This is a genomic window from Alteromonas profundi (genome assembly GCF_010500865.1).
Lineage (GTDB): Bacteria > Pseudomonadota > Gammaproteobacteria > Enterobacterales > Alteromonadaceae > Alteromonas > Alteromonas profundi.
This window is the reverse complement of record NZ_JAAAWN010000009.1, coordinates 1-57,671: the sequence shown is the minus strand read 5'-3', so window position 1 is coordinate 57,671 and position 57,671 is coordinate 1. Positions and strand designations below refer to the sequence as shown.

At 43.5% G+C, this 57,671-nt stretch carries 48 protein-coding genes and 5 tRNA genes (1 of these 53 running past the window's edge); 12 read left to right on the top strand and 41 right to left on the bottom strand.

Annotated elements, in window-relative coordinates; all coding sequences use genetic code 11:
• The 12 genes from GTH32_RS08575 to GTH32_RS08520 form a co-directional block, all read right to left on the bottom strand.
• Nucleotides 1–37, bottom strand: partial view of a DUF2987 domain-containing protein gene (locus GTH32_RS08575; RefSeq protein WP_163084818.1) — the beginning only. The gene continues 599 nt to the left of window position 1, outside the view; 37 of the gene's 636 nt are visible here — the first part of the coding sequence; it begins with the start codon at nt 35–37; the stop codon falls past the left edge of the window.
• Nucleotides 34–825: a glucosaminidase domain-containing protein gene (locus GTH32_RS08570; protein WP_163084910.1), complete on the bottom strand. Its 792-nt coding sequence runs from the start codon at nt 823–825 to the stop codon at nt 34–36. Before GTH32_RS08570 ends, GTH32_RS08575 begins: the two co-directional genes overlap by 4 nt.
• Complete coding sequence (locus GTH32_RS08565) at nt 818–1,576, bottom strand: YciC family protein (RefSeq protein WP_343033410.1); 759 nt, start codon at nt 1,574–1,576, stop codon at nt 818–820. Before GTH32_RS08565 ends, GTH32_RS08570 begins: the two co-directional genes overlap by 8 nt.
• 145 nt (nt 1,577–1,721) lie before the next feature.
• Nucleotides 1,722–2,351: a LysE family translocator gene (locus tag GTH32_RS08560; protein WP_163084817.1), complete on the bottom strand. Its 630-nt coding sequence runs from the start codon at nt 2,349–2,351 to the stop codon at nt 1,722–1,724.
• Nucleotides 2,351–3,079, bottom strand: a complete 729-nt coding sequence (cobB, locus tag GTH32_RS08555) for a Sir2 family NAD+-dependent deacetylase (RefSeq protein ID WP_163084816.1) — start codon at nt 3,077–3,079, stop codon at nt 2,351–2,353. Before cobB ends, GTH32_RS08560 begins: the two co-directional genes overlap by 1 nt.
• Nucleotides 3,080–3,106: 27 nt before the next feature.
• Nucleotides 3,107–3,934, bottom strand: coding sequence for a sulfurtransferase (locus GTH32_RS08550; RefSeq protein ID WP_163084815.1), 828 nt, complete (start codon nt 3,932–3,934; stop codon nt 3,107–3,109).
• Between the two features lie 52 nt (nt 3,935–3,986).
• Nucleotides 3,987–4,481, bottom strand: coding sequence for a thiol peroxidase (gene tpx / locus GTH32_RS08545; protein ID WP_163084814.1), 495 nt, complete (start codon nt 4,479–4,481; stop codon nt 3,987–3,989).
• 66 nt (nt 4,482–4,547) lie between these two features.
• On the bottom strand, nt 4,548–5,231 hold the full coding sequence (locus GTH32_RS08540) for a tRNA-uridine aminocarboxypropyltransferase (protein WP_163084908.1): 684 nt from the start codon (nt 5,229–5,231) through the stop codon (nt 4,548–4,550).
• Between the two features lie 179 nt (nt 5,232–5,410).
• Nucleotides 5,411–7,294: a methyl-accepting chemotaxis protein gene (locus tag GTH32_RS08535; protein ID WP_163084813.1), complete on the bottom strand. Its 1,884-nt coding sequence runs from the start codon at nt 7,292–7,294 to the stop codon at nt 5,411–5,413.
• Between the two features lie 396 nt (nt 7,295–7,690).
• Nucleotides 7,691–8,799 (bottom strand): IS3 family transposase gene (locus GTH32_RS08530; protein WP_246223191.1). Its coding sequence is split into 2 segments (ribosomal slippage): nt 7,691–8,547 and nt 8,547–8,799, totalling 1,110 coding nucleotides; the frame shifts between segments, so codons are not numbered across the junction.
• Between the two features lie 1,020 nt (nt 8,800–9,819).
• Nucleotides 9,820–11,511 carry an FtsZ/tubulin family protein gene (locus GTH32_RS08525; RefSeq protein ID WP_163084812.1) on the bottom strand — a complete coding sequence of 564 codons (1,692 nt, stop codon included), beginning with the start codon at nt 11,509–11,511 and terminating at the stop codon, nt 9,820–9,822.
• Between the two features lie 56 nt (nt 11,512–11,567).
• Entirely contained in the window at nt 11,568–12,821 is a 1,254-nt protein-coding gene (locus GTH32_RS08520) for a DUF6161 domain-containing protein (protein WP_163084811.1), read from the bottom strand.
• A gap of 613 nt (nt 12,822–13,434) precedes the next feature.
• Here GTH32_RS08520 and GTH32_RS08515 point away from each other — a divergent pair.
• Nucleotides 13,435–14,628: an ISL3 family transposase gene (locus tag GTH32_RS08515; RefSeq protein WP_163084810.1), complete on the top strand. Its 1,194-nt coding sequence runs from the start codon at nt 13,435–13,437 to the stop codon at nt 14,626–14,628.
• 52 nt (nt 14,629–14,680) lie between these two features.
• On the opposite strand, the gene GTH32_RS08510 is transcribed toward GTH32_RS08515, so the two are convergent.
• The 11 genes from GTH32_RS08510 to GTH32_RS08460 form a co-directional block, all read right to left on the bottom strand.
• Nucleotides 14,681–14,767: transfer RNA gene (locus GTH32_RS08510), tRNA-Leu, on the bottom strand.
• Nucleotides 14,768–14,826: 59 nt separating this feature from the next.
• A tRNA-Cys gene (locus tag GTH32_RS08505) sits at nt 14,827–14,900 on the bottom strand.
• 25 nt (nt 14,901–14,925) lie between these two features.
• Nucleotides 14,926–15,001, bottom strand: a tRNA-Gly gene (locus GTH32_RS08500).
• A gap of 163 nt (nt 15,002–15,164) precedes the next feature.
• A complete protein-coding gene (gene pgsA, locus GTH32_RS08495) occupies nt 15,165–15,743 on the bottom strand; it encodes a CDP-diacylglycerol--glycerol-3-phosphate 3-phosphatidyltransferase (RefSeq protein ID WP_163084809.1) in 579 nt (192 codons plus the stop codon).
• A 106-nt stretch (nt 15,744–15,849) separates the two neighbouring features.
• Nucleotides 15,850–17,667 carry an excinuclease ABC subunit UvrC gene (gene uvrC / locus GTH32_RS08490; RefSeq protein WP_163084808.1) on the bottom strand — a complete coding sequence of 606 codons (1,818 nt, stop codon included), beginning with the start codon at nt 17,665–17,667 and terminating at the stop codon, nt 15,850–15,852.
• A 6-nt stretch (nt 17,668–17,673) separates the two neighbouring features.
• Entirely contained in the window at nt 17,674–18,318 is a 645-nt protein-coding gene (gene uvrY, locus GTH32_RS08485) for a UvrY/SirA/GacA family response regulator transcription factor (protein WP_163084807.1), read from the bottom strand.
• 207 nt (nt 18,319–18,525) lie between these two features.
• Nucleotides 18,526–19,977 (bottom strand): aminotransferase class I/II-fold pyridoxal phosphate-dependent enzyme, encoded by a 1,452-nt coding sequence (locus GTH32_RS08480; protein WP_163084806.1) that lies wholly within the window; start codon nt 19,975–19,977, stop codon nt 18,526–18,528.
• Between the two features lie 6 nt (nt 19,978–19,983).
• Complete coding sequence (ovoA, locus tag GTH32_RS08475; RefSeq protein WP_163084906.1) at nt 19,984–22,083, bottom strand: 5-histidylcysteine sulfoxide synthase; 2,100 nt, start codon at nt 22,081–22,083, stop codon at nt 19,984–19,986.
• Between the two features lie 373 nt (nt 22,084–22,456).
• Nucleotides 22,457–22,548 (bottom strand) — tRNA-Ser (locus tag GTH32_RS08470).
• Between the two features lie 141 nt (nt 22,549–22,689).
• Complete coding sequence (locus tag GTH32_RS08465; protein ID WP_163084805.1) at nt 22,690–23,526, bottom strand: DODA-type extradiol aromatic ring-opening family dioxygenase; 837 nt, start codon at nt 23,524–23,526, stop codon at nt 22,690–22,692.
• A 92-nt stretch (nt 23,527–23,618) separates the two neighbouring features.
• Entirely contained in the window at nt 23,619–24,068 is a 450-nt protein-coding gene (locus GTH32_RS08460) for a DoxX family protein (protein ID WP_163084804.1), read from the bottom strand.
• 200 nt (nt 24,069–24,268) lie between these two features.
• On the opposite strand from GTH32_RS08460, the gene GTH32_RS08455 reads away from it, so the two are divergent.
• Nucleotides 24,269–25,174: a LysR family transcriptional regulator gene (locus tag GTH32_RS08455; RefSeq protein WP_163084803.1), complete on the top strand. Its 906-nt coding sequence runs from the start codon at nt 24,269–24,271 to the stop codon at nt 25,172–25,174.
• 204 nt (nt 25,175–25,378) lie between these two features.
• Here the strand turns inward: GTH32_RS08455 and GTH32_RS08450 are convergent, their stop codons facing one another.
• Complete coding sequence (locus GTH32_RS08450; RefSeq protein WP_343033407.1) at nt 25,379–26,869, bottom strand: DUF3360 family protein; 1,491 nt, start codon at nt 26,867–26,869, stop codon at nt 25,379–25,381.
• A 418-nt stretch (nt 26,870–27,287) separates the two neighbouring features.
• A tRNA-Ser gene (locus tag GTH32_RS08445) sits at nt 27,288–27,379 on the bottom strand.
• Nucleotides 27,380–27,617: 238 nt separating this feature from the next.
• Here GTH32_RS08445 and GTH32_RS08440 point away from each other — a divergent pair.
• From GTH32_RS08440 to GTH32_RS08410, 7 genes are all read left to right on the top strand, one after another.
• Nucleotides 27,618–28,283 (top strand): Bax inhibitor-1/YccA family protein, encoded by a 666-nt coding sequence (locus GTH32_RS08440; protein WP_163084802.1) that lies wholly within the window; start codon nt 27,618–27,620, stop codon nt 28,281–28,283.
• Between the two features lie 54 nt (nt 28,284–28,337).
• Nucleotides 28,338–28,727 (top strand): sulfurtransferase complex subunit TusD, encoded by a 390-nt coding sequence (tusD, locus tag GTH32_RS08435; protein ID WP_163084801.1) that lies wholly within the window; start codon nt 28,338–28,340, stop codon nt 28,725–28,727.
• Nucleotides 28,727–29,104 (top strand): DsrE family protein, encoded by a 378-nt coding sequence (locus tag GTH32_RS08430; RefSeq protein ID WP_163084800.1) that lies wholly within the window; start codon nt 28,727–28,729, stop codon nt 29,102–29,104. Before tusD ends, GTH32_RS08430 begins: the two co-directional genes overlap by 1 nt.
• Nucleotides 29,104–29,379 (top strand): hypothetical protein, encoded by a 276-nt coding sequence (locus tag GTH32_RS08425; protein ID WP_163084799.1) that lies wholly within the window; start codon nt 29,104–29,106, stop codon nt 29,377–29,379. Before GTH32_RS08430 ends, GTH32_RS08425 begins: the two co-directional genes overlap by 1 nt.
• Entirely contained in the window at nt 29,372–29,719 is a 348-nt protein-coding gene (locus GTH32_RS08420; protein WP_163084798.1) for a TusE/DsrC/DsvC family sulfur relay protein, read from the top strand. Before GTH32_RS08425 ends, GTH32_RS08420 begins: the two co-directional genes overlap by 8 nt.
• 158 nt (nt 29,720–29,877) lie before the next feature.
• Nucleotides 29,878–30,696, top strand: coding sequence for an HAD family hydrolase (locus GTH32_RS08415; protein WP_163084797.1), 819 nt, complete (start codon nt 29,878–29,880; stop codon nt 30,694–30,696).
• Between the two features lie 535 nt (nt 30,697–31,231).
• Nucleotides 31,232–31,840 (top strand): hypothetical protein, encoded by a 609-nt coding sequence (locus GTH32_RS08410; protein WP_425482365.1) that lies wholly within the window; start codon nt 31,232–31,234, stop codon nt 31,838–31,840.
• Nucleotides 31,841–32,318: 478 nt separating this feature from the next.
• On the opposite strand, the gene serS is transcribed toward GTH32_RS08410, so the two are convergent.
• From serS to lrp, 6 genes are all read right to left on the bottom strand, one after another.
• Nucleotides 32,319–33,614 (bottom strand): serine--tRNA ligase, encoded by a 1,296-nt coding sequence (gene serS / locus GTH32_RS08405; RefSeq protein WP_163084795.1) that lies wholly within the window; start codon nt 33,612–33,614, stop codon nt 32,319–32,321.
• 10 nt (nt 33,615–33,624) lie between these two features.
• Complete coding sequence (gene crcB / locus GTH32_RS08400) at nt 33,625–34,008, bottom strand: fluoride efflux transporter CrcB (RefSeq protein ID WP_163084794.1); 384 nt, start codon at nt 34,006–34,008, stop codon at nt 33,625–33,627.
• A 5-nt stretch (nt 34,009–34,013) separates the two neighbouring features.
• Entirely contained in the window at nt 34,014–35,318 is a 1,305-nt protein-coding gene (locus tag GTH32_RS08395; RefSeq protein WP_163084793.1) for a replication-associated recombination protein A, read from the bottom strand.
• Nucleotides 35,319–35,320: 2 nt separating this feature from the next.
• Nucleotides 35,321–36,052 (bottom strand): outer membrane lipoprotein periplasmic chaperone LolA, encoded by a 732-nt coding sequence (lolA, locus tag GTH32_RS08390; RefSeq protein ID WP_163084792.1) that lies wholly within the window; start codon nt 36,050–36,052, stop codon nt 35,321–35,323.
• 3 nt (nt 36,053–36,055) lie between these two features.
• Nucleotides 36,056–38,776: a DNA translocase FtsK gene (locus GTH32_RS19720; protein WP_163084791.1), complete on the bottom strand. Its 2,721-nt coding sequence runs from the start codon at nt 38,774–38,776 to the stop codon at nt 36,056–36,058.
• Between the two features lie 106 nt (nt 38,777–38,882).
• Nucleotides 38,883–39,368 carry a leucine-responsive transcriptional regulator Lrp gene (gene lrp / locus GTH32_RS08380; protein ID WP_163084790.1) on the bottom strand — a complete coding sequence of 162 codons (486 nt, stop codon included), beginning with the start codon at nt 39,366–39,368 and terminating at the stop codon, nt 38,883–38,885.
• A gap of 145 nt (nt 39,369–39,513) precedes the next feature.
• On the opposite strand from lrp, the gene ald reads away from it, so the two are divergent.
• Entirely contained in the window at nt 39,514–40,647 is a 1,134-nt protein-coding gene (gene ald / locus GTH32_RS08375) for an alanine dehydrogenase (protein WP_163084789.1), read from the top strand.
• A gap of 128 nt (nt 40,648–40,775) precedes the next feature.
• Here ald and pyrF read toward each other — a convergent pair whose 3' ends face one another.
• The 10 genes from pyrF to gyrA all read right to left on the bottom strand — a co-directional run bounded on the left by pyrF (nt 40,776) and on the right by gyrA (nt 53,641).
• Nucleotides 40,776–41,471 (bottom strand): orotidine-5'-phosphate decarboxylase, encoded by a 696-nt coding sequence (gene pyrF / locus GTH32_RS08370; protein WP_163084788.1) that lies wholly within the window; start codon nt 41,469–41,471, stop codon nt 40,776–40,778.
• 7 nt (nt 41,472–41,478) lie between these two features.
• A complete protein-coding gene (lapB, locus tag GTH32_RS08365) occupies nt 41,479–42,648 on the bottom strand; it encodes a lipopolysaccharide assembly protein LapB (RefSeq protein ID WP_163084787.1) in 1,170 nt (389 codons plus the stop codon).
• A 2-nt stretch (nt 42,649–42,650) separates the two neighbouring features.
• Nucleotides 42,651–42,908, bottom strand: a complete 258-nt coding sequence (locus GTH32_RS08360; protein WP_163084786.1) for a LapA family protein — start codon at nt 42,906–42,908, stop codon at nt 42,651–42,653.
• Nucleotides 42,909–42,998: 90 nt separating this feature from the next.
• Nucleotides 42,999–45,341 (bottom strand): PilZ domain-containing protein, encoded by a 2,343-nt coding sequence (locus GTH32_RS08355; protein WP_163084785.1) that lies wholly within the window; start codon nt 45,339–45,341, stop codon nt 42,999–43,001.
• A gap of 174 nt (nt 45,342–45,515) precedes the next feature.
• A complete protein-coding gene (gene ihfB, locus GTH32_RS08350; protein ID WP_044057213.1) occupies nt 45,516–45,803 on the bottom strand; it encodes an integration host factor subunit beta in 288 nt (95 codons plus the stop codon).
• A 74-nt stretch (nt 45,804–45,877) separates the two neighbouring features.
• Nucleotides 45,878–47,548 carry a 30S ribosomal protein S1 gene (gene rpsA, locus GTH32_RS08345; RefSeq protein WP_163084784.1) on the bottom strand — a complete coding sequence of 557 codons (1,671 nt, stop codon included), beginning with the start codon at nt 47,546–47,548 and terminating at the stop codon, nt 45,878–45,880.
• Between the two features lie 119 nt (nt 47,549–47,667).
• Nucleotides 47,668–48,339: a (d)CMP kinase gene (gene cmk, locus GTH32_RS08340; RefSeq protein WP_163084783.1), complete on the bottom strand. Its 672-nt coding sequence runs from the start codon at nt 48,337–48,339 to the stop codon at nt 47,668–47,670.
• A gap of 135 nt (nt 48,340–48,474) precedes the next feature.
• Complete coding sequence (aroA, locus tag GTH32_RS08335; RefSeq protein WP_163084782.1) at nt 48,475–49,758, bottom strand: 3-phosphoshikimate 1-carboxyvinyltransferase; 1,284 nt, start codon at nt 49,756–49,758, stop codon at nt 48,475–48,477.
• A gap of 3 nt (nt 49,759–49,761) precedes the next feature.
• A complete protein-coding gene (gene serC / locus GTH32_RS08330) occupies nt 49,762–50,847 on the bottom strand; it encodes a 3-phosphoserine/phosphohydroxythreonine transaminase (protein ID WP_163084781.1) in 1,086 nt (361 codons plus the stop codon).
• 94 nt (nt 50,848–50,941) lie between these two features.
• On the bottom strand, nt 50,942–53,641 hold the full coding sequence (gyrA, locus tag GTH32_RS08325) for a DNA topoisomerase (ATP-hydrolyzing) subunit A (RefSeq protein ID WP_163084780.1): 2,700 nt from the start codon (nt 53,639–53,641) through the stop codon (nt 50,942–50,944).
• Nucleotides 53,642–54,007: 366 nt separating this feature from the next.
• On the opposite strand from gyrA, the gene ubiG reads away from it, so the two are divergent.
• Both ubiG and nrdA read left to right on the top strand, forming a co-directional pair.
• A complete protein-coding gene (ubiG, locus tag GTH32_RS08320) occupies nt 54,008–54,709 on the top strand; it encodes a bifunctional 2-polyprenyl-6-hydroxyphenol methylase/3-demethylubiquinol 3-O-methyltransferase UbiG (protein WP_163084779.1) in 702 nt (233 codons plus the stop codon).
• Nucleotides 54,710–55,228: 519 nt separating this feature from the next.
• Nucleotides 55,229–57,550 carry a class 1a ribonucleoside-diphosphate reductase subunit alpha gene (nrdA, locus tag GTH32_RS08315; RefSeq protein WP_163084778.1) on the top strand — a complete coding sequence of 774 codons (2,322 nt, stop codon included), beginning with the start codon at nt 55,229–55,231 and terminating at the stop codon, nt 57,548–57,550.
• Nucleotides 57,551–57,671 lie beyond the last annotated feature (121 nt).

The following is a 57,671-nucleotide window of genomic DNA, read 5'->3' as shown; positions in this document are numbered from 1 at the left end:
GTATTGCCGCTATAGCTAAAGAAAGTAATAATTTCATTCGGTTAAAAACTCCTCGTTAAACCGGATCATTTGTTGTAGCTCATCTACATATGCCGCCCCGCGTTCTGAATAATTCATTAAGCCTTCAGCTAAGGCAACACCTGAGATAGGTATTTGATTGGCGCGTAGTCGGCTTCGTATTTCACGTAAATCTTCGTAGGCATCATGCCTATTTAAATTGCGCATATAGGTGTAAGTTGCGCGGGATAAACTCTCAAACTTCGCCACTTCATGGCTAGCGCCATCGTTTCGTCGGTTAGGAACAAAGCCACATCCCTTACTAAAACACCATAAACCAAAGAAGTTATAGCCCTGCCTTGCGAAACGGCTTGTTCCCCAAGCCGACTCATTGGCCGCCTGTACCAATACCAACTCTACGGGCAATATATCCACCTTTTCGAGTAAATCTAATAGGCGCAGGTTAAGCGGCTGGGCCGATTTAACTCTGTACTCTTCTTCTAGCCAATCAAGCCGAGCAATATCTTCATCAGATAAAGCTTCATCTGTAATAGCCTTGCGATAAAGCGATTGAATGTAATGTCTTAGGGTTAGAATGTAGGTATTTTGTTTTTCAACTTCGGGGCGAAGATAGTTAAAAAATGCCGCTTTTTTTTCTTTTACATCGGTGTAAGCAGTGAAATCTGGAACTGGCTTTTTCGCCTCTTCGGTTTCTGGAATATCGAGCAAGGAGGGCTCGCGCTTAGTAAATATAAGCGCATTTATCACAATGACCGATAACACCATTAAGGTGATTAAGACAATTTTTAAGGTTTCGCGTTTATGCATCGAAGCTTGATTCATTTTTATTGAGTGTCTTTGCTTCCGTGCGTACCTCGCCTCCCCCTATAAGCTCTTCGTATAACAGACCAACTAAACTGAAATACAAAGGCATTATCCAAATTAGAGAGAGCCCTAGCGTGAAAGGTACAGTGACAAAAAGCACCGCCATCACTAAAAATAGCCCAGTTAGCTGGTACCAATACGCATTAAATACCTTACATGACAAAATGATAGCACTCAGCGGTGTAAGAGACTTGTCTACCACCAGAAGCAGTGAAAACGAGGTTGCCATCCACAAATATACGCCAGGCACAATAAGTAACACTAATCCAAGCTGAACAATAATGCTGTTCACTAATTGCGTAAGCGCCAATACAAAAATAAGCGGGATGTACTTAAATACGCTAAATACGGTTGTTTTTATCCCACGAGCGTGAAGCGCGCCCATCATATACAAACCAGAGATTAATGGCGCAACAATAAATACCACAACAATTTCAATAATAGACTGGTGTTCAATAGTGAAGGTATTGTCTTCATTAACGGTAATGTACTGTTGGGTTATAGCACCCATTACCACGAAGACCAGCAGTATCATTAGACAAGCTTGGAATAAACTCGCAAAGTTGGCTTTGGTAAGTTGATTTGCTTTCATGAAAAGCGCTTTTGCATCAAACTGATAACCGCCTTTAAGGCTTCGCTCTAGACGAGACTCTTGCTGACTATCTTGATGTTCAGGCATGTTGTTATTTGCCACAAATTCCTCTTATACGTCGCGTTGACTAACCGGCGCATTGTACAACAATGATAAGGCTTAGCCCAACTTACAAACGCGTAAGCCGATTATATGATCAGCAACCACGTACAATAGTTCATGCTCCAACCCCAATTGTAGACGTTTTTTATCCAATAACGAGTTTTGTGGCCAAGCCCACAAGCAAGACCCCCATGGTTCTATCTAACCAATAACCTTTTTCGCCAATAAGTTGGGCAACTTTGCTGGTACTGAGTAAGTAAGATAAAAAGCAAAACCATAGTCCAGTTGCCACTGCAAGGTATACCCCATACCCCGCTTTAACCATCATAGGAGTATTTACATCAATGATGGCAGTAAATAGCGATAAGAAAAAAAGCGTTGCTTTGGGGTTTAAACCATTGGTGAGAAAGCCTGTCCAAAACGCTTTTTTTACTGTTATGGGAGGAAGTTTTTTATTCACCTGAGTACGTGGATCACCATTTTCAGACGGCCCGCTACGCAGCGCCCCAACGGCTAAGTACAGTAAATATGCAGCAGCGAGGTAACTTATAGTGGTAAATAGCCAAGGCGTAGACGCAATAATGACACTCAATCCCACCAATGAATAAGCGACATGAAGTAAAATAGCAAGCCCAATACCTATACTGGTATACATTGCAATTCTTCGCCCATACGCCACGCTATGCCTTACCACTATGGCAAAGTCTGGACCAGGGCTTGCAACAGCAACTAAATGAACCAACGCTATCGTGATAAATTCGTTTAAGTATTCCATTAGCGAGACTCTGCTATCAGTGAGTTATTAATAATTTTGTGGGTAATATCTGGAACGGTTTGAGATGCCATGCCGGTAAACGACGCATCGAAAAGCGCATTGCTTGCACCGGGTTCAAGGTTTGCCTCCACGCAATACGCGCCAGCTTGTTTTGCAATTTGAACAAATCCGGCTGCGGGATATACTTGGCCAGACGTTCCAATTGCTATAAAAATGTCAGCTTGGCTAAGGGCTGTATAGATTTCTTCCATATACATAGGGACTTCTCCAAACCAGACTATATCGGGCCGAAGTACTGGCTTCAAACAGCAAGGACAAGGGGTAGTGTCATCAAAACCGTCTTCCCAATAAAAACGCTTTTCACTCTCACTACACCGGGCGGACAAAAGTTCGCCGTGCATATGAACTACACTGGGGCTACCAGCCTGTTCATGCAAATTATCAACATTTTGAGTAACCAGTGTTAGCTTGTTACCTAACTTTGACGCCAACGAGGATAACGCATGGTGGGCGTGATTGGGCTTTACATTCTGCCCTTGTAACTGTGCGCGACGCGCATTGTAAAAGCGGTATACGAGCGATGGATTGCGCGCAAAAGCGTCGGGGGTAGCCACATCTTCTACCCGATGATTTTCCCACAAACCGTTGCTGTCACGAAAGGTTTTTAAACCCGATTCCGCTGAAATACCTGCGCCAGTAAGCACCACTACACGGGGTAAGTTGTTCATATTCTGTTATCCGAAACGTTACCTTCTCTACGCACTAACGATAGGAAAGTCTAAAGATGCGCCCCACTGCGACCAAGAACCGTCATACACAGAAACAGACGCTGCGCCACACATACGTGCGGCTAAGGCCACAATACAGGCAGTTACCCCAGAGCCACAGGTACATATAATGGGTGTTTGAAGATCTATGCCTGCGTTGTCAAATACTGCCTTTAGTTGGCTAACAGGCTTATAAAAACCCTTGTCGAGCAGCGCAGCATAAGGAACATTAAACGCGCCTGGCATATGTCCGCTTTTCACGCCCGCACGAGGTTCTTTTGCGCGGCCAGAGAAACGCTCGGCGCTACGTGCATCAACGAGCTGGGTATCACTATCAATAGCCTGTAGTACCGCTGAGCTATTTACAAACCAATTCGCTTGGGGGCTACCTTCGTAAGGGAAATTAGATACAGGGTGCTTCTCACCTTTGGGTAACGCCGCGGCTTCCCATGCTGGCTGACCGCCGTTTAATATACGTACGCTCTTGTGACCAAGCGCCTTTAACATCCACCAAACACGCGGGGAGCAGAAAATACCTCGGGTGTCATAAACCACCACATCACTATTTTCTGTAATGCCAAGCTTACTAAGATATAACGCTAAATCAGCGGCTTCGGGCATGCTATGGGGAAAACCTGTAGTATGGTCGCTGCCCTCGCCATCTAAATCTACGTCTACTGTATTGGGTAACACGAGTGCAGTACGAGCGTCAGGGGTTTGTGTAACGGGGTCGTCCATTAAAGCGCGAATAAGCACCAAAGGTTTATGCTTTAATTCAGCGGCGAGTTCTTGTGCAGATATAAGTGTGGATGTCATCGTCTAAAAACCTAAAACGCCCACGGGGTTGCCGTGGGCTAAACACTAGCAATTATAATACTGCAATTGCAGCTTCATAGTCTGGCTCTTCAGTGGTCTCAGCAACCTGTTCTGTGTGAATTACCTTGCCGTCTGTATCAATAACAACAACGCTACGAGACATTAAACCTGCAAGTGGCGCAGATACAAATGTAACGCCGTAGTCATCACCAAAACTAGAGCGGAATGTAGAACCTGTAACCACATTTTCAATGCCTTCAGCACCACAGAAACGCGCTGCTGCAAATGGAAGGTCGGCTGAAACACAAATAACTTGGGTGTTGTCTAAGCTCGATGCTTTTTCATTAAACTTACGCACTGATGTAGCGCAGGTTCCAGTATCTACTGAAGGGAAAATATTTAAAATTACGCGCTTTCCTTTTAGCTCGGCTAAAGTAACTTCACCTAGGTCGGCTTTCACTAATGTGAAGTCTGGCGCCGCTTGGCCTACTGCGGGTAGCGCGCCTTTTGTTTCTACTGGGGAACCTTGAAACGTAACTAATGACATTCTTATCTCCTTAATTTAATGAAAATGCACTGTAAGTGCTAATACTTATAGGGTGCAAGCCCCTTATTAGCCCACTTGAGATTTAGCAAATTCAATTTTATGACTTAAATGAGGTTTCCCCATCAAGTAATGATGACGAAACACGCTAAAATAGTGCGCCAGTGCTTGCGCGGCACTCTTCTCTCCTGCTAAATCTAACACACTCACCCCCACCTCTGCAGTACAGTGTTGGAATCCATGAGACGATTCACGCAATAAATAATTCGACGCTATATCGGGTGATACCCCTAACACTGGAATATTGTCCAAATAGGGGCTTTTACCGAACATTTTTCTCGCTTCCCGCCACGTGCCATCAAGGAATATAAACAGGGGTTTTTTATTGTTCACTTTATTCAGCGTATGAATACAGCGAGGAGGCGCAGCATACTCGTGGGGAAACACTACTATTGGTTGATAACGCGGATTACGCAATAACGCGAGTAGCGACTTATCCGGCTCGGTGCGATGCCATAAAAAGGCGTAATTTTCTGCTACCACATCGGCGATGAGTCGCCCCGTATTTGTAGGCTTGTAATACTCCCCTTTATACATAATAAACACCACCGCGCAATCTGTCAGAGGAGAAGGCTTGAACTGACAAATACATTGGGGGCTGGGTAGAAGGCACTGCTCGCAGCGCACAACCTTGCTGCCCCGCGCGTGGAAAGGGCGTTGCGCGCGGGCTAGTTCGTCGGCGCGCAATTGCATAATAGAATTGGTTAACATTGCTGAATTTACTACTGTGGGTTACGCTGCATTATATCGTAACAATACCATTATTCGGGGTTTATTGCCTTTTTAGGGATATATACATTATGCTGAGTTAAACTGTTTTAGGCCAACACTTTGATAAATGTTGGCTTAAATCCCCAATAGATAATCTCCATCTAGAGCGTAAATGAACTCACTTTACTGCTTAAACTCTGTGCTTCTGCTTTGAGTTCCGTCGCTTGTTTTAAGCTTTCATCTGCGCCTACGGCAAGTTCATCCGTAACATCCTTAATGGCAGTAATATTCTGCGTGATCTCTTCAGTAACATAGGTTTGCTGTTCGGCGGCGGTGGATATTTCACTGGCCATATCGGTAATAGAGGCCACCGACTCATTTATTTGTATTAATGCCTCGCTAGCATTATCAGCATGCTGAACCGTTTTATCAGCTTGGGCTGAGCTACTGCTCATAATGCCAACGGCACGGGCGGTTATTCCTTGAAGCGTTTCGATAGTAGATTTAATTTCTTCTGTGGACGCGTGGGTGCGCTGAGAAAGTACCCGCACCTCATCGGCTACTACTGCGAAGCCACGGCCTTGCTCCCCAGCTCGAGCAGCTTCAATAGCAGCGTTTAACGCAAGTAAATTTGTTTGTTCTGCAATGCCTTGAATGGTTGCTATAACCACCGAGATTTCCTGTGCATGCTTATCTAATTCAGACACCACATTGCTAGCGCTTGACAGCTCTTTCGCCAAGTGAGTGATTGCTTGGCGCGTTGTCATCACCAGGGTACTGCCGTCTTTCGTAATCTTCGACGAGTCTGTAGCTACCTTTGCAGCTTGCTCTGCATTTTGCGCTATGGCTTGCGTTGCTGACGCCATTTCGGTAACAGAAGTGGCAACCATAGATATATCATGCTGTTGTTGTGCTAGTTTTGAGGCCGATAATTCAGCGCGATCTTCACTGCTATTTGACTGCGCCGTTAACCCTTGTGCTTGAGTTTGAATATGTAATATTAACTCATGCAACTTCGCCACAAACCGATTGAAATCATTCGCTAAGTGACCTACTTCATCGTTAGCGTCTATGTCGATGCGCTTCGATAAGTCGCCACTCCCATTAGCTATTTGGGATAAAGCCGCAGCAACATTTTGTAACGGCCTAAATAGTATGTTGCATAAAACATTAAAAAGAACAATACACACAATAACTAATAGAACTGTAACACCTAGTTGCTTGTACAACTGGTTGTAAATAGGCGCGACTAAAGAGCGGTAGTTGATAGCAACAACCGTGACCAACGCGGTGTTTTCAATAGGAAGTGCGAACATCTCTACCTCCTCCCCGTCTATGTCTACTAAATTATTAGACGTAGCCCCTATCACCTCTCGAATTTGCGTTCTATTTATACCTAGGGTTTCAACCGATTTGTTCAACAGCGAAGTATCTGGATGAGAAAAAATGTAACCGCTTTCATTTGCGATAAACATAAAACCTTCTCCAGGCAGAATAACTTGCTCCATGGTAGTTAAAATATCAGTAATTTCTACGTCAGCACCAAGAATAAACTGGCGGTTAAATAAGGATTGTGCTTTACCTAATGACACTACATTCGCGCCGGTTGCTGCGGCAACAGTAGGGTTATCGATGAACACATCTGACGGGTTTTTAGCGGCATTTTTATACCATCCCCACTGACGTGGATCGTCATTGCCAGCGGGTAGTACGACGCCATTAGCATTTTGTTGTGTACCATCATCAAATGCAGCAAACACGTTGTCAAAACCCGCAGAGTTTTTTAATTGCTGCAGATGCACAACTAAATTATCTTCTTCACCCCCTTGTGGTAGAGACATAAGTGCATTCTCTTTCGACGCCAACCAATCACTAACATATTGGTTATAAGAGGTCATAGAGCTATTAACACGTTCATCCACTAAGAGTTTAAGACGGTCGAGAGACGACTGTAACGACAACACACTGACAGTAACGCTGCTTACGATAATGGCAAAGCTGGCTGAAATCGCGAGTTTATTTTTCAACGACATATTTTTTAGCATAATGCTCCCTGCGGAAACGGCTCTTAAAAACAAAAAGACGATAAATAACCTCACCAATAGAGGTTGAGATTCATACACTGGGCAAACTAAGCAAAAGCCGGCGTATTATTAACCGTTCATCGGCACACCCGTGCATAGCGTGTTAATATAACGTTAACCTATTGTCATTTCACTTATTTTTTTGTATTTCGGGATAAATCAAGAGATCGGGAAGATGTGTCAGATCAATATAGTATAATGCCGACGAACAGTATTTTACTCAAAACGAGCTTTCGCGTTTATGGGGTAGAACCTGAAAATTACAGAATAAGAGTGATGACCCATTGCGGATGGGATGGTGTTATCAATAGGGTAAGATGAGTGCTGATTCCCCGTTTATGGGTGTCCACTTCCCCATTAATGAGACAGTGCTGAATTAGAGTTTTCTAGTTTTGCTCGGTAAGCTGCCGGAGGCAGGTTACCGAGACTTTCATGTGTTCTTTCTTCGTTATAATCCAGTCGCCAGAACCAGGCCATTTCTCTTACTTGATTGAGATTTTCAAACAAGTAAGCATCCAGAAACTCTCTGCGGAATGAACCGTTAAAGCGTTCAACAAAGCCATTTTGCTGTGGCTTACCTGGCTGGATATATACCAGTTCAATATTATTGGTTTCACACCAATCTGTTAGCATTGCCGAAATTAGCTCTGGGCCATTATCCATACGCAGCTGAGTTGGTAATCCTCGCTCAGCCTTAAGTTGTTCTAACACGCGTACGACACGGCCAGCGGGCAAAGACGTATCGACCTCTATAGCAAGGCATTCCCTCGTGCCTTCATCCACCACATTCAGAGTTCTGAACCGTTTGCCGCAATATAACGTGTCATGCATAAAGTCCAACGCCCATTGATGATTAACCTGATCCAGCACTTCCAGTGGCTGGGCTATTCGCTTGGGCAGTACCCGTTTAGTTCTGCGCCGCAGGTTCAATCCCATTTGGCAGTAAACACGATAGACGCGCTTGTGGTTGAAGCGAAAGCCTTTGAACCGCATTCGGCCAAAACACTTCCAGAAGCCTGCTCGTGGCGACTTCTCCAAAACCGCATTGATGGCATCAATGACAGCAGCATCCGCTTTGCGCCAGTCTCTCTCTGGACGATAAAAGGTCGCACGGCCAATACCAACAAACAGACAGGCCTTTACGATACTTAGTCCCGCATCAACTAGGATGCTGACGCACTCTCGTTTCTCTGCTGTCACCAACCCTTTTTTGCGACAAGCTCCTTAATGGCATTATTTTCTAAGCTGACATCTGCAAACATCTTTTTAAGCTTGGCATTTTCTTCTTCAAGCTCTTTCAATCGTTTGACGTCAGACGCTTCCATGCCGCCGTACTTGGACTTCCAATTGTAATAGGTTGCGCTGCTGATACCGTGTTGACGGCAGACTTCCTCAACCTTCATACCTGCATCAACTTCTTTTAACACCCCAATGATCTGAGATTCTGTGTAGCGTGATTTTTTCATAGTCGTCTCCTGCATTAATCATTGCAGAAAACTCCAATTAAGTCTGTCTCAGTTTAGGGGAAGTGGACATGGGGTAGAGCCATGACGCAAAAAGAAATGGTGCCGGGGCCGGAGATAAAAATTAGAATTAAGGCATTGTTTTAAATTAATTATTTTAAACGAAACCCAAAGTTATAGCACCATATGTAGCACCACTTTTTAGAAACTGAAGTCTCAAATTTTAGGTGTCTATTCTTCAGTTTCTTATGAAAAGTTATTATATAAATTTTTGTCTTATCTCCTCAATTTGCTGGTGTAGTAACTTCGCAGCTTTCTGGATATTCTAAACCAAACTTCTGACCAACTATTTCTAGCCGAGGAGTTGAGCCGTATATGTTCATGCCGTATCGATAATAAAAGCTCTAAATAGGGTTCCTTGATGTCATCATGTATCTTTTCGCACGTATCCTCATTGATTCTTTTCAGAGCTAAATATGCTCTCTTGACACTTTCCGGATTCATCAAAATCATATCTTGGCAAATCTTTTGTATTACTCGGCTAACAAGTGAGATGTTTTCAGTGACATGAAACAAAATTCTATTAGATTTACTTTCATACTCGATATGCTTTAAATGAAAAACTGGGGATTGGTAGTTGATATGCTCATCAAAGATTCTGGACTGTGTTGTCTTCTCATGCGATGAGTATGCTTCTCTTACCTTCCTGCAATAATCCTTTTTCTCATTTTCCTCCGTGATGTGTGCCGGTATGACAAAAGAAGCTCCATAAACTCTCGCACTGCTTGTTGAAACTCCAAATGGCTTTTCAATCGTGTTTCGGTAATGGAAAACAAGTAAATCACAAGCGTCATGATATACCTTATCTAATACCTCTAATTTCTCGTTTTTGTTATTAAATCTCGATTGTTTAATAGCGAATAGAAGACTTAGCAAAGATACTGCAAGACTTCCTGATGAAATTAAAATTGCAATGTGGGACTTTTCGGACGCTTATGTCAGCCTTCTCATTTTGCAGAAAATCTATTTAGGAACTGTATTAATCAATTGAATCAAGAATGAGTACATGCTGTTTCCTACTACACCGTAAACTCCGTTTTTGACTAGGGCAGAAAAACTCAAAAATCCATTGCGATCATTTTGGTATAACTCTTTAACTTTTCTCTCTATGAGATCAGATACTTCATCGGGTAGTTCTCGATGTTTAAATTCATTTATGGTTTCAATTAATCCATTGGGAAGTTGTTCCTGCTTTGAAATCAGGCTAGCCATACTTTTGTTCGTGCTACTTAAGCCATCAGACAAAGATTTTTGAAGTCTATAAAGTTGCTCTTCAACCCTATCTAGACGCAATTTGTAATCACTATTCTGCTCTTGGTACATCAATAACAATCGTTCGTTTTGACGAATTTCCAATGCGGCTGTCTCAAGCTTTAGTTCCAGCTTTTGTACATTCAACTCATCCTGCAGGAATTGCGATGGACTCTTAGCGCCAATTATTACGTCTCCGTATTCGTCCAATGTTTTTTCTAACTTTTCAATATGACCGTTTACAGTTTCAATAGTAAGTACAACCGAATTTGATAGCTGCTCGATTTTGAAATTTGCATTAACATCTGAATGCTTTTGCTTAATTATTTCTCCAAAGTAAGACAAAATAGATAAACCTGCACTGGCCTGGTGCGGAGCAAACTCGATTGTCCTCACTACTTCAGCATAAAACTCATAGCCATTCACATCAAAATCGATAGGCAGTTCTTTTAAGCCAGATAGTGTAATAAAGACTTCAAGTTCGTCACTCATTTCTAAGTCGATAATAGTTCCCATAACTACCGTAATTTGTTCATTGAGTATCGCTTTAATTGCATTTCCGACACTCTCCAATTCATCGATAGAGAAATCGGGACCGCACGTAATAACAGCAAGTATCCCCTTAGCTGTTGAAGTGTCAGCGCCGTTTTTTTCCGAATTAATTATTGCGTTTTGCGCGGCTTGTTGAGCTCTATTTTCACCGGAGCTAACGCCAGCGCCTACTGCGCACGGTCCCATGCTTTCCAATACAGCCCTTACATCTTCGTACTCTATTTTTAACAAACTAGGTTTGAACAGTGCGCCAGACGTACCTGCTATCAGTGAATAGAAATATTTATTTGAATCCTCAAAAAGATTTGATTGAAGCTTTCCATCTTTATTGTTTTTAAAAGAGTCGAGGAAAAGATCATTTTCTATAAGTAATAAAGAATCGGTAACTTTCGCTAATTCTGCATACGCTTTAAGGGCCACCCCTTTTTTTCCGCGGCCTTCAAAACCAAAAGGAAGTGAAAACATACCAACACAGAGCGTACCTATCTGTTTTGCCAACTTGGCGATATACGGAGAACAACCACTTCCTGTTGCACCACCTAGCCCAGCGACTACAAATATCAAATCAGCTTCATCTATTAATCTAGTCAACTCCGAATGCTTTTGTTCAATAGCTCGATTTGCATCACTTAGGTTGTTAACTCGATTGCAGTCGTCTCGCAGAATTATTTTGAAATTCTCTTGCGAATCCAAGCTCTCTAAAAAGTCGTTTTCTGCATGGATATATACAAGCTCTATGCTCTCATCTATTTTAAATTTCGTATTCGAAAGTAATCTGCAGCCTACAGTTCCAACGCCAAATGCTCGAACTTTGATATTCGGTTTGTCTTCAGTTTCCACCAGCTCAAACACTTGCAACCTCCACTTTGATAGTAGCTATAGCACGACGATAGCGTCCTGATAATTTATTATTGCTGCGACTTTGTGAACTTATTCGTCAAGTCATGCATATTAGGCATTGAAGGGCCGTTTTCGTTAGTTAGCAGCCCTGTTTCAGAGCGGCTGAACAGTGCTTGTAAAACAATATCGCGCGACTCCTTGTCAACTTTTGCATCCTCTGTGAGAGATAAGTACAAATACGTAAGTTGTTCTCTTTCTTCTGCATCTCGCATCAAATGAAAAGAGCTAAATGATAGCCTTGCAAGTACACGTGCTAAAAACGCAAAAATAGCTGCAATTGCACCAAAAAGCACTATTCCTTGTAGCGAGCCCAAGTTCAGGGGCTGCTCGCCTCTTAGTAGCCATAGTTTGAAGAAGTCTGTTAGGACATAAATGCCGGATGATATTAATAGTATGAGAATGAACGTAAAAACAATACCTTGGATCTGTAACTTTGAGGCAGACTTTTTCCAATATGACGCAGGTTTTTCTAGTCTTAGCTTCTCTTGATAGGTATGTTCAAGTTCATTAATTCTCAACTCCCATTTCTCAACTTTCTGACTATATTTTTCGCCGATTCGAACTGCTTCTTTCTTTGCCAAACTTTTATAGGCTTTGTGACGTCTTGCAGTCCTCTTTTCTAGTCTTTGACTCCAGCTATCATAGCTTTTTTCCGTAAGTTGAATCCAATCTTCAAAATCCCGCTTAGACTTCTCAGTTTCTGCTAAAAAGCTCTCATTGGCCTCTTCAAACTGCCTCCTTATCTTTGATATAGAAGCTCGCTCTGCTTTTCTTCTTTTGACCAAGTCAGAGTCCTGATAAGCAAATTCATAGCCCATTAGTTGACCATCAAACAATGACTTACCGATATTTGAAAGAGTACCGTTGGCCACATAGTCTATAAATGCGTTAGCGGTTTCAGCGTTTTTCGTAGATAAAATATCTAGAAACTGGTGTACATATTCGTGCCCTGACCACAACCAACTATTCTTTCGATTATTGAATATACTGCGTTGCAATCTGCTCAACTCTTGTTGGACTTCAGTATCTTCTAAATGAACTTTATTCTCGATTACTTCCACCTTTGCTAGATAGTTATCGAATATTGAAGAAGCATCAAAAATAGCGTGATTCAGCTTTTCATTTGAAAGCCCGTTTCTAACCTCTTTCCAAAACTTTGTTTCTTTATTGAGAAACCGTTTTAGCTCTTTTAGAGAGGAAAACGAAAAACTTTCTCCAGATTTATCACTTATTGAGATATGAATCGAATGATCCCTTGGCATGGAAACTCCTTGTAAAAGAATATTTGCACTACTTAATACAAATTTGCACTTTAAGATTTACACAAGTAGAAACTGCAAAGATTAGATAGCTCTGATAAATGTACAGTTTTTTCTAATATTTGCACTATTTGCACTTTTTGCAGTCGAAATATACCTATCTAACCCCGTGCCCCTTATTCTTTTGCTTTCACGCGAAGAGAAGCCCGATTCGACACACACTGTTTTAGTCTTGCCTTAATGAGTATGAACACCTATAACGAGGTAAAAATCAGTTACCCTTTGAGTAATATTTATAAATTAGGTCTGGTATACAATACCTTAGTGCAAACGTTCGATTTAATGGGCCGATATACCCACCATTAAAACGAACCAAAGATAATAACTCGAACTAAATATGAATTCACACATCATTTAACCCATAGATTTAATTGAAGTTATACCAATTACAATATAACCCCCCTTTGAAATTTTCTATAGCTGTTAAAGATACGCGGTTCCGTGTGCCGTACCCCCCCCCTTTCCAAAAGGACCCGTGAAGGCTCTTCATCATTAACGGAGGACAGCCGCATTCATTAAACTGATTTTGCGAAGAATCATTTAATGGAGAGTACAGATGTCCCACGCAGGTACTATTTTAGGCATAAGTGAGTTAGAAATAGAACGTGTTCATCGACATGATTTTATTGAAGTGTGGGCAAAGCCTACTAAAAAGCCTCTATGCAAGCATTGTGAGAGTCGACATTTACGCATAAAAGCTACACATAAGCGCACTGTAAAGCACAAGCGTCAAGGTAATCAGGTGCTAACGCTATATTTAAAGGTGCCTAAGTATCATTGTCGATGCTGTGGTCGTTATTTCAGGCACCCTTTTGTTGGGATTCGGCCTCGCTATAGGGCATCGGAGTGCTTCCGCTTGGAAGTCTTTGAAGCGCACCACGGCGGTGTTACGCAGCGTGGTATCTCACGCACACATCGCATTAGTCCAACTACGGTAGAGCGTTGGTACCAATCTCATATCAGCCAAAAATATAAAGAGATTATCAGTCGCCCCTGCCCCGAGATGTTGGGCATAGACGAACACTTCTTCACGCGCAAAAAGGGCTACGCCACTACGCTAGTGGATTTACGTAACCGCAACGTTTTTGATGTGAAGTTGGGCCGTTCTGAGCTGAGCTTACGCAGCTATCTACGCCATTTACCCGGCAAAGAAAACGTGCGACTCATCGCTATGGATTTGTCCGAAACATATCGCAGCATTGCTAAAAAGTACTTTCCTAACGCGACAATCGTCGCTGACCGCTTTCATGTCGTGCGATTGATAAACCATGATGTTTTGGAAGCATGGCAAATACAGCACCCCGAGGGGAGAAAGAATCGTGGCTTACTGAGTTTAATGCGACGGCATCAATGGCGACTAAACGAAGATAACAGAGCAAACTTAGACCGTTACTTGGCGAACTACCCCGTCCTACGCGCATTGTATATAACGAAACAAAAGCTCATCCGTTTCGTGCTGATGAAAACGATGAACCAAAATCGGATGGAGAAAAAATTACCTCAATTTTTAGAGTTACTAGCACAGCTGCATCAAAGCCCACTCAAAGCCTTAGCGAAGACCTTGACGTCCTGGCTACAACCGATAGTGGCAATGTGGCGCTTTACTCGCAACAACGGTATAACAGAAGGCTTCCACAACAAAATGGAAATGATATCGAGAAGAGCGTATGGTTTTAGAAACTTTGAAAATTACAGAATAAGAGTGATGACCCATTGCGGATGGGATGGTGTTATCAATAGGGTAAGATAAGTGCTGATCCCCGTTTATGGGGTAGAGCCTAGAATTTTATGAAATATAGAAATGGTGCCCGGGGCCGGACTTGAACCGGCACGCTGTTACCAGCGAGGGATTTTAAATCCCTTGTGTCTACCAATTTCACCACCCGGGCATCGGGTTGCTTTTCAGCAAAGGTGTCAGGCGTAGAACCTGATGCTGCAAGGCAGCTTATGGAGGCGGAACCCGGAGTCGAACCGAGATCCACGGATTTGCAATCCGCTGCATAGCCATTCTGCCATTCCGCCCTACTAGCTATTGCATTTTAGATTTTGGAGCGGGAAACGAGATTCGAACTCGCGACCCCGACCTTGGCAAGGTCGTGCTCTACCAACTGAGCTATTCCCGCACTCTTAAATCTTACATTTCGTTTCGGTGATGTCCTCTCGAAATGTGGGGTGCATTCTACCTGCAACCGCCAAACTGTCAATACGAAAAACAGTGAAATTTAAGGAAAATTCGCATTTTTAGGTTCGTTTGCTTTATTTTTATTCACTTTGTTTATAACGCGATCAATTTGCTTTATTTATTTGACCACTTAAGTGTGGCCACGCCGCTTTGGTGTACACAACCATTGACCATAAAGACAGCACAGCGGCAATGTAAAGCAGACCATGACCTAATGAAACCCAATAAATCGGAAAACCTAAAAAGCTCTCAAGTCCCGACAGCAAACCAATAATGGCTAACATTTGTGCAGTTGTTTTTGCCTTGCCTATAAAAGATACTTTTACTGCTTCGCGAACGCCATTATGCGCCATCCACTCTCGCAATGCAGAAACGTAAATTTCTCGTACTAATAATATTATTGAAGGTATGGTAATCCATAAACTCGCATAGCTATGCGTTATCATTAATAACGCCGCGCCTACAATTAGCTTATCCGCTACGGGGTCGAGAAAAGCGCCAAAGGGGGTAGATTGCTTTAGCTTTCTTGCCAAATAGCCATCAACCCAATCAGTGATTGCCGCTAGCCAGAAAACAAATGCCCCCGCCTCATGAGCCCAGCGCCAGTCAAGAAAATAAATGGTTACAAATACAGGTATAAGAATGACTCGGAAAAGCGTAATTAAATTTGGAACAGTCCACATAAAAAATCTCATTGTGTGCCATTTCTGGCAGGTTTAGCGCCGCATGATTGCGTTTTCTATCTATACAGTAACGTAATTAACTGAAGAGTTCGCGGCAATGTATATATTATTGATGCAAGTGATCGTAGATAACATCTGCCAATTCGCGGCTAATGCCAGGCACACCGGCTATTTCATCTTTACTGGCTTTTTTAAGACCCTGCAAGCCGCCCATATATTTAAGTAAGTTTTGTCTGCGTTTTGCGCCTACTCCCGGTATAGTTTCTAAACTTGATGTCGTTTTTACTTTTTGCCTGCGGTTTCTATGCCCAGTGATAGCAAACCTATGAGACTCATCGCGAATATGCTGTACTAGATGAAGCGCCGGCGCGTGACTGTCCATAGGAACTACTGCGTGACTGCCTGCTAAGATTAATGTTTCAAGCCCGGGTTTACGTGTGGTCCCTTTCGCAACACCAAGTAACATGGGCTTTTTATCATGAGGCCAGTCTTCAAAAAACGACTCAGCTTGAGCCAATTGTCCCTTCCCACCATCAATTAACAGTAAATCTGGAATTTTCTGTACTTCTTTAACGGATTTGTATCTACGTTTTAGCGCTTGGGCCATTGCTGCGTAATCATCACCCGGCGTAATACCTTCAATATTATACCGCCTATAATCACTTTTTAGTGGGCCTTCGCGGTTAAATACCACACAAGAGGCTACCGTTTGTTGGCCAGACGTATGGCTTATATCAAAGCATTCCATTCGTTGAATGGGCGAATCTACTTCAAGTGCTGCTTCTAAATCTACATAGCGGGCGAAAACAGATTTTTGAGCACTGTATTGGCTCTCAAGCGCTGTTTCTGCATTAGCTTGCGCAAGCTGTAAATAACGGCGTTTTTCATCCCTAGCCCCCTTAAAGAAGGTGACCTTATGAGATGCTTCCGTTGTTAATAAATCTGTAATGGCAGCTTCATCGCTAAGAGGTCGAGGTAGTACTATTTGTTTCGGGATAACTTTATTACCAGCCAAATAAAACTGAAGAAAGAAGGATTCAAACACTTCTTGTTCGTCTGCTGTAGAGGGCACTTTTGGAAAGAATGCTTTACTACCAAGCAGTTGGCTATCGCGTATAAACATTACCTGTATACACGCCATGTTACCTTTTAGCGCGAACCCAAATACATCCATCTCATCTTGCGTACCAGACACCCATTGGCGTTCTTGTACTTTTCGTAAGGCATTAATTTGATCGCGATAACGAGCTGCTGCTTCAAAGTTTAGTTGTTCGCTAGCGCGTTCCATTTTCTCCACCAACGAACCTATCACCTGCTGGTTTTTCCCATTTAAAAACAGCGTAGCTAATTTAACCTGGTCAGCATATTCTTCATCGCTTACATAACCTTCTACACACGGTGCACTGCATCGCTGCATTTGATACTGCAAACAAGGGCGGCTTCGCGCGCGATAATAACTGTCTTCACACTGGCGAACCGGAAATATTTTCTGCATGGATCGTAAGCTTTCTCGCACTCCCCATGCGCTGGGATAAGGGCCAAAATATTGGCCTTTCTTTTTTTGCGGCCCGCGATGAAAAGACAACCGTGGGTGCTGGTGGTCGGAGAGAAAAATAAACGGGTATGATTTGTCATCCCGCATAACCACGTTATAACGAGGTTTGTATTTTTTTATAAAATTATTTTCAAGTAGAAACGCTTCGGTTTCACTGTTAACCACGGTAACGTCCATATCCGCTATTTGGCTTACCAAAGAACGGGTTTTCGCATTATCGACTTGAAGGCGAAAGTAACTGGACACACGCTTTTTAAGGTTCTTGGCCTTACCGACATAAATGACTTCTTGCTGGGCGTTATACATACGATAAACGCCCGGCTGGGAGGTAAGGTTTTTTAAAAACGCGGCAGAGTCGAACGTAGACATAACCAATTAAAGTAAATTGGAATCAATAAGTTTGTGACGTAACGCAAGGTGCGTTAGTTCAACATCGGTGGTTACGCCTAACTTTTCGAACATGCGATAGCGATAGGTATTCACTGTTTTCGCGTTAATACTAAGTTCCTGGGCAATATCAGGAACCCGTTGTCCTTTAGTTAGCCTAAGCGCAATACTTAATTCACGAGACGACAATTCATTAAACGGATTATCTGCGCTAGGAGAGAGCTTTTCAATTGCAATACTGTGCGCTAATTCGTTGTCGAGATACTTTTGTCCCGCCGCGACTTTGTAAATCGCGCGTATCACTTCACTTGGCTCTGCATCTTTGGTAAGAAAGCCGAAGGCGCCTGCATTCATAACCTGCATAGGTATAGGGCTTTCTTTAACCATAGACACACACACCACGCGGGTGTTTTCAGACATTCGAACAATTCGCTTGGTGGCTTCAAGACCACCAATGCCTGGCATATTCACATCCATGAGTACCACATCTGGCGCGTTCTTGCGGCAAAGTTGCACCGCTTCTTCTCCATTCTTTGCTTCTGCAATAATAGAAAAGTCTTTTTCGTCTTCCAAAATTCGGCGGATCCCTGTTCTGACCAAATCATGATCATCTGCTAGGATAATTTTAATCACACTAGTATCTCACTGACTACAATTATATATGTCCATGATATTAAATAGGCTTTAAGCCCTACTTAACACTTATATTGACATCATCAATACGCATTCTTCATCATACCACGAGATACGACAAGGTGAACCTTAAGGTTAGAATTTATGGCATTCAACGCGCATATTGGTGCTTTATTTAACCCAGTTAACACGGGGTATTAGTTACGCTTATGAAGCATAGGCAAAAAGACGTTTAAGCGCTTTTGCAATGAATGTTGGATGGCAAGCTAAATTTAAACGAATAAAGCCAGGGGCACCAAACTGGCTTCCATCAACCCCAACAACGCCTCGTTCGCACGCCGTTTTAAAGGTATTGTCCGGAAAGTGACTGCGTAAATCTAACCACAGAAAATACCCTGCATCTCCCATAGAATAAGAGACATCCAAGGGAAGTGCTTGCATTATAGCGTGGGTATATTGACGATTAATATGAATTGCTTCTCTTACTCTATTGAGCCAAGGCAAACCGTGCTCATAAGCCTCTTTTAACGCAACTTGCGAAATGGACGAAGCGTCTAAATGACGACGACTCACTTCTTGCTTAAAGCGCTCGCGCAACGCATCGTTTTCGATTAACGCATACGAAGCCCCCGGAATAGCCGCCAAATTAAATGCCTTTGAAACGCTATTAAAATGAATACCATTTTTTAGACACCCATCACTTTTAACCCTTCCCTTCTCTGGACACCCATTGTTGTCACCCCACCTTTCTGGACACCCACCCCGACCTTCTGGACACCCACTACTTTCACCGTCACTTACTGCGTCACTTTGTGGACACTCATCGTTAGTACGCCATAAGCTCGCTATATCGAGAACGGTGTCGTCGTTGTTAAGATATCCATAACCGAAGGGTAAAATTGGTTGTTTTGGGGCACTATTTAAATAGCCAAATTCACTATGAACCTCGTCACTGATAATAGTGATACCGTGGGTGTCACAAAACAGTGCCACAGCTCGCTGAATTTCGGCAGGTAATATTGTTCCAGTGGGATTATTGGGGTGGCACACCACCAGCGCTTTTGCATCGGGCTGAAGTAGAGCGATTAACTGTTTAAAGTCATCTTGCTTTGCGTAAGCAAGCTTTAACAAAGGGATCTCGATAAGAGTGCGTTTTTGATTTACTATCCGTTCTTTTAAAGGGCCATAAGTAGGCGACAGTAGCATGACTTTGTCCCCTGGCTGCGTTAGCAACGATAGAGCTATATCCACCCCACTCATTACACTTGCAACACTTGTTACACTTGCCGCTGACACCCTAACACCTTGCGTTGAAAACCACTTAGAAACTATCGGCCCTATCTCTATCGCTTGATAACCAAAATTGTTGGTTAAAAAACGGCTGCAGCCTTCAGCGATGTGACTTGATGGGTGTGTGTCCATGTCGGCGATCCACATGGCAATAGATTCTGGCGCAGCGTAGGGAAAACGATGGGCTAAATGATGTTTTAGTCGCCTTGTATAGGCTGAGGTTTTCGCATTATCAGGGGGAAGCGCATTCGATTCTGTGTCAACCGTACTGGGGCGCTGCCAAATTTGCGCCTTTTTGAAAACAGGCGCAAATTCATTTGTAATGCTATCGATATGCGTAACCCATTGCTCTAATTGGGCTTGCTTCACAGTCAGCTATTCCTTTCGAAATACATTAAACTCTGATAAAGAATGTTGATATTTGCGTTTCGTTTCCCGTATGACAAAAGGGACCTCTCGCGGTGGCGCTACGCGCTTTAACTGTGGTTTTAACGTATCCTCTAAGGCTTCGGTTGAGGTAAGAGTTTCGCCATTTACGTCTTTATTGCCGCCTAGCCACTCGCTACGTTCTGTGTATTCTTCAAGCCAAGTAAAAGGAGATGCTACTACCAATATACCGCCTTGGTTTAAACGTTCAGTAATATCTTTTAGCACTTTTCTCGGGCTATATACTCTATCAAGCAAGTTCCCCATAAAGATAAGGTCGTAACCAGTGAACTGGGCTTTTAGATTACATGCATCCCCTTGATAAAAATGAGCACGATGTGCGCTTTTATCAAGCCCTAAACTTTTAAGTTTACGAACTTTGAATGACGTAAGCTCACCCTCTTCTATCAAGGTATAGCGGATTTCTCCATGCTCTTGCATGGCAAATGCTGTTTTAATAAAGCGTGCTGAGAAGTCGATACCATCTACATGGCTAAATATTTTAGCCAACTCAAACGTAGAGCGCCCCACAGCGCAGCCTAAATCTAAGGCTTTGTTCATTTTCCCGCCCTGCATAAAAGAGACGCAAAAATCGGCGCTAGCTTTACCAAAATTCTCTACCCCGAAATACGTGTCACCATAATGAAACTCACTGTACTGAGAAACTTGTGTATCGCTTTCATAATCCAAATCATTTACCGCAATGGGTTGGGCTGATTGAACATATCTAAAACCAGCATGTTGAAAAAAGTGTCGTCTAAAAGCATAACGGCTATTCTGCATAGCCTCATTCCCTGTCGATATCCAGCTGCCACCTTTTATAAGGTTATGCTTGTTATCAAACGTAGGTGTAGTGAAATCATCATACAAGGGATGAACCTTAAACCCGTCAAAGGGATAGATGGGCGTTTCCGTCCACTGCCAAACGTTGCCCACAATATCGTAGAACCCATTTTTCTGGTGGGTGTCTACAGGTACACTTGAGGCATAGCGTTGTAAGGCAATATTGAAGCCATCACTATAGGTAGGTTCATTAACGTTGGCATAGTCACGCAAGCGCAACCATTCACTTTCCGTAGGAAGACGAATAACTTCACCAGATTTGACACTCATATAATTACAGAAGGCTTTCGCTTCATGGTAATTAACATCGACAGGCCAGTTTAGCGGCAAATCAATGAGATTTAACATGCTTCGATATTGGTAGCCGGTATCACTTTTAATCCAAAAAACAGGATGTTTCGCGTTGGTGTATTCACGCCACCTATTTCCTTCTTCTTCCCAATACTCAGCATTTTGGTAACCCCCGTCTTCAACAAACTGAAGAAACTCGCCGTTAGATACTAAATATTTACTGGTTTTAAATGCACTTACTTCGTCTTCGAGTAAGCCATATTCGTTGTCCCAGCCATAGTAAGCGTCATCCCATTGTTTATTGCTATATACCTTTCCGCCGGGCACGTCTAAAAGGCTATTGCCCGGGGCAGTTCCGCTTTCTGGGCACATGGGCCAGGCCTTGTGGTTTGTTTCAACACATGTAAGAGGGAGTTGGCGGATCAACACAGATGACGTTTCTAGGTGAATACGCTCGTGTTCAATACCCATAATTATCGGCCACATTGCACTTTCCCAAGTAATAGGCAAAGTGAAATCAAGTGTATCGATGAGAGAAAGTACGGTGTCGCGCACCTTTAAACGATAATCGCGAACGTCACATACCGCAGGCCAAGTGTAGTTGTTTTCGTTTAAATCATCCCAGCTCATCTCATCTACACCAATGGCAAATAGCGATTCGAACTCAGGATTAATTCGGTTAGTCAGCAACTTAGCTAATATTAACTTATTTATAAAGAACGTTGCTGTATGTCCGTAATAGAAAATAAGTGGATGACGAAGTTTTTCGGGGCGCTGATAATAAGCGTCATCATTTTTTAAACTAGTAAATAAACACTCGTACGTATCAAAAGAATCTAAGAAGTATGCTTTTATTTCTTCGCGTTTCTGCTCAATACTGCCGTCTCGCAAGTTGAGCGTACTTTTGGCCTGCATAATATCCTCATTATTTTTATCTATGTTGTTGCGCACACGAAAACCTTGCCTGCAATGAGTAGTCTGCATTTAGTGTTATATAGCGTAGAAACCCGTATGTATATAATGTTTTACCACAATAATTGATATGCAGAGGTTTAACTTTGTTTAGGTTATTTTGGAATGAACGCTTAATACCTTAAAAGGACACGCCGAGATCAAAATAAATTTCGCCCCTATGGCGAAAGATGGAGGCAATAAACAGGTTGCAATACAAATAGGTGAATTAAATGATGGTACTTTGCATTGCAGCTATCAGAAATACGCAAGTACGCGTTACATGACTTTTCTTGAGCATAAAAAAACCCGCAACAATGTGCGGGTTTTACGAATATGGCGGAGAGTGAGGGATTCGAACCCCCGGTGGGTTTGACCCCACGTCTGATTTCAAGTCAGGTGCATTAAACCGGGCTCTGCCAACTCTCCTTAAGTGCTGCGTATCTTAATGATTTAATTTTCTCTGTAAAGCACTAATTTAAATATTATTGTTCAACCGACCAATTGATAAACAAAGTGTTTAAATTTTAGTACAATCAGATAAAAAACACACCGCGGACATTAAGAAAACTAGGCGTTCCATACAAACATACTCGCTGGTTTTGTCAGTAAGGTGAGCGATATCGTATTATCAACGTTGCGCTCGTTCGCACCATAACAAACATGAAGTGGAATTAAATGCTCTGGCCTTGGATGAGAAAATATTGCCCCAGGCGCCCTATTCCATTCTATAAGCTGCTGCAAACGCGCTGGTTCCGCTATTGCACTCGATGCCATCGTATCTTGTAACCAATTATTAAAACGATGCGCGTTTATATGGGCTTGTTCTGAATCGTCAAAAAACGCCCGCATGTTATGAAATGACGTACCAGAACCTAGAATTAATACGTGTTCATAATTCTGTCTTTCTTCTAATATTTGCCTTAACGACTTACCTAAATCAAGATGTTTGCTTGCATCAAGATCAGCGCAAAGAGATACTTGAACACAGGGAATATCAGCATTTGGATACATAATAGTAAGTGGAATAAACATTCCATGGTCAAACCCCCGGCGTGAATTAGTGACGGCTGAAATTCCCTTGTTTTGCAATCCGCTAACAATAGATGCTGCCAGGTTGGGTATACCTAGTGCTGGATACTGTAACCTATACGCGCTGGCAGGAAAGCCATAATAATCGTAAATTAGCTTAGGCTGCTCACCCGTGGTTACGTTAACGCTCGCTGCCTCCCAATGCGCGCTAACGACAACTATTGCATCAGGTTTAGGGATGTCCTTAGAAAGTTGCTGAAGTATTTCAATCATTTCTTTGTGGTGATTTTCGCCACTTTCTCCTTCAGGCCTATTGCTTTCTAGAATTGGTAGAGGTCCACCACCATGAGAAATATAAGCTGTAGTAATTTTCATCGTTGGTTCCCTAGTTTCAATAAAACAGATAAATCTCGAGGAAAAGATGGCAGAGCATCTTAGTCTGCCTCCTCCTTTGAAAATCACACTTGTTAGCGACCTATTTTATTGCCGATGATGCTATCTATCGAAAACTTTCCAGCTCCCTGAATGGTTAAAGCGATGGTTGCTGCAAGTAGCGACAATGCGAACTCATAACCGTTATTACTCATGAATAAACCGTTACTAGCATGAACTGTGAAAATGGCGACTACCATCGTAAATGCACTTAAAGCAGCGGCAGGACGGGTAAGAAATCCCACAATTAATGCTATACCCCCGAAAAACTCTGCACTACCAGCCAGTAACGCCATTAAAAAACCGGGAACCAAACCGATACTCTCCATCCACTGTCCAGTGCCCTCAAGCCCGTAGCCTCCGAACCATGCAAACAGTTTTTGCGCACCATGAGCCGCTAAAATAACGCCTATCGGTAAACGTAATATCAAGCTAGCTGCACTTTCATTGGTAGAAAATACTGCCTTTACTAATTGTTTGTTCATCGTAGAACCTCCCTCACTCATGTTTTGGAAAATGCCCATCTATATAGATGGCCACGTTTAAACATTATTTAATTAAATAGCCGGTTAGCTAAATCTCGTTTGTATAGACGTAGAATAGTTGACAACATATTTTGAATAAAGCGACATAATATTGAATAATTACCAATGTAATGTTGTTAATTATTGGGCTAAGAAAGGCAATGGATAAAATAACACTTCTTCAAACCTTTGTTGTGGCGGCCAACGAAGGCAGTTTTACGCGCGCAGCAAATAGGCTTAACACATCAAATCAACTTATAAGTAAGTATGTGGCACAGCTTGAAAAACACCTAGATGTGCGATTATTTAATCGCACTACTAGAAAGATCCACCTGACAGAAGCAGGACAGCAATGTTTGCTGCACGCGAATAATATTCTGGAAAGTGTGAATGACATGGAAAGTCAATTAGGTCTTTTACACACGCAGGCAAAAGGGGTACTGCATGTAAGTGCTCCTGTGTCTTTTTCTACCCTTCACCTTTCCGCCGCTCTTGCTGCTTTTCAAAATGCCCATCCTAATATATCGGTCAATTTACAACTTAATGATCGCAAAGTGGATGTAGTAGATGAAGGTTTAGATGTAGCACTTAGAGCAGGTCATTTAGCGAGTTCTGCGTTAGTGGCTAAAAAGATCACTACAATTAAACTGGCCCTTTGTGCCTCGCCTGCATATTTACAGCGGTATGGAACGCCCACGCATCCCTCGCAATTAAGGCCCGAACATTACCTTGAATACGCATATGTAAATTACGACAACGACAAATCCGAACTACTTAAAGCGCTTAAAGCGAATGCTCAAAAGGTTCCCCCAAAACTTATCGCTAATAACGGAGAAGTACTTACAGACGTAGCGAAACAAAGTGATGGCTATGTACTGCAACCTACATTTATTACCGGTGAGGCGGTAAAACGTGGTGAATTAGTGGCGATTTTAAAAGATTATGTTCCTCAGGCTATTTCACTTTATGCCGTATACCCACACCGGAAACTTGTTTCAAACAAGCTTCGCGTTTTTATCGACTTTATTTCTAACTATTTCGAAGATACACCGTATTGGGACGAATAACTGCAATGGGTGCTTTGAGACACCCATGTTTTGTAAACGGGAAGATGCTTTGAGACATCCATGTTTTGTAAACGGGAACGAGACACCCACTTTTTAGTCACCCTCATTTTTAATTGTGGGTGTCTCAAACCACGCAAATAAAGCGCTACTAATGCGTGTCTTGACATAGTCTAAAACATCGGCAGTAGACACCCATGCAATACGCTACTGTCTAAACGTTTCCATTAATGCAGGTACTCCCGGAAACATTCCTATAAGTGCCATAACAAAACACAATATTAGAAAGGTCAGGCCAGGTATCATCCAACGACCAGCTTTGCCGAGATTGCCCGCGCGCTCTTTACAACCTACTAAACCTAGGTTGTCGAGTAACATTGTAAATGACCACCCAAATACTGGGTTAACCAGAACAGAAGATATCACTACTAGGGCTGCGGATTGCGTAGTCTTGCCTTCTCGCGTCATTTGCATACCTGCCTCCATTAAGGGTAAAAACACCCCCACGATCAAGGCTACACATAGTACTGGAGGCCAAATAGCGAGATCCATAGGGAAACCAAGCACGGCAGCACCGATACAAAGCATACCGGTGACGATAGCGCCGCCTGGAATTGGACGTCGAGCGATTGAAGCCGGAATGATGTAGGTTCCCCAAGATGAGGCTAAGTTCCCCCCTCCCAGTACACTCCCTACGGCTTGGCGCGTAGAGGCCGAAATCATAGTGTCATCAATATTCATATGCGCCTTGTCACTGTTCTTAGGGTAGCTTAGCTTTTGAAAAACTTGGTGACCTAAAAAATCAGGCGACCACATAGCAACGGCAAGCACAGCAAAAGGAAGGACAGCGACAAAGTGTGACCATTCAGGGATACCTAGCTTCCACCCGGTATTTTCTCCCCACCAATATGCGGGGTTTAAATTAGGCATACCTGGCGACGTAACGAATTCAAATGGCGCGCCGAGAGCAAGGGCAACGACCGCAGCCATAATTGCGCCCAGAGGTATGGCGAGCCACCGCTTTTGAATATGCTCTAACCATGCGTACATGACTATTGTCATAATTAAAACAATGAACGCTAAATAAGCCATATCAAACCCTTCAGCCCACGCAAACAGTTTTTTAACCTGCCCAGTGATACCTATAAAGCCAAGGTAGAGTAACAGTCCCCCGCAGACACCATTGCTGGTAAGTTTAGCTAGCAAGCTTCCGCCTTTTGTTATTCCAAGTAAAAAACCGAAAAAACCAATGAGCAAACCAAGTGCCATCGGGTGCCCCCCGGAAGCTACGATTAGCGGTACCAATGGAAGTAAGGGACCATGTGTACCCGCTAAATTTGCTGAAGGGTTAAGACACCCCGAAATGAGGATAACAAACAGTACTGCAGCAATAAGTAATTCAAAACGTACGTTTTCAATTACAAAGGAAGGGCTTAAACCCAATGGTGCTGCAAAGGCCCCCACTACCGCTGCAACCATTACGATTTTACCTATCGTTGCTGCCATACCAGGCACTAAGTCTTCCCATTCAATTCTGTAATCGCGTAACAGTAAGTTTACCCGCCAGCGTTTCGGCTGGATGATTTGGAGTTCGTGATTGAGATAATCTTCTCTTGATGAAAAATCAGCCTGAGGTTTATGACTGTCTTGATAGCTAGTGGAGTGACTATCTGAGTTGATGGGGTTTTCCTGTAACACTGAACACCTTTGTTGTTGCACTAAGATTGAAGCGCAAGCCTAAACATGTAAATAACTTGTAACAATGAGACTCTAGTCTTAGACACCCATCGAAATGATGACTGAAATTAAATGTGAGGGTTTCTTTTAACGTCTTGAATCTTACACTTAATTCGATGCCTCGCCGCTCCCCTTCCTAGCCACGCAAGCGGTAATACTGATAGCTAGATGTGTATTTTCATAAAGCGGGAAAAAACGGTGGGTGTGCTGGTATTTTGCCGTCGGAAAATGCTTTAAAAGGCGTCGATATTAAAAAGTGGGTGTCTTAGTATTTAGCGTCAGTATTTAGCGAACATACTATAGGTGGTTCGAAACGCTTTTTCATATTACTAAGCGCAAAAAAAAAGCCTCACATTACTGCGAGGCTTTTTCAAAAATATGGCGGAGAGTGAGGGATTCGAACCCCCGGTGGGTTTGACCCCACGTCTGATTTCAAGTCAGGTGCATTAAACCGGGCTCTGCCAACTCTCCTTAAGTGCTGCGTATCTTAATGATATTTTTATGACTGTAAAGTGAAAAATGAAAAAAAGTGTTTAACTGCCGAGAATTCATTCAATTAGACTATTTATTACCGCAAAGAGGTGCTTTTATCTTCAGTTAACAGTCTTTTCATCTGAAACTACTTGAAAATGGGAACTAAAACCCATACAACATACACTAAATAACTGTGTACCATTTTGGTCATATCATAGTCCTGTTGGAGGAAACAATGGATCAACGTTCGATGTATTCAAGTGCATCTCAACCATCAGTATTGCAAACGAACAAGGTTCTACGCAATACGTACATGCTGCTTGCGATGACACTAGCGTTTAGTGCGGTTTGTGCGGGTATAGCTATGGCGGTAGGCATTTCTCCTATGATGTCTCTGGTTATGACTATCGGCGCATTTATTACTTTGTTTGTAGTACAAAAGAAAGCGGACTCCGCATCTGGTATTTACTGGGTGTTCGCTTTTACAGGCCTTATGGGCGCTTCGTTAGGCTATACACTCAACTTCTATTTAGGCGTAGCAGGCCCTGGTCTAATCATGGAGGCACTAGGTGCAACTGCACTAGTATTCTTTGCGTTGTCAGGCTATGCGCTAACTACAAAGAAAGATTTTTCCTTCATGGGAGGTTTTCTAGTCGTTGGCCTTGTAGTAGTACTTGTAGCAGCAATAGCCAACATATTCTTTGCTGTGCCTGCTGTGAGCTTAGCGATTAGTGCTGCCATTGTATTTATTATGTCGGGTTTCATCTTGTTCGATACCAGCCGTATCATTCATGGTGGTGAAACAAACTACATTCGCGCTACGGTTTCGCTATACTTGAACATCTACAACTTGTTCACTGCGATCCTTCACTTGCTAGGGGCGTTTGGCAGCGACGACTAATTGAAACGATAAAGGTTAGAGCAAACACCCCTTCATCGGGGTGTTTTTGTATGTATGTCTAAATACTCAATTTTAATAACAAGCGACCCTTACGAAGGGCATGAAGCAAGCAAAGCGATAGCATTTGCTAAGCGTCTGCTAACTAGTGGTCATGATGTAGAAAATGTTTTTTTCTACGGACGCGGTGTTCTTCACGCTAATGATTTCATGCTCGAAAATGGCGATGAGTTTTTTGCTCACAAACATTGGGTAGCGTTAGCGAATGATCATCACGTCCCTCTCTTAGTTTGCGTTACTGCAGCAGTAAAACGCGGTGTAGTAAGTGAGCTAGAAGCTGAAGAAAACGGACTACCCGGCAGCAACATGCACGCGCCATTCGAACAAGTGGGTTTAGGCGCCTTTTTTACTGCACTTCACAAGTGTGACAAGTTGGTGCAATTTTAATGACCAAACTACTCGTTAGATTTACCCATTCTCCCTACTCGTCTAGTGACAGTGCGAGTGGTTTAGACTTTACTCTCGCGGCTACCAACTATGGCCACGAGGTTGCTGTGCTATTTGAAAATCAGGGGGTTTTACAGCTACTTCAAAGCCCTTCGTTAAAGCACGTAAAGAATCATAGTAAGCGGTTAGCTTCAATGCCTTTTTTCGATATTGAAGACAGCTATGTTTGCCAAAATAGCTTTGAAGAAATAACAAAGAGCCTCGAACTTGGACAGCCACAGTTTGACGCGCTTATCCAAAACCTTGAAGCACAGTTTATCGATACGGCGAGGAAGGTAGAGTTATTTGAAAGTGTAGATCACGTGGTAACCTTCTGATGATAATTTATATCACCACCAAGACTCCCACTAATAGTGATTGTGCTTTTATCGAACATGCTGTTATGCATGCAAAGGCGCAAGTCGTTCTAGCCGCTGAGGCGGTATATAGCTGGAAAAAGTATAGTGCTTTACTAAACAAGCCTATATTTGCATTGAGCGATGACTTAACGCTAAGAGGTATTCAGACTGACGGCGATTTATTACCTCTTACCACCGATAAGCTTGCGGAAATGTCTGAATCAAGTAAAAGTTGGATAGTAATAAATGACTGAAAATAAGCACTATTTAGAGTTTAATGGCAACAAAGTACCTACAGATAAACTCGGATACTTTCTCGATTACACCCTTTGGGAAGAGTCTATGGTGGAAACGTTAGCCGAGCGAGAAAACATAACGTTAACCGAGGCGCATTGGGAAGTCATTCGGTTTGTACGAAATTTTTATGAAGAATATGAAACGAGCCCCGCCATACGCGCTTTAGTGAAAGCCATGGCATTGAAATATGGTCCCGAAAAAGGAAATAGCCGCTACTTGCAACGTCTTTTTCCTAAAGGCCCCGCGAAACAAGCCACTAAGCTTGCCGGCCTTCCAAAGCCCGCAAAGTGCTTATAAAACTAAATATTAACCAGTCCCATTGAGGGATGAATTACATTGTGAAAATAACAATGTATAACCCAAATTACGCATTTATATAAACCGATAGTTAAGTATAGTTACGCCTATTGCGCTTATAATAGTAAACCTAAACGTACTAAGATTTTAGGAGTCTTATGGATCTCATATTTTTTGACTTAGACGGTACATTACTCAACAAAGATTCAGTAATTTCAGCGTATACAAAGGAAACGCTTAAACTGCTTCACCAGCGTAATATAGCCTATACCGTAGCGACAGGTAGAACTATGCTTTCTGCGCATAAACTCATTGCTGAGCATAATTTTGCGTTACCCCACATTTACAACAATGGTGTAGCTGTTTGGGATCCCACTGTTAAAGCTTTAACGCTAGAGAGTTTGCTAAACGATAATGAAGTAAACATCGTTATCGATTGTGCGAATGAATACGGTATTACACCTTTCGTTAATACCGTCAGTGATCACGCCCATTGTATTTTCCATGGCCCCACTCAACATCAGGTAGAACGCGACCTTATTGACAAGTATTTTTCAAAAACTGATGCGCTATTGTTTCCCCTAACGTCTCTCGCCTCCGGCGCAAAAATTACAAATATAAGTATGATTGGTGAAGCGAAAACCATACGAGAGATGTGGAGATATTTAAATAGTTTGGACTCTCTAGTTGCGTATTCGGGCCCAGCCGTAGAAGGACAAAATTTCAGCTGGATGGATGTCCACCACCGCTTGGCTAGTAAAGGCAACGCAGTACAAAACCTAAAGCGTAAATTGGGGGCCACTAACATTATTTGCTTTGGCGATAGCGATAACGATGCCAGTATGTTTGAACTTGCCGATGAGTGTTATGCCCCCGACAACGCCAAACCAGCCATTAAAACATTAGCGAGTGATGTTATAGAACATCACGACAAAGACGGAGTTGCGCGCTTTCTTCGCGAACGTTTCTCGTTGTAAATTGCCCAATTCATAGACATCCATCCGCCCTTACAAGGTAGTTTACGCATAAGCTTAAGAGCACTATTAACTCCCACTACAAATTTGGGACACTCACAAATTTGAGACACCCATGTCATATATTGCAGACTATTCTGTACGTATAGACAGTATTCTAAGCGATAAATAACACGCACAATGTCGGTCTACTAACTTAACTGTAGAGCGTCACATGCCTCAACCAAGAAAATCTCTGATCAATTTGTCTGACACGCCCTACTACCACTGTGTTTCGCGCTGTGTGCGCAGGGCATTCTTATGCGGAAAAGATATTTATAGCGGAAGAAGTTATGAGCATCGTCGAAAGTGGGTGGAGAACCGCTTACTCAAGCTAGGGCGTTTCTTTTGTATAGACATATGCGCGTACGCTGTAATGCACAATCATACCCACCTTGTTCTTCACGTAAACAAAAACAAGGCGCAAGGGTTAACTACGCTTGAAGTCCTGCAACGGTGGCATTCGTTACACAAAGGTACATTATTAACGAGAAGGTACATGGACGCATCTCAAAGAAAATACATGAGCGAGGTAGAGTTATCAACGGTAATGTCAGCGGTGCAAGTATATCGCGATCGACTTTACGACATTAGTTGGTTCATGCGCCTACTTAATGAATATATTGCCAGGTTGGCGAATAAAGAAGATGATTGTACAGGCCGATTTTGGGAAGGTAGGTTTAAGTCGCAAGCGCTTCTTGACGAAGCTGCTTTACTTGCCTGTATGGCATACGTAGATTTAAACCCCGTTCGAGCTAGGATAGCTATGCAGCCAATAGATGCATTGTTTACTAGTGCTAGACGCAGAATAGTTGCCTCTAAGAAAAGCCAGACGCCTAAGTCTCTGATGCCGTTTGTAGGAACTACACAAGCTAAAAAGAAACATGGTCTACCCTTTAAATTACGTGATTATCTTCATCTATTACAAGAAACGTGTAATAGAATAAAAATGAGCTGGGAAAATAGACACAATTACCACAATGTCAGCATTTTGAAGCGAGCTGGCATAAACCAATGCTTTTGGTTCGACTGGGTCAACAAAATAGAGACCGCTTTTAGTACCCGAGTTAGCCTAGATATCGCAAGGACGAGACTCGCAAGCCGATAGAACGCTTTATCGTTGATTACTTACACAGCGCAATATCACGCTCACTGTTCCCACTTTTACTCACAATACAACGAGTATTACCCATTTGCCTCATTTTCTCCTAACTTTAGCCGAATAACCCTTCATAACCATAGCCGCAAACGCTATAGAATATCCCTTGCTGAGCTTTTGTATCATGAGGAAACTTGGAGTTTTTTAAGTAATGACAGCCACTATCGGAAGATTATAAGACACCCATAAATTATTTTACCGGCTGACCTACACTCTCCATTCCTAAGGGGGTAAAAATCACGCTTTAGAAGGTGTCACACTATAATAAACGCTAACGTTTTTAGCTGAATATGGGTGGCTTAAATTAATATACTAAACAAGAAGTGAGTGTCTAAAATAATCTAGGTTACGAAGCATGCGTGTCTCAATAGGAGCATCTAATGAAGGGAAAGAAAAAGAAGCAGCGGAGGCTGCTTCTTTTTTAAGGCTAATTCGCACTAATGACGGTTTGCCCGCCCATGTAAGGAATAAGCGCCTCTGGTATTTTCACGCTGCCGTCGCTTTGCTGATTATTCTCAAGAACAGCCACAAGTGTACGACCCACAGCTAGGCCGGAGCCGTTCAATGTATGCAGCAATTCAGGTTTATTCGTTTTAGGGTTACGATAACGGGCCTGCATCCTACGTGCCTGAAAGTCGAGCATATTTGAACACGACGATATTTCACGGTAGGTATTCTGCGCCGGTAGCCATACTTCTAAATCATAGGTTTTACAAGCACCGAACCCCATATCACCTGTACAAAGGAGAACTTTGCGATATGGTAGATCTAACTTCTGTAAAATCGCTTCGGCGTGCCCTGTTAACGCCTCTAGTGCATCAAAGCTCTCTTCAGGTTTAACAATTTGCACTAACTCTACCTTGTCGAATTGGTGCTGGCGAATGAGTCCCCGTGTATCTCTACCGTATGCTCCTGCCTCTGAACGAAAACACGGCGTGTGTGCCGTCATTTTCAAAGGCAGCGCATTGCTATCAAAAATTTCATCTCGCGCTATATTGGTCAAAGGAACTTCTGCAGTAGGAATTAATGATAGCCCTTGTCTCTCTTCAGTAGCGGGTTTCGTATGGAATAGGTCTTCACCAAACTTAGGAAGTTGTCCCGTACCGTACAAACTATCCGCATTTACCAGATAAGGAACATACATCTCCTGGTACCCATGTTCGCCAGTGTGAACATCTAGCATAAACTGCGCAATCGCTCGATTTAGACGCGCTATGTCACCTCGCATAACTACAAATCGGCTACCGGTAAGCTTACTGGCTGTAGCAAAGTCGAGCCCGTTGTTTAAACCTTCTGCTAAATCAACATGGTCCTTAACCTCAAAATCGAACGTCCGAGGCTCGCCCCAGCGAGAAATCTCAAGATTGTCACTTTCATCTTTACCCACTGGCACAGAGGCATCAGGCAAATTGGGTATGCCCTGAGTAAATGCGTTAATCTGGTCTAATAAAACTGACAACTCGGCTTTTGCTGTATCGAGTTCTTCACCTAGTTGGCCAACTTCAGCCAACAAAGGTGCGATATCTTGCCCTTGTGCCTTCGCCTTTCCAATGGATTTACTGCGCACATTACGTTCATTTTGCAGATCCTGTGTTCTGGACTGAAGTGTTTTTCTTTTTTCTTCTAGCGAACTGAACGTGGCTACATCCAATGAAAAACCACGGGCAGCTAAACGCTCGGCTGTTTGTTCTATATCGCTTCGTAAACACTTTGGATCTAACATGTGCCTTTACTTATCCTTTCATTAATTCGATGGCCAGCCAACCCGCTAATAAGCAGGCACTGACGTTCAGAAATACATTGGCGATGGCCTTTTGCCATAACCCATTTTCTAAAAATGTGAGCGTTTCTACTGAAAATGTAGAAAAGGTGGTGAATGCTCCTAAAAGACCGACACCAATAAGTGCTCGGTATGGAGAATCGGCCAATTCGTGGCGCTCAATAAAGCCGTATAACGTTGCTAAGGCAAACGAACCTACGACATTCACCACTAGTGTACCAAAGGGTAAATTTTTTCCAAACCATGAATCTATGGTTGTCGTACAAAAATATCGTAAACAGGCGCCAATTGCGCCTCCAGCTGCGATATAACAGTATAAAATAACGCCTTGAGGCACGATGTTCACCGTTGTTGTTTATATTGAGCGTTTAATTGGTCTAAATAGTCGCGTTTAGCTTTTAATGCCTTTTCTAACCCACGTTCCACTGGTTCATAAAAACGTGTGCCCGCTATGTCATCAGGAAGATATACTTCCCCAGCGGCAAACCCATTCGGCTCGTTGTGGGCATATCGATATCCTTCTCCATGACCTAAGCCTTTCATTAATTCAGTCGGCGCATTTCGTAAATGCATAGGTACCGGCGCATCGGCGGTTTTTCGAGCCAATGCTTTGGCTTGGCTAAAGGCCATATATACCGCATTGCTTTTAGCAGCCAAAGCACAATAAACGGCTGCCTGTGCTATTGCACGCTCTCCCTCGGCGGGACCTACCCTATGGAATGTATCCCACGCGTTTAAACATAGCTGCATCGCCCGAGGGTCAGCGTTACCTATATCTTCGGAGGCAATAGCAAGTAAACGGCGGGCCACGTAAGGAGCATCGCCTCCGCCATCTAATATACGCGCATACCAGTAAAGTGCTGCGTCTGGATCTGAGCCACGAACCGATTTGTGGAAGGCCGATATTAAATCATAAAATGTATCACCCTTATTATCATAACTAGCAACTTTTTCACCCACAGCTTGCTCAACATCAGAGATTGTTATGCTATCACTGTCGGTAAAGTCTGCGGCAAGCTCTAAGTACGTAAGGAGCCTACGCCCATCGCCACCACATAAGCCCAATAGCGCTGCTTTTGCATCATCAGCAATACGTAACGCGCGTTTACCCAGGCCTTTTTTATCGTCGGATAACGCACGCTGAAGCAATTGTTCTAGTGCGTGGGTGTCTAATGCTTTTAAAACATACACCCGCACCCTCGACAATAGCGCGTTATTAAGTTCAAATGAGGGGTTTTCTGTTGTTGCGCCTATAAAGGTTACTGTGCCTGATTCTACAAATGGTAAGAAGGCATCTTGCTGGCTTTTATTGAAGCGATGTACCTCATCCACAAATAACAGTGTTCGCTGATTATAGCGGCTATTCTCTTCGGCTTTGTCCATTGCCGCGCGAATATCTTTCACCCCAGAAGTTACCGCAGATAAGCGAATTACAGATGCATTCGTGTAATTAGCAATTAGCTCAGCCAATGTTGTTTTGCCTGTACCAGGCGGGCCCCATAATATCATCGAGTGACAGTGACCGGCTTCCAGCATCTTTCTTAGTGGTTTTCCTTCAGCCAACAAATGTGACTGTCCAGCATAATCGTCCACGTCTGTGGGGCGCATTCTCGCAGCTAAAGGCGCAAAAGGATCATCTACTGCCATAATTAACGTTGGTCATCCACAACGTAACTGGAAGGGATATCGACTTCAAACATACGCGCGGCTACATCGATTCCTACATTAATGTCAGTAAAGACTAATGCACTGGTTTGTGCCTGTGCATCTAGCATATCTAACCTAGCAAGTCGCCCTTGGGCGTTAAAGGCAAGCGTTAGTGCGCGAATTTGCCCCTCCATGGTATTAGGAACCACTTGGTATTGCTCTAGCTCACTATCTAACCGGCTTATAGTGAAGCTATCCCACGTTTCTTGATCTTGGGCAGTAAGTAACATTATGGGGTTATCCTGAACCGTTTGCTGTTGAGACATAACTGTTACCTGTTCAACAAAGGTATCCAAATTCCATACTGACTGCCCATCAGCTATCAATAAGGTTTCATCGGGGAACGAAGTCTCCCAACGGAGCTTATTAGGACGAGCCATAACTAGCTCTCCTTTCGCTTCGTGGACTACGTTCCCTTCTGTATCCGTTACCGTTTGCGTAAACTTTGCTTTGTAGCTGTCAAACTCTTGTAATCGTGCTTTAAGGGCTGTCTGGGCACTATTATGGGTGTCTGAAGCTGAGTGCGTGTCCATGTTGGCGTCAGCGCGTTTGCTTGCTTCTGCTGGTTGTTCCAACATAGCACTGGACTGTTGAGTTTTACTTAATACTGGCGCAGTAAACCCTAGGCCTAGTGCACAACATAGTACTGATAATTTTAATACTGCAATTTTCATCAATTATTCCTTAACAGGCGGTGGCGCGATAACTTCTCTATTACCATTGTGACCCTGTGCACTTACGACGCCGCTCGCTTCCATTTGTTCCACTAATCGTGCAGCACGATTGTAACCAATTCTGAATTTACGCTGCACGCTAGATACGCTAGCCCGTCTTGTTTCGGTGACAAATGCCACCGCTTCATCATAAAACGCATCAAATTCTTGATCTTCGCCATCAGGCTGTTCACCGGGTAACAACACCTCAGCACTGGCTTCACCGTTAAGAATTTCATCAATGTATTTAGGCTGTCCGCGTCGTTTCCAATCGGCCACAACGGCATGCACTTCGTGGTCATCTACAAACGCCCCGTGTACACGAGTGGGTACTGGGCTACCAGGAGGCAAGTAGAGCATATCCCCCATGCCTAACAGGGTTTCAGCCCCTTGCTGGTCTAAAATTGTCCGCGAGTCAATCTTGCTGGACACTTGAAACGCGATGCGGGTAGGAATATTTGCCTTAATAAGACCAGTAATCACATCCACTGAAGGGCGCTGCGTAGCGAGAACAAGATGAATACCCGCTGCACGGGCTTTCTGAGCAATTCGAGCAATCAGCTCTTCCACCTTTTTACCAACAATCATCATCATATCGGCAAATTCATCTACAACGACCACGATAGCTGGCAACTTCTCTAGATCGGGCGCTTCGGTTTCCATACTTTCTTCGCTTTTCCATAGCGGATCTTTAATTGGCGTACCCTGTGAAATAGCCTCGGTGACTTTGGCGTTATAGCCTTTTAAATTTCTCACCCCTAGCGCGCTCATTAATCGATAGCGGCGCTCCATCTCTCCCACACACCAGCGAAGTGCGTTGGCTGCTTCTTTCATATCAGTTACCACTTCGGCCAACAGATGTGGAATTCCTTCATATACAGACAGCTCAAGCATCTTAGGGTCAATCATGATCATACGAACGTCTTCTGGCGTGCTTTTATACAGCAAGCTAAGGATCATTACGTTGACACCCACAGATTTACCCGAACCCGTGGTACCCGCAACCAAAAGGTGGGGCATTTTAGCTAAATCGACAATTACAGGTTTTCCCGAAATGTCGGCCCCTAAAACCATAGTAAGCGGTGATTGATGAGACTGAAACGCATCGCAACTAATGACTTCACTTAAACGTACCATCTCACGCTTTTTATTCGGTAATTCTAGGCCAATTACAGATTTACCAGGGATAACTTCAACCACACGTACCGAAATGGCCGACATGGCACGCGCTAAATCCTTAGATAAACCGGTAATTTTGCTTACCTTCACCCCTGGAGCTAAATCCAGTTCAAAGCGAGTGATCACGGGCCCAGGGTAGACACCCACTACTGTAGCTTCAATATTAAAGTCAGCCAACTTCTCTTCTACTAAACGCGAAATAGCATCCATTTCTTCTTGGGTCAGTGGGTTTTCATGTTTATCTGCCCGTTCTAATAAGTCAAAGGATGGCATAGGCGTTACTGGCTCATCCCCCTCCCCTTCTTGAACTTCAATGGCTGTTGCACCGAGTGCAGCACGCTTAAAGGGTTCGGATGTTTTATTTACTTGAGGCTGTGCAGAAGTCTGCTCACTGTCCTCTTTCGACCTATCTGAGGTAGCTACAGAAGGCTCTTGATCCGGCGCAGTATCGCTTGCGGTGGGTGTCTTTTCAGTACTAACTTTGTTTTTTACTGCATCGCGAAGGCCAGATAACGAGAAACCGCTATTTTTTGTTTGCTGAGGCGACGCATTGCTATCTGATGATGAGGAAGTAATGGAAAACGGAGGTTCATCATCGAGAAACGCTTCTAAGTCGCCCAATGTGGGCTCACTACGCTGACGATTATGCGTGTCCTGCGTGGAGAGTATATCTTGGTGGGTGTCCACCGCCTTTTGAGTGTCTGTCACACCAGCGTTGTTAGGCGAAGTATTATGGGTGTCTTTAGAACTGTGGTTAGGCGAAATATTATGGGTGTCTTTAGAACTGTGGGTGTCTATGGAATTGGGTGTGGCTGTCTCTGCGGGCGGTTCAGCGCGCATACTAGTGATATCTAGTTCACTGCCATTAGAATCTTGGCTGCGCGAGGGTAATGCTAGCTTAGGTAGCTGTAGCGCCATTGTTTGCTGGGGCAGCGCAATACATTTTCTTACCAGCCAAAGGGCCATTTCGCCTAGGCGATCAACAATGGTCAGCCAACTAATCCCGGTGAGTAAGGTGAAACCCGTACAAAAGAAACATAGCAGCAATAAAATGGTTCCTGCAGTATTAAAATACGGCACCAATGCTGAGCTAATAACATCGCCAACAAAACCGCCAGCGGAAAAATTGAAGATATCGTCAAAATTAATACTGGCAATACCCGTTGCGCCCAATGCCATGAGCAAGCCACCAATTATGCGCAGGCCAATGGTTAAATAATCAAATTCATCCAACGACTTTATATGTTGGAATAGAAACCAACCTAAAAATGCTGCGCCAAAGGGCATTAGGTAGGCGAGAAAACCAAATGAAAATAACAGCAAGTCGGCTACCCATGCGCCCGTAGCGCCAACCCAATTGTGTACGTCTAATTGCAACCCTGCTTGGCTCCAACCAGGATCGCCGGGATGAAAAGATACTAATGCCAGCAATAAGAAGAAGGCGAAAACACAAGCAATTATCATGCTTGCTTCCCACACTCGCTGAACCCCTGTTAATCGCGCCATAATCCTAAATCACTTTTTAAAAACCTGCGTATTTTCGCAGTATTATAATAACTACTGTACTTTTGCACAGCCTACCACAAATACACTTCGTCGAGCCACGCTTTCGTTATTTCAAATTAATACGAAGCGAGGTGGTACTTTTTACTTCTTCCATGACTACGTATGTTCTCGACTCGCTTACGCCGGGTAACCGCAGTAAAGTATCTCCTAATAAACGACGATAACTCGACATATCAGCGACTCGCGCTTTTAACAAGAAATCGAAATCGCCGGATACTAGATGACATTCTTGAATATCGTCATGTTGCTTCACCGCAGCAGAAAATTCTGCGAAAATATCCACTGAAGTTTTCGTTAACGTTATCTCCACAAACACCAGCATTGCCGCGCCTAACTTCTCTGGGTCCAGAACAGCATGATAACCTTTAATGTACCCTTGGGCCTCTAAACGTCTCACTCTTTCAAGACAAGGGCTTGGGCTAAGCCCTACTTCTTTCGCAAGTTCTACGTTAGAAATCCTGCCATTTTTTTGGAGTTTTGTTAGGATATTCCTGTCTATTCGGTCAATATGTTTAGGTGTCTTTACTAGCATATAATATTCTTCAACTATTCATATATGCCTTACTATATATGGTGAAAGCGTGTTTTTCAGCACATATTTTTGTATTTTCTTTCGTATACTGAGCGCCAATAATTACCAACCAACCGCAGTGGGTTTGTTAAACAGAGGAAATGCTATGTTAGTAGGTGTACCAAAAGAAATAAAAAATCATGAATACCGTGTGGGCTTAACACCCGCTGCTGTGAAAGAATTTGTAACCAATGGTCATCAGGTGTTAGTCGAAACCCTAGCAGGCGACGCTATCGGCTTTTCCGATGCCATGTATATTGAAGCGGGTGCCACTATCGCAAGCACTGCAGAGCAGGTTTTCGCTGAAGCTGAAATGATAGTTAAGGTAAAAGAGCCGCAACCAAACGAATGTAAAATGCTTCGTAAAGGGCAAACGCTCTACACCTACCTTCACCTAGCGCCCGATCCTAAGCAGACTGAACTTCTCGTGGCCTCTGGTGCTACTTGTATTGCATATGAAACGGTTACCGACGCGCAAGGCGGGCTTCCTTTGCTTGCACCTATGAGTGAAGTCGCTGGCCGTATGTCTGTTCAAGCTGGCGCGCATTATCTTGAAAAAGCGCACGGTGGCAGCGGAACATTACTTGGTGGCGTACCAGGCGTCGCGCCAGGTAAAGTGTTGGTTATTGGTGGTGGTGTTGTTGGAACTAATGCCGCGAAGATGGCACTAGGACTGGGCGCTGATGTTACTATTCTTGATCGCTCACTTCCTCGTTTGCGTCAACTTGATGATATTTTTAACGGCCAAGTAAAAACGGTTTATTCCACCGTGGATGCTATTGAACATTATTCTTCAAACGCCGACTTAGTCGTAGGCGCGGTATTAATACCTGGAGCTGCAGCGCCTAAATTACTCACTCGCGAACAGATTGCAGCGATGAAGCCGGGCTCTGTGCTCGTTGATGTTGCTATCGACCAAGGGGGTTGCTTTGAAACCTCTAAGGCTACTACTCATCAAGATCCAGTATATGTAATCGACGATGTTGTGCATTACTGTGTTGCTAACATGCCAGGCGGCGTTGCACGTACCTCAACAATGGCTCTGAACAATGCTACGCTACCGTTTGGTCTAGCGCTTGCGAATAAAGGCCCAGCAAAAGCAATGTTAGAAGATAAGCATCTGCTTGCCGGCCTAAATGTTCACGAAGGCAAAGTAACCTACAAAGCGGTAGTAGACGCCCTTGGCGAAAGCCTTGGCCTAACTTATACGCCTGCTGAAGAAGCCCTTAAAGGCGCGTAAGCTTACAATAGTTTCGCCCAATTCTGGTGGGGTTTAATGCTCGCCAGCTTATGTGAAAAAGCCCAGTCAATTACTGGGCTTTTTTATTCTTTTGTTTTGCTCTTTTTAATGCGTGTTAGCAATATTCGTTAGGAAATAGACGCATTTACGGCCTTTAATACCGCTATAGGATCTTGAGCTTGCGTTATGGGGCGCCCCATAACGAGGTAGTTCACGCCATGGTCAATAGCATCGCTAGGCGTCATTACTCGCTTTTGATCGCCAGCATCCGCGCCTTGAGGGCGAATGCCGGGTGTTACTAATAAAAAGTCATCAGAATAATGCTCGCGCAGGGCAACAGCTTCTTGGGCTGAACATACAATTCCGTCAAGCTCTGCTTTTGATGTTAATGCACATAAGCGCAATACCTGCTCCTTCGGCGTAACATCGTCAATCACCTCGTTAAGCTGAGCTTGGTCCATACTCGTGAGCACTGTCACCGCGATTAGCTTTGTGCTTGGGTGGCGGCTAGAAGCAATTGCTTGTTTTGCAGCCATCATCATTGGGATGCCCCCCGATGCATGAACATTAACCATCCATACCCCTAATTCAGCTGCGGCTTTACAAGCTTTCGCAACTGTATTAGGAATATCATGGAATTTAAGATCTAAGAACACATCGTAGCCTTTATCCACCAAGAGCTTGACAAATTCAGGGCCGAACAGGGTGAACATCTCCTTTCCGACTTTTAATTTACATAAGCTTGGGTCTAACTGATCGATAAAAGAAAGCGCTTGCGCTTGATCATCATAATCTAGCGCAACAATTACACGAGGTTCTTGCATAGTAACATTATTCTCCGTCTAAACCCTTGATAGGTTTCACTACCCCCCACTTCTTGCAAGAAGGGCATAGCCAATAAAGTTTTCTACCTGAAAAACCGCAACTATGGCAGCGGTATTTAGGCCGTTGTAGCATTTGTTTTTCTACCAACTCTTTCAATAAACGTAAGCTATCCGCCGAGTTTTTATCCTCGAGTTGGTCAATATAAAGTCCCATCAGGGTTTTGAAACCCCGCATGGTCGGGCGCTTGCGTAATTGGTCTAATAGGTAACTTGCGGCTTGGCCTGTATCACCTTTCTTCACCAATACATCGACCATTGCTAAATAAGAAGTAGCACATTCTTGCCAATGCGCTTCTAACACTTTTTCAAAGCTTTCCCAGTCGCCAGTTTGCTTAGCGATATCTTCCAAGCTAGGCACAGCTTCACTAAACCAATTTATATCGCGCTCGGCCACCTGTACATAGTAGGCTTTGGCGTCATCAAATCGCTGTTGACTAAACGCTAGATTACCTAACATTAACCAAGGCCTTACAGCATGTTCATCGGCATTAACGGCTTTTTGTAGCAGGGTTAATGCACTGCCCTGGGCATCGTTTTTGAGCTCTACGTGGGCTTGCTCGCAATAAAAATGGGCTAAACGTTCACACACATCGTCGTTATCGCCATGGCACTCCACCATACGCTCAGCAAGCTCTATAGCGCGCTGCCATTCTTTCGTCGTTTGATAAATACTAAATAATTGCTGTTGGGCCACTAAATAGTGCTTTTCACTGTTAAGCAGCTGCAAAAAGGCATTTTCTGCACGCTCTAAAAACCCAGCTTGAGTGTAATCATGACCAAGTTCTTTAAGCGCATTTTCTCTTTGCTGAGGTTGAATTTCGTCTCGACTAACCAGGTTTTGATGTACTTTTATGGCCCGGTCAATTTCGCCCCGATGGCGAAAAAAATTACCCATGGCAATATGTGTTTCTACCGTGTCACTATTGACATTGATCATCTTAATGAGGGTATCAACCGCTTTATCGGGTTGGTCAGACAGAAGAAAATTTAAGCCTTTATAATAATGCTTAGATAAGATGCTCGACTGTTTGCGTTGTGCCTGACGCACACTGTTACGGCCCATGATCCAGCCGTAACCTGCGGCAACAGGCAAAAGTAAAAACAGCAATTCGAGCATAGTTATTGGTCTTTTTTCAGGCGGTTAATTTTCGAATTCGCGGAACCTAGTTGAAGGCGAAGCTGTAACCAGCTTATGGACATAATGAAAATGCCAATAACTACGCCTAACGCCAGTACTATCCCCATAAGGCTAGATAGACGCATGTGAGATTGCGCTATTAGGTAGTTTACCGTAATTTCTGCTTGATTCTGAGAGCCAATGACAAATGCAATGACCAATAGAATAAGCACAACAATTATTGTGAGGATCCCTTTCAAGACCAAACCCTTTTCTACTATTTATTGGTTAAGAATAGCAAAATGCTGCCATAGATAATACCAAAACCCAATGCTTTGCATAGATGTTTCTTAGGCTGCACCTTCATTTTCACAGTTTGAGCGAGGTGGTTTGGCAATTAACTTAGCCATCACTAAATCGTGATGCAACGCAGACATATTGGTTACAAAAATGCAGTGGGTGTAGCCAGCCTGCATAGTTTCTAGTTTATCGTATACCGCTTTATCTAGTTTAGAGAGTTGCGCAAGGCGTTTTTTAGTAAGTGGTGTAACGGCGCCATGGCACCGAATAGCGGTAACATCTGTGGCACTAATTTGAATTTTATCTTCCGCGAGTTGGGCCTCAATTTGGTTACGAAGTTTAGTATATAAAAAGTCACGTTCTTTAATATAAACTAATCGGTTGTCACTCTTTCGTACGCAGTGAACAACCAGACTATGCTCAATATCGCCTTTAAACATCGCATCTAACATTAGAGATTTCGGTTTTGTTACTGCTTTATCGGCAAAAAAACCATGCAAAGGAATGATATTCTTAGTGCGTGAAAACGGATATAAGTCGTCAGAAGTGTCACTTTGATAAACGGTTTTCATGCGGTCGAGAATATAACGGTTCATTACACATAGCACCGAAAGTGAAGGCATATGGCGCACCGCCAACTCCCAAATGAAACGATGGGTTGCACGTTGTATTCTCGCTACATCCCTTAGTTTGAAATAAGCGGTATTTTCCTCAACCATTGCCCCTACGTTGGCCCCAGCTTTCGCCTTTTTCCCGTCCTCTATTAGGCAAAGCCTTACAACGCCTGTTTCCTTGCAATGATGTACCACGCGATACTTTTCATTTTTAATTTTAAGATCGGGCACAGACACCCTCACCTCTTTTTGCAGCTCGGTTTTCAAAGGGACAAGCAACTTCATGCCGCTAGCAGATAAATCGGATACTTTTACATCGAGTGAAGACAGAAGACTTAGCTTTATTTGCGCCGTTTTATCTATAATGTAGCGAGTTTCAGAGCGCCTATCGAGTGCTTCTTCCATAACATAGTCGATATGCCATTGCTGGCCCGACGCTTGTAATGTTTTGGATAAGGGCTTAAATTCGCACTTTTCAGACAAGGTTAAATTATTAACGTACCCACTCACATCACGGCAATATAAAACATGGGTTATTGCAGCCAAATGGTCAAACTCTTTGCTTGAGCTATCGTGGATAGCGAACGCTTTGTGTTTATCTTCCCGCGTTATGTCATCAAGTCTACAGTGTGTACAAATGAAGTCGCCGTTTTTAACCAGTAGATAGATAATAGCGTTTAACTGGCCAAGTTCTAACAACTGGCGGTGCGTGGCGGCGATGAATACTTCGCCCCGTTTGGTTTTAATTTTTCCATAAAAAACAAAAGCTTCATTAAAACGCGTTAACTCATCGGCAAGGTCGCTAAAAATACGTTTGTCTTGCAAGCTGGCCAGAAGTTTATCAGCATCGTTATGGTCCACGTTAGCTTTAGTAAATAGTGCAATCGTTGGCTTTAACGATGCTTCAAACGGGGAAAGAAAAACAGGCATCCAAGGGCTATTTTCTAATATTCTATCTCTTTCTAAGTCCTGCATCGCCCGTTCAATTTCTAAATCTCTTTGCAATGGTTGTCGATATGATGTGCCTTTAATATAGCGTTTTAATTTAGCGATTAAATCTTTATCAACATCTGCTGCCAAGGTAAAGAAGCTTTCATATTTCCCTAGGTGTTTGTTGTATTTGACGTTGTCTAGCTCATAGGTAATGTCTATAGGCTCTTTGGTAAGCCCCATAACCTCAGGCACCGTAAAGGTAATAATATCGCCGGTGCTTGCGTTAGGGGGTCGCTTGGTTTCCACCGCAAGACCCGTAAACGACAAAGAGCTAATAGTGCAGTGGCGGCCTTTTTCAAAATCAGGGGATGAAACGGTAAAATTAGGCCGAACCGCAATATCATCACCAAAGTCTATATCGGTGAAAGACTGGCTTTCTACCTTAAAGGCATCAACAATTTTATTAAACTGGTCACGCTTTATTTGGGTCTGATAGAAATCAGAATTCATTACAGACTCAAATACACCTACGGTGTAGCGGTCTTGATAAAGCGAGGTTTCACTTTTGAGTATTTCCGCGCCCACTTTGTCTAAACGCATAGGAATGCCAAAGTGTTTGAATTTCATTACGGGGAATTGGGCAAACGCAGAATTATCCGCAGAAGCATCGGTAAGAGAGGTAAGCCTCACTACCTCTTCTTTCACGATCTTGCGGACGCTACTAGGAAGCCGGCTAGAAAACTTATTAATTCCCTCTAATAAACGGTTTTCTTGTTCATAAGGAATTAAGGCACGAATTAGCGGCTGATATTGCTTTATTATTTGTTCTTCTTCGCCGGCCGACATTGGTACACCATGCACCATACAAATATTATACGTTTGTCTACTATAAGACCGGACGCTTTAGATGGTCAAGCAGTGTTATACAATAAACACATTTAACCTAGGGAGAGTTGTAACACTTTGTAATAGATAGACACATAGACATAAAAAAACCGCACTTTGTGCGGTTTCTTAAACTTATGCGATTGACGCATCGACACGTTCACGAAGCTCTTTACCAGGCTTGAAGTGCGGAACATATTTTCCATCTAATTTCACTGTCTCGCCCGTTTTAGGGTTTCTACCTACGCGAGGAGCGCGGTAATGCAGTGAAAAACTTCCAAACCCTCGAATCTCGATCCTCTCGCCCTTTTGAAGGGTTTGAGCCATCTGTTCAAGTAGTTCTTTAATTGCTAGCTCGAGTTCTTTCGCTTGAATATGACGCGCTTGATCTGCGAGCCGTTCAATTAATTCAGACTTGGTCATATAAACCTCATTGTCACTAATATGGTTAAACAGCTAGCGCAAATCGGGTGTGCAACTGCACACCCACAGGAGCATTATTCGCCTTTAGCAGCTTTAAATGCTTCTGCCATCGCGTTAGCAAAGCCACCATCGTCTTGCTGGTTAACTTTTTCGATAGCATCTTTTTCGTCAGCCTGATCTTTCGCTTTAACAGATAGGTTAACGGTGCGATTCTTACGGTCTACGCCCATAAATTTCGCTTCAATGCTATCACCAACGTTGGCTTCTGTAGTTGCGTCTTCGATGCGGTCAACAGAAAGATCTGCAACACGGATGTAGCCGTCAACTTCTTCAGCTAGGTTAACTGTAACGCCTTTCGCGTCAACAGCTGTAACCGTACCTACAACGATAGCACCTTTTTTGTTTTCTGTCAGATACTTGTTGAACGGGTCTTCTTCAATTTGCTTAACGCCAAGAGAGATACGCTCACGCTCAGGGTCAACCTGAAGTACAACTGCAGAAATTTCGTCGCCTTTCTTATAGTCGCGAACTGCGTCTTCACCAGACTTGTTCCAGCTGATGTCAGAAAGGTGAACTAGGCCATCGATGCCGCCGTCTAGGCCGATAAAGATACCGAAGTCAGTGATTGACTTGATCTTACCAGACACTTTGTCACCTTTTTCGTGTGACTTAGCGAAAGTTTCCCAAGGGTTGTCGATGCACTGCTTAAGGCCTAGTGAAATACGACGACGCTCTTCGTCAATCTCAAGAACCATTACATCTACAGTGTCACCTAGGTTAACAACTTTAGATGGGTGGATGTTCTTGTTAGTCCAGTCCATTTCAGATACGTGAACAAGACCTTCAACACCGTCTTCGATTTCAACGAAACAACCGTAATCAGTAAGGTTAGTAACCTGACCAGAAATCTTAGTACCTTCTGGGTAACGTGAAGCAATTTCTTGCCATGGATCGTTGCCCATTTGCTTCATACCAAGAGATACACGTTGCTTCTCTTTGTCGAACTTAAGTACTTTAACGTTGATTTCATCACCAACATTCACGATTTCACTTGGGTGCTTAACGCGCTTCCAAGCCATATCAGTGATGTGTAGTAGACCGTCTACGCCACCAAGATCAACGAACGCGCCGTAATCAGTAAGGTTCTTAACGATACCTTTGATTTCGTGGCCTTCTTCAAGGTTAGCAAGAAGCGTTTCGCGCTCTGCGCTGCTTTCTGCTTCGATAACTGCACGACGAGAAACAACAACGTTGTTACGCTTAGCGTCTAGCTTGATAACTTTAAATTCAAGCTCTTTTCCTTCCAGGTGAGTGGTGTCACGTACTGGACGTACGTCAACCAAAGAACCTGGTAGGAATGCGCGTACACTGTTAACTTCTACAGTGAAACCGCCTTTAACCTTACCGTTGATAACACCTTTAATGGTTTCTTTATCATCGTAAGCTTTTTCCAGCTCAACCCACGCTTCGTGGCGCTTAGCTTTTTCACGAGAAAGGATAGTTTCACCGAAACCATCTTCTACAGCGTCTAGCGCTACGTCTACTTGATCACCGATTTCAATCTCAAGCTCGCCTTCAGCGTTTTTGAATTGGTCAGCTGGGATAGCACTTTCTGATTTCAAGCCTGCATCAACAAGAACGATGTCTTTGTCGATAGAAACAACAGTACCTTTTACAATTGAACCAGGACGTGTTTCTAGTTCTTGTAAGCTTTCTTCAAAAAGTTGTGCAAAATTTTCAGTCATAAGGTTTAAATAAACTTTTAAGTTGATATCCACGCTTCAAATCCGGATAACGTGGGGTTATTAACAAACGCCGCCACTCCCTGTGGTAGCACTGCTTTAGATAAAATCAGCTCTCGTCACTAAAGGCGTGAGGAAATAATATCCATCGCTTTTTCAAAGACTTGGTTAATGTCCAAGCCCGTTGAATCTATAATTATTGCATCTTGTGCCGGTACTAATGGGGCAACCGAACGTTGTGTATCACGTTCGTCACGCGCTTTGATATCGGTCAAAAGGCGCGCAATATTAACATCCATGCCCTTTTCTTTCAACTGACTATAGCGACGCTCTGCCCGTGCCTCAGCACTGGCGGTAAGAAAAATCTTTACCTTAGCTTCAGGAAACACTACGGTGCCCATATCTCTGCCATCGGCAATAAGACCGGGATCTTGCTGAAATGCTCGCTGTCTACGTAACAATGCTTCGCGTACACGCGGCAATGCAGCAACTTTCGATGCTACCGCACCTACATCTTCGGTACGGATATCATCAGTGACATCTTCGCCTTCTAAAATAATGCGAGTAGACTCATCATTAGTTTCAAAGCTAACATCTAACCCTGTTGCTAATGGAACAACACATTCTTCATCTTCGCACGCAAGGCCATGGTGAAGGGCGGCAACAGCTAAAACGCGATATATAGCGCCGCTATCTAGAAAGTGCCACCCCAGTTTTTTTGCCAGTAAGCTACTTAACGTACCCTTACCTGCACCGCTAGGACCGTCAACCGTGACTACGGGTGTGGAATGCATACCTGCTCCAGAATTTAAATTACTAAAAAATCGCGCGCAATTATACGCAATCGCATAATATAAGCAATGCTACCCAGCTTGGGTAGCATACTACTTAAGACTAATTATAGAGGCCTTTACCGCACTTTTTATGGCTTATTCGCTATATAAAGTGGCAAAACGGGTAAAGTAATCAGGAAAGGTCTTTCGGGTACATCCGGGATCGTTAATCGTCACTGGCGTATCGCTAAGTGCAACTAACGAAAAACACATGGCAATACGGTGATCGTTATAGGTATCTATAGCGGCATGCGCAAGAGAATCTGTTGGCCACACTGTAATATAATCGTGCCCTTCTTCAACGCGTGCGCCTAGCTTTTTAAGCTCTGTTGCCATGGCATGTAAACGGTCGGTTTCCTTCACTCGCCAATTGTAAATATTGGTCATAGTGGTAGGCCCTTCAGCAAATAGCGCTGTGGTGGCTATGGTCATCGCTGCATCAGGAATATGGTTCATGTCCATATTCACCCCTTTAAGAGGCGCGCCGGTTACTTCTACGTATTCCTCGTGCCAGACTACTTTTGCCCCCATAGCTTCAAGTACATCGGCAAAACGAATATCGCCCTGTATTGAATTTTTGCCAATTCCGGTTACGCGTACCGTGCCGCCTTTAATGGCGCCCGCTGCAAGGAAGTACGACGCCGATGAAGCATCGCCTTCCACCATGAATTTACCTGGTGCAACATACTTGGCATCACCTGCAATGGTAAATGTTTGGTAGTTATCATTGTTAACAGACACACCAAATTTTGCCATAGTATCTAAGGTAATATCGATGTAAGGTTTAGACACTAATTCGCCTTTAATGCGAATAGTGACATCGCCAGAAAATAAGGGAGCTGCCATTAACATCGCCGTTAAAAACTGGCTAGATACACTGCCGTCTACCGACATCTCCCCACCTTTTAACGTTTTACCCTTTATTTTAAGAGGCGGAAAACCGTCGTTTTTAAGATAGCTAATATCAGCATCTGCCTCACGCAGTCCATCCACTAAGTCGCCGATGGGACGTTCTTCCATACGTGGCTCACCGGTTAGCACACAATCTACCTCACTTGCCGCCAGTGCCGCGCACAAGGGGCGCATTGCGGTGCCTGCATTACCTAAAAATAGTTCAAGAGGGTCTGCAACACTAAACGCTCCGCCGTTACCTGTTACTTTGCAACGGGTTTTATCTTCATTTAGCGTATAACGAATACCCAGCTTAGTCAGAGCATTAAGCATATGCGAAATGTCATCGCTGTCTAACAAATTGGTTAGCTCTGTTTCACCTTCGGCTAAGGCCGCGAGTAAAAGCGCACGATTTGATAGGCTTTTCGAACCAGGTACATTGACCTCTCCCGATACTTTTGCAATCGGTGCTAATGTTAACTGTTCCATTATTTACCCATTCACTCTTTCAAATTCGCGCATAAACTCAACCAGCGCAACAATGCCTTCAACCGGCATGGCGTTATAGATGCTAGCCCGCATACCGCCTACAGAACGATGCCCTTTAAGGGCAAGTAAACCGGCTGCCTGCGACTGTGCCAAAAATAAGCTGTCTAGTTCCGGATTAGCCAGATGAAAAGGAACATTCATTTTAGAACGGTTATCTGGGTGAACTTTGCTCGAATAAAAATCAGAACTATCAATCGCTGAATACAATAAGGCTGCTTTTTCACTGTTGCGCTTCGCCATTGCATCTACGCCGCCTATCTCTTTTAACCACTCAAACACTAAGCCAGCCAAATACCAAGAAAAGGTTGGTGGCGTGTTGTACATAGAATCAGACTTTGCTGCTAAGGCGTAATCGAAGATTGACGGCGTTTCTTTACGGGCTTTACCCACCAAATCCTCTCGTACAATAACCACCGACAAACCACTTGGCCCTATGTTCTTTTGCGCACCGGCGTAAATTACACCGTGTTTTGCCACATCTAAAGGCTGTGACAAGATTGTAGAGGACATATCTGACACAAGCGGCACATCCCCTGCTTCGGGAAGCCAATCAAAGGCAATACCATCAACAGTCTCATTAGGACAGAAGTGATAATAAGCGGCCGACTGGTCTATATCCTTAAGCGAAGGTGGCGCAACGTATTGTAGCCCGTCTTTTTGCGACACATCGCCAACCACAACTGCATTGTTGTACTTGTTAGCTTCGGTTACTGCGCCTTTTGACCATGAGCCACTGACAAGGTGCAAGCTGTTATCGCTTGGGTTAGACAGGTTAAGCGGTACAGCAGCAAACTGTCCCCGCCCACCGCCGTGGGTAAAAAGCACATGGTAGTTTGATGGTATAGATAAAAGATCGCGAAGATCCTGCTCCGCTTTGGCAGCGATTTCAATAAAGTCTTTACCGCGATGGCTTACTTCCATCACCGAGCAACCTAGGTCACGCCAATTGGTGAATTCGCTTTGGGCTTTTAGCATCACTTCTTTAGGAAGCATTGCTGGCCCCGCACTAAAATTAAAAACCTCGTTCATTGCGTTTTACAACACCTATAAAATAACAAGCGGCAAAAGCCGCTTGTTAGAAAGAACACCGATAAGCTGCGCACATGAGTTGCGCGCGCTATCCCTACTCTTCTGTCGTTGAGCTTTCGCCATCTTGTGCGGCGTTTTCTTCTAGCTCTGGTGTATCTTCAGCCACGACGATAGGGTTTCCCTCTTCGTCTAATTCAGGCAACACCTCTGCAACTTCATCTATGCGTTGAAGGCCAACAACATGCTCACCTTCGACGGTTCTGATTAGCCTAACCCCTTGCGTGTTACGCCCTACTACAGACACTTCTTCTACACGAGTACGTACCAATGTGCCTTGGTCGCTAATCAGCATAATTTCGTTGTTTTCGTCTACTTGGACGGCACCAACAACTTTACCATTTCGCTCAGAGACTTTTATTGATACTACGCCCTGCGTAGCTCGACTTTTCGCAGGATAATCTTCAAGAGGTGTACGTTTACCAAAACCATTTTCGGTGGCGGTGAGTATCGGGCCATCACCTTCAGGTACGATAAGTGAAACAACACGCTGACCATCTTGAAGTTTTATGCCGCGAACACCCGTGGCTGTTCTACCCATAGGACGAAGAGCCAATAGCTCTTCACCTGTTTCAGGGTCTCGTTTAACCTCACCGGTTTCGCTATCGCGAAGCTTTTCGTTAAAGCGAACCACTTTACCTGCATCAGAAAACAGCATGATATCGTCGTTACCGTGGGTGATTGCTACACCAATAAGTTCATCACCTTCGTTTAGGTTAACCGCAATAATACCACTGGAGCGTGGACGTGAATAAAGGCTTAAATCCGTCTTCTTCACTGTTCCATTTGCCGTAGCCATCAGCACAAATTTGCCTTCTTCAAACTCTTCAATAGGCAAGATAGCAGTAATACGTTCGCCCTCTTCAAGAGGAAGAATGTTCACAATTGGGCGGCCACGTGCGTTGCGGCTAGCGAACGGCAATTGATATACCTTCAGCCAATATAAACGGCCACGGGTAGAGAAGCACAATATATGATCGTGGGTATTAGCAACCAACAACTTCTCAATGAAATCTTCATCTTTCATCTTCGTCGCTGACTTACCGCGACCACCACGGCGCTGGGCTTCGTAATCAGTTAATTTCTGATACTTAACATAGCCTTCTCTTGATAGCGTAACCACAACGTCTTCACGTTCAATGAGGTCTTCAATATCAATATCGTGGCTAGCGGCAGTAATTTCGGTACGACGCTCATCACCAAATTCGTCACGCACTTTTTCAAGTTCTTCTTGAATCACTTCCATTAACCGCTCTGGGCTATTTAGAATGTGCATAAGTTCTGCAATAAGCTCAAGTAACTGCTTATATTCTTCAAGAATTTTTTCGTGTTCTAAACCAGTAAGCTTATGAAGACGAAGATCAAGAATAGCCTGCGCTTGCTGTTCGGTCAGGTAGTATTTACCGTCACGTATACCAAACTCTGGCATTAGCCATTCAGGACGCGCCGCGTCATCGCCAGCGCGCGCTAACATTTGCGCTACATCGCCGAGATCCCACCCTTGTGCAACCAAGGCTTTTTTCGCATCAGCGGGGCCAGGAGATGCTTTGATCAACTCAATAATAGGGTCGATATTAGCAAGCGCAATGGCTAAGCCTTCAAGGATATGAGCACGATCACGCGCTTTTCGAAGTTCGAACACCGTACGGCGTGTCACCACTTCACGACGGTGCAGTATAAAGGCTTCTAACGCATTTTTAAGGTTGAATACTTTAGGTTGGCCATTATCCAACGCCACCATATTAATACCAAATACAGTTTGTAACTGGGTGTTGGCATAAAGGTGGTTTAGCAGTACTTCTGCAGACTCGTTACGCTTAACTTCAATAACAATACGCATGCCGTCTTTATCAGACTCATCGCGCAGGGCAGAAATCCCTTCAATTCGTTTTTCTTTTACCAACTCAGCGATTTTTTCAATTAATCGCGCTTTGTTCACTTGGTAAGGAATTTCGTTGACGATAATAGTTTCTTTACCATTTGCGTCAGATTCAATTTCCGCTTTGGCGCGCAGATAAATTTTTCCGCGGCCTGTGCGGTAAGCATCTTCAATGCCTTTGCGGCCACTTATCATGGCAGCGGTTGGAAAATCTGGACCTGGAATATAGGTCATCAGATCTTCGATAGATACATCGGGATCTTTAATTAACGCAATACAGCCATTAATCACCTCAGTAAGGTTATGCGGCGGTATATTTGTGGCCATACCTACTGCAATACCCGATGAACCATTAACTAATAAGTTCGGTACTTTCGTTGGCAGAACTTCAGGAATATGTTCAGTGCCATCATAGTTAGGTACGAAATCAACGGTTTCTTTATCTAGGTCGGCAAGTAACTCATGAGCAATTTTCGCCATACGTACTTCGGTGTAACGCATAGCAGCAGCTGAGTCGCCATCTACCGAACCGAAGTTTCCTTGCCCGTCTACCAGCATGTAGCGTAACGAGAATGACTGTGCCATACGAACAATAGTGTCGTACACAGCAGAATCACCGTGGGGGTGATATTTACCAATCACATCACCGACCACACGGGCCGACTTTTTATATGGTTTATTGAAGTCATTTTTAAGTTCGTTCATGGCGAACAATACACGGCGGTGCACTGGCTTCAAACCATCTCTTACGTCAGGCAAGGCTCGCCCGACAATAACGCTCATCGCGTAATCGAGGTAGGAGTTCTTTAACTCTTCCTCAATATTTACGGGGAGAATTTCTTTAGCGTTATCAGACATAAACTGCGTAATCCCTTTATTTCGGTTTGTTCTGCGTTATCCATAGCGAGCAGTTTCTATATCGATAGAGCATGCCGCTGTAGGTTCGCGCATTGTTATTATGGGGGTCATAATTGTTGCTTCGAGTGTAACACTTGATGACACATTTATGTAGCGCTTAATTGCGCATCTAACCATAGGTTACTACAACCGATTACTTTTCGTCCAAGCAGAAGACACAAAACTGAATCTTTACTAAAAAGTATGCCCATAAATGTGGTTTTGCGTTATTTTATGCTCCATATTAGCGTTGCGTCTTGTAGAAGTATCCCCGTAGCTTCTCATCGTTGGCGCGTAACCCGATGGCATGTAATAGGAAATAACGTAATGACAAATGTAGATGAACAAGAAATTGGTAAATTTTCAGAGTTGGCGTCTCGTTGGTGGGATCCAGAAGGTGAATTTAAACCACTACATTTAATTAACCCTCTGCGTTTAGATTTCATTAACCAGCATACTAATGGCCTCTACGAGTTAAACGTGCTCGACATTGGTTGTGGCGGGGGCATACTTGCTGAATCCATGGCGCGTGCCGGCGCAAAGGTTACGGGGATCGATATGGCACAAGCTTCATTAGATGTAGCTAAGCTTCATGGTTTAGAGTCGGGGATGGCTGTCGATTATCATTGCACTACGGCTGAAGCTTATGCCGAGGCGCATGCGGGTGAGTTTGATGTAGTCACCTGTATGGAAATGTTAGAGCATGTCCCCGATCCTGCTTCTGTAGTGCGGGCGTGTGCGAAACTGGTTAAACCTGGCGGCCACGTTTTCTTCTCAACGTTAAACCGCAATATTAAATCTTATCTAATGGGGATCGTTGGCGCCGAATATGTACTAAACTTAGTCCCTAAAGGTACTCACGAGCATGCTAAATTTCTAAAGCCATCAGAATTACTACGTATGACCGATGATGCCAACCTTATCGCACAAGATATGACGGGGTTACATATGGATCCCCTCTCGCAAGGATTTTACCTTTCAAATAAAAATGTCGACGTGAACTATCTACTATATACTGTTTCCCAATAGCAAGAAGGCACTAGATATTGGGTCTAGGTGATAATTTGAACACCATATATCGTGTTTTCACTAAAAACATATTTTATTAGTAAATTATTTTAATCATCGATCATTTTTTCGATTAGGACTTGCAATCTTGATGTTTAACGTTTGTAGAAAGCTAAAAAGTTAGTAACTACCAACCTAAATTCCGTGCCAGTTTAAGTGCTGGAATAAGCACCAGATATTGGGTTGCAATCAGCGCAAAACCTCACTATCTTGTGATCACTCCGAAGCGCGATCCCAATGCAAAATCGGGATCACCCAAGATCTCGTTGCGATGACGATATCTGCTTCGCTAAGCAAAAATTTAAGAATTAAATCGCGACCTCTCCCTTCGTGCCACAATATGTGGGCGTGACGTTGCGTTTTGTTGTGTAGTTTAGGCGTAAAACCTACCCCGCTACATAGCAAATTAATACACAGATTGTAGAATATAACAGGGGCCTCAGCCCACGCTTCACGCGCTAACATAAAACGGCCAGTAACATGAATAACAATTTATCCGTCACCAAACGTAATGGTGTAAAAGAGTCCATCGATCTTGAAAAGATTCACAAGGTTGTCGCTTGGGCAGCGAAAGATTTAAATAACGTATCAGTGTCACAAGTTGAAATTAAAGCGCAAATTCAGTTTTATGATGGGATAAAAACCAGCGAGATCCACGAAACCCTGATTAAATCGGCGGCAGATCTTATCTCTACAGAAGCGCCTGATTACCAATACCTCGCCGCACGTTTGGCCATATTCCACCTTCGTAAGAAGGCCTATGGGCAGTTTGAGCCGCCAGCACTATATGATCATGTGTCTAAAATGGTAGAGATGGGCAAATACGATCATCATCTACTCGAAGATTATAGCGTCGAAGAGTTCGCCGAAATGGATGACTATATCGATCACTGGCGTGACATGAATTTCAGCTATGCGGCGGTTAAGCAACTTGAAGGTAAATATCTGGTTCAAAACCGAGTAACTGGCGAAATATATGAAAGCGCCCAGTTTCTTTATATTTTAGTGGCCGCATGTTTATTTGCTAACTATGACAAAGCCACACGTATGGGTTACATCCGTCGTTTCTACGATGCTGCGTCTACCTTTAAATTATCATTGCCTACACCAATTATGTCAGGCGTGCGTACCCCTACTCGTCAGTTTAGCTCGTGTGTTCTCATTGAAACAGGCGATAGCCTGGACTCTATCAACGCGACGGCGAGTGCGATTGTTAAATACGTAAGTCAACGCGCCGGCATTGGGGTAAATGCGGGGCGTATTCGCGCCTTAGGCAGCCCAATCCGTGGTGGTGAAGCTTTCCATACTGGCTGTATTCCTTTCTACAAATATTTCCAGACAGCGGTGAAAAGCTGCTCTCAGGGTGGAGTGCGCGGTGGTGCTGCCACCTTGTTCTACCCTATCTGGCATATGGAAGTAGAGTCGCTATTGGTACTTAAAAACAACCGTGGTGTTGAAGAAAACCGCGTTCGCCACCTCGATTATGGTGTGCAGTTTAATAAGCTTATGTACCAGCGCATGATGAAAGATGATTATATCTCTTTGTTCAGCCCCTCTGATGTGCCCGGTTTATACGATGCCTTCTTTGCAGATCAAAATAAGTTTGAAGCGCTTTACGTGCAGTATGAAAATGATGACAACATTCGCAAAAAACGTATTAAAGCGATGGAACTGTTTAGCTTGTTTATGCAAGAACGTGCAAGTACAGGGCGTATTTACCTACAAAATGTGGATCACTGCAACACGCATAGTCCGTTTAACCCAGAAGTGGCACCGGTACGTCAAAGTAACCTTTGTCTTGAAATTGCACTACCCACAAAACCCCTTCAGCATGTAAATGATGAAGAAGGCGAAATTGCGTTGTGTACACTTTCTGCGTTCAACCTAGGGGCTATTGAGTCTTTAGATGAATTTGAAGAGTTAGCCGATCTTGCGGTTCGTGCACTAGATAACTTATTAGACTATCAAGACTACCCAGTACCCGCTGCGTATAACGCTACTATGGGTCGTCGTACATTAGGTGTAGGTGTTATTAATTTTGCCTATTACTTGGCTAAAAATGGGGTTAAATATTCAGATCACAGTGCTAATGGCTTGGTGCACCGTACATTTGAAGCTATGCAGTACTATTTGCTGAAGGCCTCTAATAACCTGGCGAAGGAAAAAGGTGCGTGTCCTAAGTTCAACGAAACCACGTATGCCCAAGGCGTATTGCCAATTGATAGCTATAAGAAAGATCTTGATAAGGTATGTAATGAACCATTGCATTACAATTGGAATGCACTTCGCGAAGAGATAAAAGCCCATGGCTTACGTAACTCTACCCTATCTGCGCTTATGCCGTCTGAAACGTCATCGCAAATTTCAAACGCCACCAATGGTATTGAACCTCCTCGTGGCTTCATTAGCATCAAGTCAAGTAAGGACGGCGTACTTAAACAAGTGGTTCCTGAATACGAAGCACTAAAAGATAAATACGAATTGTTGTGGGATATCCCATCAAACGATGGTTATTTACAGCTAGTAGGTATTATGCAGAAGTTTATCGACCAAACAGTTTCTGCGAATACAAACTACGATCCTAGCCGTTATGAAGGTAATAAGGTACCAATGAAGCTATTGCTTAAAGACCTACTTACTACCTATAAACTAGGCGTAAAAACCTTGTATTACCATAACACTCGTGACGGTGCTTCAGATGCAACAGCGCTAGATACAAAAGCGCAAGAACCCCTTCCTCGCCAAGAAGCTCTGATTATTGAAGAAGACGATGATTGTGCAGGCGGTGCGTGCAAAATATGACCACTGTGTTTTTGTAAAAGTATCATTTTTGTGGATAACTATACGTAAAAATATATAAAACATAGACTTAAGGGAAGTGTTTGACACTTCCCTTTTTTGTATTATTCTATTACATATTACC

Bases quoted from the DNA above. Each gene is read 5' to 3' on its own strand.
- GTH32_RS08520 (WP_163084811.1), bottom strand. From the start codon at position 12,821: ATGCCAAGGGATCATTCGATTCATATCTCAATAAGTGATAAATCTGGA.
- gyrA (WP_163084780.1), bottom strand. From the start codon at position 53,641: ATGTCTGATAACGCTAAAGAAATTCTCCCCGTAAATATTGAGGAAGAG.
- ihfB (WP_044057213.1), bottom strand. From the start codon at position 45,803: ATGACCAAGTCTGAATTAATTGAACGGCTCGCAGATCAAGCGCGTCAT.
- GTH32_RS08430 (WP_163084800.1), top strand. From the start codon at position 28,727: ATGACCAAACTACTCGTTAGATTTACCCATTCTCCCTACTCGTCTAGT.
- nrdA (WP_163084778.1), top strand. From the start codon at position 55,229: ATGAATAACAATTTATCCGTCACCAAACGTAATGGTGTAAAAGAGTCC.
- GTH32_RS08410 (WP_425482365.1), top strand. From the start codon at position 31,232: ATGGACGCATCTCAAAGAAAATACATGAGCGAGGTAGAGTTATCAACG.
- serS (WP_163084795.1), bottom strand. From the start codon at position 33,614: ATGTTAGATCCAAAGTGTTTACGAAGCGATATAGAACAAACAGCCGAG.
- ovoA (WP_163084906.1), bottom strand. From the start codon at position 22,083: ATGCAGGCCAAAAGTACGCTCAACTTGCGAGACGGCAGTATTGAGCAG.
- GTH32_RS08355 (WP_163084785.1), bottom strand. From the start codon at position 45,341: ATGTCGGCCGGCGAAGAAGAACAAATAATAAAGCAATATCAGCCGCTA.
- lrp (WP_163084790.1), bottom strand. From the start codon at position 39,368: ATGCTAGTAAAGACACCTAAACATATTGACCGAATAGACAGGAATATC.
- pyrF (WP_163084788.1), bottom strand. From the start codon at position 41,471: ATGCAAGAACCTCGTGTAATTGTTGCGCTAGATTATGATGATCAAGCG.
- GTH32_RS08535 (WP_163084813.1), bottom strand. From the start codon at position 7,294: ATGCTAAAAAATATGTCGTTGAAAAATAAACTCGCGATTTCAGCCAGC.
- GTH32_RS08540 (WP_163084908.1), bottom strand. From the start codon at position 5,231: ATGCAATTGCGCGCCGACGAACTAGCCCGCGCGCAACGCCCTTTCCAC.
- lolA (WP_163084792.1), bottom strand. From the start codon at position 36,052: ATGAAAATTGCAGTATTAAAATTATCAGTACTATGTTGTGCACTAGGC.
- tpx (WP_163084814.1), bottom strand. From the start codon at position 4,481: ATGTCATTAGTTACGTTTCAAGGTTCCCCAGTAGAAACAAAAGGCGCG.
- tusD (WP_163084801.1), top strand. From the start codon at position 28,338: ATGTCTAAATACTCAATTTTAATAACAAGCGACCCTTACGAAGGGCAT.
- GTH32_RS08395 (WP_163084793.1), bottom strand. From the start codon at position 35,318: ATGGCAGTAGATGATCCTTTTGCGCCTTTAGCTGCGAGAATGCGCCCC.
- uvrC (WP_163084808.1), bottom strand. From the start codon at position 17,667: ATGTCTACGTTCGACTCTGCCGCGTTTTTAAAAAACCTTACCTCCCAG.
- GTH32_RS08550 (WP_163084815.1), bottom strand. From the start codon at position 3,934: ATGACATCCACACTTATATCTGCACAAGAACTCGCCGCTGAATTAAAG.
- ubiG (WP_163084779.1), top strand. From the start codon at position 54,008: ATGACAAATGTAGATGAACAAGAAATTGGTAAATTTTCAGAGTTGGCG.
- GTH32_RS08460 (WP_163084804.1), bottom strand. From the start codon at position 24,068: ATGAACAAACAATTAGTAAAGGCAGTATTTTCTACCAATGAAAGTGCA.
- GTH32_RS08420 (WP_163084798.1), top strand. From the start codon at position 29,372: ATGACTGAAAATAAGCACTATTTAGAGTTTAATGGCAACAAAGTACCT.
- GTH32_RS08415 (WP_163084797.1), top strand. From the start codon at position 29,878: ATGGATCTCATATTTTTTGACTTAGACGGTACATTACTCAACAAAGAT.
- cmk (WP_163084783.1), bottom strand. From the start codon at position 48,339: ATGCATTCCACACCCGTAGTCACGGTTGACGGTCCTAGCGGTGCAGGT.
- GTH32_RS08570 (WP_163084910.1), bottom strand. From the start codon at position 825: ATGCATAAACGCGAAACCTTAAAAATTGTCTTAATCACCTTAATGGTG.
- lapB (WP_163084787.1), bottom strand. From the start codon at position 42,648: ATGCTCGAATTGCTGTTTTTACTTTTGCCTGTTGCCGCAGGTTACGGC.
- GTH32_RS08440 (WP_163084802.1), top strand. From the start codon at position 27,618: ATGGATCAACGTTCGATGTATTCAAGTGCATCTCAACCATCAGTATTG.
- GTH32_RS08560 (WP_163084817.1), bottom strand. From the start codon at position 2,351: ATGGAATACTTAAACGAATTTATCACGATAGCGTTGGTTCATTTAGTT.
- GTH32_RS08465 (WP_163084805.1), bottom strand. From the start codon at position 23,526: ATGAAAATTACTACAGCTTATATTTCTCATGGTGGTGGACCTCTACCA.
- GTH32_RS08425 (WP_163084799.1), top strand. From the start codon at position 29,104: ATGATAATTTATATCACCACCAAGACTCCCACTAATAGTGATTGTGCT.
- pgsA (WP_163084809.1), bottom strand. From the start codon at position 15,743: ATGTGGACTGTTCCAAATTTAATTACGCTTTTCCGAGTCATTCTTATA.
- GTH32_RS08455 (WP_163084803.1), top strand. From the start codon at position 24,269: ATGGATAAAATAACACTTCTTCAAACCTTTGTTGTGGCGGCCAACGAA.
- GTH32_RS08515 (WP_163084810.1), top strand. From the start codon at position 13,435: ATGTCCCACGCAGGTACTATTTTAGGCATAAGTGAGTTAGAAATAGAA.
- GTH32_RS19720 (WP_163084791.1), bottom strand. From the start codon at position 38,776: ATGGCGCGATTAACAGGGGTTCAGCGAGTGTGGGAAGCAAGCATGATA.
- rpsA (WP_163084784.1), bottom strand. From the start codon at position 47,548: ATGACTGAAAATTTTGCACAACTTTTTGAAGAAAGCTTACAAGAACTA.
- aroA (WP_163084782.1), bottom strand. From the start codon at position 49,758: ATGGAACAGTTAACATTAGCACCGATTGCAAAAGTATCGGGAGAGGTC.
- cobB (WP_163084816.1), bottom strand. From the start codon at position 3,079: ATGAACAACTTACCCCGTGTAGTGGTGCTTACTGGCGCAGGTATTTCA.
- serC (WP_163084781.1), bottom strand. From the start codon at position 50,847: ATGAACGAGGTTTTTAATTTTAGTGCGGGGCCAGCAATGCTTCCTAAA.
- ald (WP_163084789.1), top strand. From the start codon at position 39,514: ATGTTAGTAGGTGTACCAAAAGAAATAAAAAATCATGAATACCGTGTG.